The organism is Klebsiella sp. 10-1 (assembly GCF_009758445.1).
Taxonomy (GTDB): Bacteria; Pseudomonadota; Gammaproteobacteria; order Enterobacterales; family Enterobacteriaceae; genus Klebsiella; species Klebsiella scottii.
In genome coordinates, this window is record NZ_WQRE01000004.1 from 499491 (window position 1) to 553695 (window position 54205).

46 protein-coding genes and 4 pseudogenes (1 of these 50 running past the window's edge) are annotated in these 54205 nt (G+C 57.3%); 18 read left to right on the forward strand and 32 right to left on the reverse strand.

Annotated elements, in window-relative coordinates:
• The 3 genes in view from GO007_RS17900 to GO007_RS17910 are tightly spaced (at most 26 nt apart) and all read right to left on the reverse strand, a layout consistent with a single transcriptional unit that may run on beyond the window.
• Positions 1–737, reverse strand: partial view of an ABC transporter substrate-binding protein gene (locus GO007_RS17900; RefSeq protein ID WP_095102304.1) — the 5' portion only. The gene continues 82 nt to the left of window position 1, outside the view; 737 of the gene's 819 nt are visible here — the first part of the coding sequence; the start codon lies at positions 735–737; its stop codon lies beyond the left edge, outside the window.
• A 26-nt stretch (positions 738–763) separates the two neighbouring features.
• The gene (locus tag GO007_RS17905) at positions 764–1636 is read right to left on the reverse strand and encodes a phytanoyl-CoA dioxygenase family protein (protein ID WP_095102172.1); all 873 of its coding nucleotides are present in this window, start codon (positions 1634–1636) and stop codon (positions 764–766) included.
• A gap of 26 nt (positions 1637–1662) precedes the next feature.
• Complete coding sequence (locus tag GO007_RS17910; RefSeq protein WP_095102174.1) at positions 1663–3183, reverse strand: amino acid ABC transporter permease/ATP-binding protein; 1521 nt, start codon at positions 3181–3183, stop codon at positions 1663–1665.
• A 91-nt stretch (positions 3184–3274) separates the two neighbouring features.
• On the opposite strand from GO007_RS17910, the gene GO007_RS17915 reads away from it, so the two are divergent.
• From GO007_RS17915 to GO007_RS17925, 3 genes are all read left to right on the forward strand, one after another.
• Entirely contained in the window at positions 3275–3475 is a 201-nt protein-coding gene (locus GO007_RS17915; protein ID WP_143350188.1) for a hypothetical protein, read from the forward strand.
• Positions 3476–3683: 208 nt separating this feature from the next.
• On the forward strand, positions 3684–4598 hold the full coding sequence (locus tag GO007_RS17920) for a LysR family transcriptional regulator (protein WP_095102178.1): 915 nt from the start codon (positions 3684–3686) through the stop codon (positions 4596–4598).
• 341 nt (positions 4599–4939) lie between these two features.
• Positions 4940–5758 carry a phytanoyl-CoA dioxygenase family protein gene (locus GO007_RS17925; protein WP_095102180.1) on the forward strand — a complete coding sequence of 273 codons (819 nt, stop codon included), beginning with the start codon at positions 4940–4942 and terminating at the stop codon, positions 5756–5758.
• Positions 5759–5852: 94 nt separating this feature from the next.
• Here the strand turns inward: GO007_RS17925 and tal are convergent, their stop codons facing one another.
• From tal to ptsP (GO007_RS17950), 5 genes are all read right to left on the reverse strand, one after another.
• Positions 5853–6803: a transaldolase gene (gene tal, locus GO007_RS17930; protein ID WP_095102182.1), complete on the reverse strand. Its 951-nt coding sequence runs from the start codon at positions 6801–6803 to the stop codon at positions 5853–5855.
• Positions 6804–6900: 97 nt separating this feature from the next.
• The gene (locus tag GO007_RS17935; RefSeq protein ID WP_095102184.1) at positions 6901–8154 is read right to left on the reverse strand and encodes a class II D-tagatose-bisphosphate aldolase non-catalytic subunit; all 1254 of its coding nucleotides are present in this window, start codon (positions 8152–8154) and stop codon (positions 6901–6903) included.
• 9 nt (positions 8155–8163) lie between these two features.
• The gene (locus GO007_RS17940) at positions 8164–9267 is read right to left on the reverse strand and encodes a PTS fructose transporter subunit IIC (protein ID WP_095102186.1); all 1104 of its coding nucleotides are present in this window, start codon (positions 9265–9267) and stop codon (positions 8164–8166) included.
• 170 nt (positions 9268–9437) lie between these two features.
• Positions 9438–9758 carry a PTS fructose transporter subunit IIB gene (locus tag GO007_RS17945; protein ID WP_095102188.1) on the reverse strand — a complete coding sequence of 107 codons (321 nt, stop codon included), beginning with the start codon at positions 9756–9758 and terminating at the stop codon, positions 9438–9440.
• 61 nt (positions 9759–9819) lie between these two features.
• Positions 9820–12330 (reverse strand): phosphoenolpyruvate--protein phosphotransferase, encoded by a 2511-nt coding sequence (gene ptsP, locus GO007_RS17950; protein WP_095102190.1) that lies wholly within the window; start codon positions 12328–12330, stop codon positions 9820–9822.
• A 351-nt stretch (positions 12331–12681) separates the two neighbouring features.
• On the opposite strand from ptsP (GO007_RS17950), the gene GO007_RS17955 reads away from it, so the two are divergent.
• From GO007_RS17955 to GO007_RS17965, 3 genes are read left to right on the forward strand one after another with little or no spacing between them, the layout of a single operon-like run.
• On the forward strand, positions 12682–13314 hold the full coding sequence (locus tag GO007_RS17955; protein WP_255430904.1) for an HAD-IA family hydrolase: 633 nt from the start codon (positions 12682–12684) through the stop codon (positions 13312–13314).
• Between the two features lie 14 nt (positions 13315–13328).
• The gene (gene tkt / locus GO007_RS17960) at positions 13329–15323 is read left to right on the forward strand and encodes a transketolase (protein ID WP_095102192.1); all 1995 of its coding nucleotides are present in this window, start codon (positions 13329–13331) and stop codon (positions 15321–15323) included.
• A gap of 52 nt (positions 15324–15375) precedes the next feature.
• Positions 15376–16116 carry a phosphatase gene (locus GO007_RS17965; protein ID WP_095102194.1) on the forward strand — a complete coding sequence of 247 codons (741 nt, stop codon included), beginning with the start codon at positions 15376–15378 and terminating at the stop codon, positions 16114–16116.
• 33 nt (positions 16117–16149) lie between these two features.
• On the opposite strand, the gene GO007_RS17970 is transcribed toward GO007_RS17965, so the two are convergent.
• The 4 genes from GO007_RS17970 to ptsP (GO007_RS17985) are packed head-to-tail and all read right to left on the reverse strand — an operon-like array spanning position 16150 to position 20937.
• Positions 16150–16539: a PTS fructose transporter subunit IIB gene (locus tag GO007_RS17970; protein ID WP_095102196.1), complete on the reverse strand. Its 390-nt coding sequence runs from the start codon at positions 16537–16539 to the stop codon at positions 16150–16152.
• Complete coding sequence (locus GO007_RS17975; RefSeq protein ID WP_095102198.1) at positions 16536–17390, reverse strand: helix-turn-helix transcriptional regulator; 855 nt, start codon at positions 17388–17390, stop codon at positions 16536–16538. Before GO007_RS17975 ends, GO007_RS17970 begins: the two co-directional genes overlap by 4 nt.
• A gap of 1 nt (position 17391) precedes the next feature.
• Complete coding sequence (locus GO007_RS17980) at positions 17392–18411, reverse strand: PTS fructose transporter subunit IIC (RefSeq protein ID WP_095102200.1); 1020 nt, start codon at positions 18409–18411, stop codon at positions 17392–17394.
• A gap of 24 nt (positions 18412–18435) precedes the next feature.
• A complete protein-coding gene (gene ptsP / locus GO007_RS17985; RefSeq protein ID WP_095102202.1) occupies positions 18436–20937 on the reverse strand; it encodes a phosphoenolpyruvate--protein phosphotransferase in 2502 nt (833 codons plus the stop codon).
• A 571-nt stretch (positions 20938–21508) separates the two neighbouring features.
• Between ptsP (GO007_RS17985) and GO007_RS17990 the strand changes: the two genes are divergently transcribed.
• The 3 genes from GO007_RS17990 to GO007_RS18000 all read left to right on the forward strand — a co-directional run bounded on the left by GO007_RS17990 (position 21509) and on the right by GO007_RS18000 (position 25515).
• Positions 21509–22597, forward strand: coding sequence for an ABC transporter substrate-binding protein (locus tag GO007_RS17990; RefSeq protein ID WP_095102204.1), 1089 nt, complete (start codon positions 21509–21511; stop codon positions 22595–22597).
• 85 nt (positions 22598–22682) lie between these two features.
• Positions 22683–24452: an ABC transporter permease gene (locus GO007_RS17995; protein ID WP_095102206.1), complete on the forward strand. Its 1770-nt coding sequence runs from the start codon at positions 22683–22685 to the stop codon at positions 24450–24452.
• Positions 24445–25515, forward strand: a complete 1071-nt coding sequence (locus GO007_RS18000; protein ID WP_095102208.1) for an ABC transporter ATP-binding protein — start codon at positions 24445–24447, stop codon at positions 25513–25515. Before GO007_RS17995 ends, GO007_RS18000 begins: the two co-directional genes overlap by 8 nt.
• 258 nt (positions 25516–25773) lie before the next feature.
• Here the strand turns inward: GO007_RS18000 and GO007_RS18005 are convergent, their stop codons facing one another.
• From GO007_RS18005 to budA, 3 genes are read right to left on the reverse strand one after another with little or no spacing between them, the layout of a single operon-like run.
• Positions 25774–26544, reverse strand: coding sequence for a (S)-acetoin forming diacetyl reductase (locus GO007_RS18005; RefSeq protein ID WP_095102210.1), 771 nt, complete (start codon positions 26542–26544; stop codon positions 25774–25776).
• Positions 26545–26567: 23 nt separating this feature from the next.
• Positions 26568–28247, reverse strand: a complete 1680-nt coding sequence (gene alsS / locus GO007_RS18010; RefSeq protein ID WP_095102212.1) for an acetolactate synthase AlsS — start codon at positions 28245–28247, stop codon at positions 26568–26570.
• 10 nt (positions 28248–28257) lie between these two features.
• Positions 28258–29037 carry an acetolactate decarboxylase gene (budA, locus tag GO007_RS18015; protein ID WP_095102214.1) on the reverse strand — a complete coding sequence of 260 codons (780 nt, stop codon included), beginning with the start codon at positions 29035–29037 and terminating at the stop codon, positions 28258–28260.
• 106 nt (positions 29038–29143) lie between these two features.
• Here budA and GO007_RS18020 point away from each other — a divergent pair, with 106 nt between their 5' ends.
• Positions 29144–30016, forward strand: a complete 873-nt coding sequence (locus GO007_RS18020) for a LysR family transcriptional regulator (protein ID WP_095102216.1) — start codon at positions 29144–29146, stop codon at positions 30014–30016.
• Positions 30017–30032: 16 nt separating this feature from the next.
• On the opposite strand, the pseudogene cspF reads toward GO007_RS18020, so the two are convergent.
• From cspF to GO007_RS29205, 3 genes and pseudogenes are all read right to left on the reverse strand, one after another.
• Positions 30033–30242, reverse strand: a pseudogene (cspF, locus tag GO007_RS18025) (cold shock-like protein CspF); the annotation flags it as partial.
• Between the two features lie 197 nt (positions 30243–30439).
• Positions 30440–30610 carry a YnfU family zinc-binding protein gene (locus GO007_RS29200; protein ID WP_223261794.1) on the reverse strand — a complete coding sequence of 57 codons (171 nt, stop codon included), beginning with the start codon at positions 30608–30610 and terminating at the stop codon, positions 30440–30442.
• A 169-nt stretch (positions 30611–30779) separates the two neighbouring features.
• Positions 30780–31076 (reverse strand): annotated as a pseudogene (locus tag GO007_RS29205) (SDR family oxidoreductase); the annotation flags it as partial.
• Positions 31077–31619: 543 nt separating this feature from the next.
• On the opposite strand from GO007_RS29205, the gene GO007_RS18030 reads away from it, so the two are divergent.
• The 4 genes and pseudogenes from GO007_RS18030 (at position 31620) to GO007_RS18045 (ending at position 35699) form a co-directional block, all read left to right on the forward strand.
• Positions 31620–32807 (forward strand): trans-sulfuration enzyme family protein, encoded by a 1188-nt coding sequence (locus GO007_RS18030; RefSeq protein WP_095102218.1) that lies wholly within the window; start codon positions 31620–31622, stop codon positions 32805–32807.
• Positions 32800–34218, forward strand: a complete 1419-nt coding sequence (locus GO007_RS18035) for a Na+/H+ antiporter NhaC family protein (protein WP_095102220.1) — start codon at positions 32800–32802, stop codon at positions 34216–34218. The genes GO007_RS18030 and GO007_RS18035 overlap by 8 nt, the downstream gene beginning before the upstream one ends.
• A 27-nt stretch (positions 34219–34245) precedes the next feature.
• Positions 34246–34632: a RidA family protein gene (locus GO007_RS18040; RefSeq protein WP_095102222.1), complete on the forward strand. Its 387-nt coding sequence runs from the start codon at positions 34246–34248 to the stop codon at positions 34630–34632.
• A 75-nt stretch (positions 34633–34707) separates the two neighbouring features.
• Positions 34708–35699 (forward strand): annotated as a pseudogene (locus GO007_RS18045) (D-cysteine desulfhydrase).
• 72 nt (positions 35700–35771) lie between these two features.
• On the opposite strand, the gene GO007_RS18050 reads toward GO007_RS18045, so the two are convergent.
• Together GO007_RS18050 and GO007_RS18055 are read right to left on the reverse strand one after the other, a co-directional pair.
• Positions 35772–37082 (reverse strand): L-cysteine desulfidase family protein, encoded by a 1311-nt coding sequence (locus GO007_RS18050; RefSeq protein WP_095102224.1) that lies wholly within the window; start codon positions 37080–37082, stop codon positions 35772–35774.
• A 292-nt stretch (positions 37083–37374) separates the two neighbouring features.
• Complete coding sequence (locus GO007_RS18055) at positions 37375–37515, reverse strand: hypothetical protein (protein WP_004102786.1); 141 nt, start codon at positions 37513–37515, stop codon at positions 37375–37377.
• A 311-nt stretch (positions 37516–37826) separates the two neighbouring features.
• Here GO007_RS18055 and GO007_RS18060 point away from each other — a divergent pair, with 311 nt between their 5' ends.
• Both GO007_RS18060 and GO007_RS18065 read left to right on the forward strand, forming a co-directional pair.
• Positions 37827–38735, forward strand: a complete 909-nt coding sequence (locus GO007_RS18060) for a DUF535 family protein (RefSeq protein WP_095102226.1) — start codon at positions 37827–37829, stop codon at positions 38733–38735.
• Positions 38736–39113: 378 nt separating this feature from the next.
• Complete coding sequence (locus tag GO007_RS18065; protein ID WP_189339886.1) at positions 39114–41519, forward strand: membrane-bound PQQ-dependent dehydrogenase, glucose/quinate/shikimate family; 2406 nt, start codon at positions 39114–39116, stop codon at positions 41517–41519.
• 108 nt (positions 41520–41627) lie between these two features.
• Here the strand turns inward: GO007_RS18065 and GO007_RS18070 are convergent, their stop codons facing one another.
• The 9 genes from GO007_RS18070 to GO007_RS18110 form a co-directional block, all read right to left on the reverse strand.
• Complete coding sequence (locus GO007_RS18070; RefSeq protein WP_095102228.1) at positions 41628–42593, reverse strand: ABC transporter ATP-binding protein; 966 nt, start codon at positions 42591–42593, stop codon at positions 41628–41630.
• Positions 42590–43570 carry an ABC transporter ATP-binding protein gene (locus GO007_RS18075; RefSeq protein WP_095102230.1) on the reverse strand — a complete coding sequence of 327 codons (981 nt, stop codon included), beginning with the start codon at positions 43568–43570 and terminating at the stop codon, positions 42590–42592. Before GO007_RS18075 ends, GO007_RS18070 begins: the two co-directional genes overlap by 4 nt.
• Positions 43567–44514, reverse strand: coding sequence for an oligopeptide ABC transporter permease (gene opp4C, locus GO007_RS18080; RefSeq protein ID WP_157349259.1), 948 nt, complete (start codon positions 44512–44514; stop codon positions 43567–43569). Before opp4C ends, GO007_RS18075 begins: the two co-directional genes overlap by 4 nt.
• Entirely contained in the window at positions 44514–45473 is a 960-nt protein-coding gene (locus GO007_RS18085; RefSeq protein WP_095102232.1) for an ABC transporter permease, read from the reverse strand. The genes opp4C and GO007_RS18085 overlap by 1 nt, the downstream gene beginning before the upstream one ends.
• A gap of 45 nt (positions 45474–45518) precedes the next feature.
• Complete coding sequence (locus tag GO007_RS18090) at positions 45519–47222, reverse strand: ABC transporter substrate-binding protein (RefSeq protein ID WP_095102234.1); 1704 nt, start codon at positions 47220–47222, stop codon at positions 45519–45521.
• Positions 47223–47370: 148 nt separating this feature from the next.
• Positions 47371–48414: a methionine ABC transporter ATP-binding protein gene (locus GO007_RS18095; protein WP_095102236.1), complete on the reverse strand. Its 1044-nt coding sequence runs from the start codon at positions 48412–48414 to the stop codon at positions 47371–47373.
• Positions 48415–48478: 64 nt separating this feature from the next.
• Positions 48479–49255 (reverse strand): MetQ/NlpA family ABC transporter substrate-binding protein, encoded by a 777-nt coding sequence (locus GO007_RS18100; RefSeq protein WP_095102238.1) that lies wholly within the window; start codon positions 49253–49255, stop codon positions 48479–48481.
• Positions 49256–49329: 74 nt separating this feature from the next.
• The gene (locus GO007_RS18105; RefSeq protein WP_370525577.1) at positions 49330–49995 is read right to left on the reverse strand and encodes a methionine ABC transporter permease; all 666 of its coding nucleotides are present in this window, start codon (positions 49993–49995) and stop codon (positions 49330–49332) included.
• A gap of 10 nt (positions 49996–50005) precedes the next feature.
• Positions 50006–51229 carry an SfnB family sulfur acquisition oxidoreductase gene (locus GO007_RS18110; protein WP_095102242.1) on the reverse strand — a complete coding sequence of 408 codons (1224 nt, stop codon included), beginning with the start codon at positions 51227–51229 and terminating at the stop codon, positions 50006–50008.
• Between the two features lie 279 nt (positions 51230–51508).
• Here GO007_RS18110 and GO007_RS18115 point away from each other — a divergent pair, with 279 nt between their 5' ends.
• The gene (locus GO007_RS18115; protein ID WP_095102244.1) at positions 51509–52012 is read left to right on the forward strand and encodes a DUF1543 domain-containing protein; all 504 of its coding nucleotides are present in this window, start codon (positions 51509–51511) and stop codon (positions 52010–52012) included.
• Positions 52013–52058: 46 nt separating this feature from the next.
• Here the strand turns inward: GO007_RS18115 and GO007_RS18120 are convergent, their stop codons facing one another.
• Both GO007_RS18120 and GO007_RS18125 read right to left on the reverse strand, forming a co-directional pair.
• Positions 52059–52700, reverse strand: coding sequence for a CatA-like O-acetyltransferase, family 1 (locus GO007_RS18120; RefSeq protein ID WP_095102246.1), 642 nt, complete (start codon positions 52698–52700; stop codon positions 52059–52061).
• Positions 52701–52735: 35 nt separating this feature from the next.
• Positions 52736–53119 carry a VOC family protein gene (locus tag GO007_RS18125; protein WP_095102248.1) on the reverse strand — a complete coding sequence of 128 codons (384 nt, stop codon included), beginning with the start codon at positions 53117–53119 and terminating at the stop codon, positions 52736–52738.
• A gap of 92 nt (positions 53120–53211) precedes the next feature.
• Between GO007_RS18125 and GO007_RS18130 the strand changes: the two genes are divergently transcribed.
• Positions 53212–53982: a DeoR/GlpR family DNA-binding transcription regulator gene (locus tag GO007_RS18130; RefSeq protein WP_095102250.1), complete on the forward strand. Its 771-nt coding sequence runs from the start codon at positions 53212–53214 to the stop codon at positions 53980–53982.
• Positions 53983–54096: 114 nt separating this feature from the next.
• Here GO007_RS18130 and GO007_RS29605 read toward each other — a convergent pair.
• Positions 54097–54205 (reverse strand): annotated as a pseudogene (locus tag GO007_RS29605) (formate dehydrogenase); the annotation flags it as partial.

Below are 54205 nucleotides of genomic sequence, written 5' to 3' on the forward strand. Positions count from 1 at the left end.
TCCGGCGTGGCGCTGAACTTCTTCAGCCCCTCTTCAAGCGCGGTCTTCACTTCGCTGTTGCCTTTTTTCACCCCAAAGCCGTTGAGTACCGGGTAGATCAGCGTCGTGGAAGAGATGGCGATCCGATCGCCCAGCTTGTCGACCACGCCGCGCGCCACCGCCGCATCGGTGATCTGCGCCTCCACCGCCCGCGACAGCAGCGCCTGGGTGGTTTGCGGATCGGTGGCGTATTCGCTGAGCGCAATCGGCGGCAGCCCTTTTTTCACGCAGTAGTCGGCGGACAGCTTTTGCAGCTGCGCCAGCCACGAGGTGGCGCCCATCGAGCCAATCTTATGGCCGCAAAACTCTTCCGGCGTCTTCGGCTGATAGCTGGCGCCCTTCAGGGCCAGTATCGACTCGCCGCTTTTCAGGTACGGAACCATATCGATAACCTTCAGCCGTTCGGCGGTGATATACATCGACGAGTTGGTGATATCGAAGCGTCCGCCCTGCAGTCCGGGGATCAGATTCGGGAAGCGGGTATCAAGGTTGACCGCCTCGCGGCCCATCGTTTTGGCAATCCCGGCGAGAAACTCGATATCAAAACCGGTGGGCTTGTTGTTTTCAATGTATTCGTAGGGGAAAAAGGTCATATCCGAACCGGCAATGATTTTTCCCGGCTGCTGAAAGGCCGCCTGGGCGCTAGCCGCGCTCAGAGCGCCAACGGTGCAGAGGAGCAGGGTATTTAAGCGTTTCATAAACATATCTCCAAAGTGGGGGGCAATCACATGCTGGCAAGGTCGTTTCCGGCCTGCTGTACGAAGAACGAGGCGCCGCGCGGCTTCTGCGGCAGACGAACATGGTTGGCGACGCTGCGTACCAGCCCGCTTTCTACGCCGGCGACCATCTGTCCGGCGTGGACGCAGGGCAGTGGATTTTCGCCGAACGGCAGGGCGTCTTCGGCGGCGTAAACGCTGATAAACAGGGTGCGCGGCAGATCGGTTTCATTGGGGCTGGAGGCGTGGAGCAGCCGGGTGTGCATAAAGCACACCGAGCCGGACGGGCCAAAGCAGGCTTCGGGCTGCTGACAGTGGGTCGCCACCACCTCGTCATCGACCGCGCCGGTAAACCGCGACTCCTGCCAGTGCGACCACAGCGGCCCCTTATGACTTCCCGGCACTACGTTCAGCGGGCCGTTCTCCGGCGTCACGTCGCTGACCATCAGCAGGGCGGTGATAATGTCGTCGTTGCTGTGCGGCGTGAACAGAAAATCCTGATGCCATTTCACCTGGGTGGCGGTATGCGGCAGCTTGGAGTTAATTTTGCTGTGATGAAAGCGGGTGCCGCTGCCGCCGATAAGCTGCGCGGCAATGGCCGCCATCCGCGAATCCAGCGCGGCGCGCCGGTAGGCCGCGGAGATCTCCGTCGGCGAGCTGACGCGGCGCAGCGACGGATGATCGGGGCGATGATCGCTTTCGAGGTCGAAGCGCGGGCGGCCGTCCTCGGTCTCTCCCCAGGCGTCGCCGTGATGACGGCTTTCGTCTACCCAACCGTCAAAATCCTGCTGAAGCTCGGCGATCTCCGAGGGGGAAAGCACCCCCTCAATCACCAGAAAACCCTGCTGATGAAACTGTTCGATTTGCCACTGCGCAATCATATTTTTTCCTTTCACAAACGGAGCGGTTAAGCCAGAGAGACGTCTTTCAGGAAGGCGTCAACGCGCGGGTGATTGCCGTCGCGCATCGACTGAGGCGTGTCGTCGCAAACCACGCGCCCTTTTTCCATAAAGACAATTCGGTCAGAAACTTTGAAAGCAAAATTCATCTCGTGCGTCACGATAACCATCGTGATGCCCTCATCAGCCAGCGATTCGATAACCTGGAGCACTTCGTTGACCTTTTCCGGGTCCAGCGCGGAGGTCGGTTCATCAAACAGCATGATTTGCGGGCGCATCATCAGGGCGCGGGCGATAGCCACCCGCTGCTGCTGGCCGCCGGAAAGCTGGTGCGGGTACTTCCACGCGTGTTCGAGCATGCCGACCTTATGCAGCAGTTCGCAGGCGCGCTGCCTGAGCTCCGCCTCCGCCGCCAGCCGGTGATAGCGCGGGGCCAGCAGCAGGTTGCCGAATACGGTCAGGTGGGGGAACAGGTTGAAGCTCTGAAAGACCATGCCAATATTCAGCCGGTGCTCGGCGTTCTCCATAAAGCGCGGCTTCTGCATGCCCTGGCGATCGAGGTGAATAAACGGCTGGCCGTTGATGCGGATCTCGCCGTTGTCGATCTGCTCCAGGCCGTTGAGCAGGCGAATGAGCGTGGTTTTGCCGGAGCCGGAAGGGCCGATCACCGATACCACTTCCCCGGGCTGGATCTGCAGGCTGACGGCGCCCAGCACCTCCACGTTGTTGTAGGCCTTATGCAGTTTCGAAGCCTGCAGCGCCGGCTGGCGGGTATCGACGGCGCTGCGGGCGGCGGGCGGCCGGGCGGCGGTTGCCAGCGCCAGCATGCCAGCGTCGACCGGGCGGGTCGTTTTACGCTGGGTAACGTCGAGATAGTTCTCCAGCCGTTTCAGCAGGAAGTCGAAAACGGTGACGATCAGCACGTAGTAGAACGCCACCGCCGCCATAGTCTCCATCACCAAAAAGTTTTGCGAATAGAGGCGCTGGCCGACCATCAAAATCTCGGTCAGGGAGATGACGGAAACCAGCGAGCTGAGCTTGACGATAGCAATATACTCATTGGCCAGCGCCGGCAGCGCCACCCGCAGCGCCTGGGGAATAATCACCCGCCACTGCGTGCCGCCATAGCGCAGCCCTAAGGCTCGCGCAGCCTCGGCCTGGCCTTTGGCGATGGACAGCAGCCCGCCGCGGTGGATCTCGGCGACGTAGGCCGCTTCACTGAGCACCATCGCCAGCAGGCCGGCCCAGAAAGGATCGTTGAGCACCGCCGCGAAGGAGGGCACCGTCTGCGGCAGGTTATAGACGAAAATCAGCAGAACCAGCAGCGGCAGGCTGCGAAACAGCCAGATATAGAGCCGGGCAGGGACGTTAAAGAGCCTGCGCGGCGACTGCTTGGCGAGGGCGAGAATAAAGCCCAGCACAATACTGCAACCCCAGGTCAGCAGACTCAATTTAATGACAGTCCAGGTGGCCTGCCAAAAATCTGCGTCGCTGAGCAGACTTAACATGTAGTTCCAGTTAAACATCATGGGCTATTTCACTCGCCATAATTAACGGACATGAAGGCAATGCCGATGTTCTAAAATGGGGCATTGCCAGTATTTATCGGGCAATAACACTATGCTGGCACTCTTCGCTGTGAGGCAATTAGTAAATTTTTGGCCTTTAAGTTTAAAAAAACTATATAGGCAGATTAATTTCAATAAATTTAAAGCAATGAGTGCGAAACAAGAACTAAACATTAAAAAAACAATTGCTGCTATTGGTCAACGGAATCATCGGCTAAATTCGCCGTTGCGCGATACTGGGGCGCGTGAATGATTTATTTGGTGCAGCCTGATTCATATTGGTGCAATTAATCCGACGGTTAATGATTTTAATTATTTGTACCCGTTCCGCGCGATGAATAACCCATTCGTCCGCAGGGGGAAAGCGTCTCTTAGCCGGGGAGTGGCACGATGCTTGCAATCGGCATATCAGGAAACTATGCCGTTTCTGTGAGAAACAATATTTCATAAAGGGTAAGGCTATGACGCGATTCACGCTCAAACAACTCAAATACTTTGTTACCGTTGTGGAGACCGAAAGCATCGCCGAAGCCTCCCGACAGCTGCATATTGCCCAGCCGTCGATCTCGATTGCGATAAAAAACCTGGAGGGCACCTTCGAGCAGCAGCTGTTTATTCGCCATCACGCGCAGGGCGTTTCGCTCACCCCCTGCGGGCGCCGTTTTTATGAGAAGGCCAAGGAGCTGCTGCGGCTCTCCTACGAGTTTGAGCAAAACTCGCGCGCCGATAAGGAGCTGGTTTCCGGCACTATTTCAGTGGGATGCTTTGAGTCCGTCGCTCCGCTATATATGCCAAAGCTGGTGGCCGGGTTTAAAAAGATGTATCCCGAAATAACCCTCCAGCTCTACGATGGCGAACAGCACGAATTAATGCACGGTCTGCATCGCGGGCGTTTTGATTTAGCGCTGGTTTACGATCTGGAATTAGGCCACTCGATCAGTAAAGAGATGCTCAATGCCCCGCATAAACCCTATGCGCTATTACCGGCCAGCCATCCGCTGGCGCAAAAAAAGAGCGTCACGCTGCAGGAATTAAGTCAGGAGCCGATGATTTTGCTCGATGCGGTGCCGAGTAAAAACTATTTTATTACCATTTTTAAAGAGAAGGGCTATCACCCACAGGTGGCCTATAGCTCCCCGTCAATTGAAATGGTGCGCTGTATGGTCGGGCAGGGTTTGGGCTTCTCGGTATTAGTGACCCGGCCGCTTTGCGATATGACCTACGACGGCGAGCGGCTGGTCCAGCTGGATATTGAAGATCAAATGCCGGCCTCGACATTAATTATGGCGCACCTCGCCAATAATGAACCTACCCGGCCAACTCAGCTTTTCATGGACTATTGTCGCAGCATTGAGTTAACTCCGGCGCTGGTTTAGCCGGTCACTAACGAGGGGCGAGGATATATATTGTCACGCGTCTGAGAGCCTATCTCCAGGCTATTTTATTTGTCATTTTGAACGCCCTTCAGGGCGGCCCGGAGGGTGAGCCTGGCGAGTCCATCCTCGCGTACTACCTGTACCCTGCGGTTTCTTCGCGCTGGCCGTGTTCAAACTGCCAGCAGCAATAACGCCTGGTGGGACAGGCTCTGAGGCTCATAAATTTCTATTGCGAGGATCGTTTTATAATAATTTACCATTCGACGCTGGCTAAATAACCTGAGTCCGCTGACGCCCGGCGTCATCAACTCAATCATTTATCCAGCACAGGACGGTTAGCTATGCACAATCAGCGTTATCCGCAGATCGACCGGCAGACGATCGATACCTACCAGACGGATGGAGTGGTGTTACTGAAAGGCGTGTTCACCCCGTGGATCGACGGCCTGGCGAGCGGCGTGGCGGAACTGATGGCCAACCCCAGCGAGTACGGGCACGCCAGAACGGTGGTGCCGAAAGACGGCTCCGCGCCTTTTTTCCAGGATTACTGCAACTGGTCCCGGATCGCCGATTTTGAGCAGTTTGTCAGGCAGTCGCCGGCGGCGGAAATTGCCGCCGCCCTGATGCAATCAACAACGGCGAAATTTTTCCACGAGCACACTCTGGTCAAGCCGGCCGGCGGCAGCACGGTGACCCCCTGGCATCACGATCAGCCCTACTACTGCGTTGAGGGGCGGCAGAACATCAGCTTCTGGATCCCGCTGGACCCGGTCGCTCAGGAGATTTCGCTGCGCTGTATCCGCGGCTCCCATCTGTGGGGAGAGGAGTTCAGCCCGACCCGCTTCAACGGCTCGAAGCTCTACCAGCACGGTCGCTTTAAGGAGCTGCCGGACATTGACGCCCGTCAGGATGATTACGATATCGTCAGCTGGGCGCTGGAGCCGGGCGATGCGGTCGCCTTTCACTACCGGACGGTGCACGGGGCCAGAGGTAACGCCACGGCGCGGGCGCGACGGGTCTTCTCCGCCCGCTGGGTTGGCGACGACGCCACTTTTGTTGACCGCGGGGGCGTGACCTCGCCGCCGTTCCCGGAGCTGACGCTGCAGGATGGCGACGCGCTGGTTTCACCGCTGTTCCCGCAGGTCTGGCCGCGGGGGTAACGGAGGCTCCCCTGCCGGAGCCGGGATGCCGGCTGTCGTAATGACCGGGCGCCCGGCGGCGGGGAGCATCGTTTTGCCTGACGGCGTTTGGCGATTAAATATACTGACTGAGTAAAGTCTCAAGACTGTTTTGATCGGCGGCAAACAGACGAATACCTTCGGCGAGCTTCTCAACTGCCATCGGATCTTGGTGATGCGCCCAGTAGAACTCCGCTTCACTCATCGCCTCGGGTTTGGGCTGAACCTGACCTTCATACGCCAGCGGAGCGGGTACTGGCCCCTCATTTTGCTGTAATTGCGCCAGCAGCGCCGGAGAGACGGTCAGGCGGTCGCAGCCGTTAAGCGCCAGTACCTGTTCCGGCGTGCGGAAGCTGGCGCCCATCACCACCGTCCGGTATCCGTGCTGTTTGTAGAAACGATAGATTTTTTGTACCGACGCAACGCCAGGGTCGTTATCGACAGTGAAAAGGGTGTCCGGATGGTTGTGCTTGTACCAGTCGTAGATACGGCCAACAAAGGGAGAAATCAGGAAAACTCCCGCGTCGGCGCACGCTCTGGCCTGGGCAAAGGAGAAAAGCAGCGTCAGGTTGCACTGAATCCCCTCTTTTTCCAGCGTTTCGGCGGCGCGGATCCCTTGCCAGGTGGCGGCTAGCTTAATCAGTACGCGATCTTTGCCGACGCCTTTCTCCTGGTACAGGGCAATGATATCGCGCGCTTTATTGATGCTGGCGTCAGTGTCAAAAGAGAGGCGGGCATCCACTTCGGTTGAAATACGCCCGGGTACGCTTTTCAGGATCAGTGCGCCGATGCTGACCGCGAGATAGTCGGCGATGTCGGAAGGGCGAACCGTTTTTCCGGCCTGGCGAGACTTCACCGCCGCAGCGGCATCTTTCACCAGTTTCTGATACTGCGCGAGCTGTGCCGCTTTGTAGATAAGCGACGGATTTGTGGTTGCATCCTCGGGCTGATAAGCCATGATGCTGTCGATATCCCCACTGTCGGCAACAATCGTTGTCCGCTGCTTCAGTTGTTCAAGCTGATTCATAACCATTACCTGTTTTTTAATCCGATTACTGACATAACAAGGAGGGACCCTGGCCCTCTCCTTGTTATTGATGCATGGCGTTAAGCTGGCTGAACGGTTATTTCGCCTGCGCGACGCGGGTGGTCAGGCCGGGCATATTGAAGCACTCGGCTTCGTTCTGGATCATATCTTTAATTTTATTGACCACGTAACGTTCAGGCTCCACGCCAAACGATTGCAGATTGGCAAACAGGGTCCGCATCTCTTTAACCACCGCTGGTTTTTCATAATTATAATGACCGCTGAGTTCGAGGATCTCTTTCAGCAATTCTGGCTCACTGAAGATTTGCTCTTCGGATTTATTTTTGTGCTCATCGGTCATCCACTTTTCCCATTTGTGGCTGAGTACGCACTCGCGGGTCAATACGGTTTTCAAATCAGAGGCCGACTTGATAAAGCCTTTCGCCGCCAGATCTTTTTCCACTTCCGCGAGCTTCAGATACGCGCGGGTTTCGATGGTGCCGTAAGCCGGAGCGACGTTCATCGCCGTGATCCCCAGCCCCGGATGTTTGAGCAGGATCTCATCCGGTAGATAGTCGCCGTTATGCTCTTTCAAACCCACGCCATGACGGGTGCTGATCGCTGAGAGCTCGGCGGACTGCTTGTCGTTGAAATGGCCGACATTTTTAGTCAGGCGGGTCAGGGTTCCGGTCTGGCCGACAATAAACAGCGGCTGCGGCAGCGCTTCGGCGGCCAGGCGCTTATTGAGCTCGATAATAAAACCTTCATAGGCGTTGACGTCAGTCAGGCCGCCGTTGGTCTCTTCAGTGCCGACTTCATAGAAGAACTCTTTCAGGCTGTTAGCCTTGCGGTACTCTTCACAGAAGCGAATCAGTTCAACGGTACGGCTGAGGACCAGTTCAATATCAATCACTTTGCCGACAACATACGGGTCTTTGGTCGGGTCGATATGCAGCAGATCAAAACCGGCATCCATATCAATCTGATAAGAGCGGCGGGCCAGCTTCATCGCTTCGTCTTCCGGAATATGGTCTTTACGCTCTTTATCGCGCTGCCACGGACCGCCGTGGTCGCGACAGAGGAAATAGTCGCCATCAAAGCCGACTTTTTCCGCCATGGCTTTCAGGTCGGCGGCAAAGCGGAACTGATCCCAGTTGTTGACGTAACCGGCACCAAATTCATCGGCATCGACCTGGTTACGGCTGGCGATAAACATCAGCGGCAGATCTTTTTCTTTGCCCAGTTCAAAGCATGCCTGAATTAACGCCGGAGACATTGGGCCAATACCCAACATGGTGGATTTCCCGCCGTTGACAATATAATCGACGTACTGTTTCATGGTGTTTTTCATAATAACTCCTCAGACTTTATTCATATCAGTAGTGATTGTTTTTTTAGCGGACTCTTTCTTTGCCGGTTCGCTAATATTGGGACGCAAAATATGCAGGCAGAGAGCGGTGACAACCACGCCGATAGCCATATCAATGACGTACCACAGCGGGGCTTTATTGACTCCGGCGATAGCAATTAACCCACCGTGGGGCACCATGGACTCGACGCCATGAATCATTGCCAGACCGGCGCCGACGGCGCTGCCGATAATAATCGATGGCAGGACTGTTTTAAGGTTTTTAACCGCGAAAGGAATTGCCCCTTCGGTAATACCAATTAATCCCATAAAGGCGGCGGAGGTCCCCATTCTTCTTTCATCCTCAGCCCATTTGCGCTGAGAAATAAACGTTGAGAGAGCAATGCCCAGTGGGGGAATAGCACAGGCAATACGGTAAGCGCCGTTCGGGCCATAAATACCTTCGGCCATTAACGCGAGGGTAAATGCGGTGGCGGTTTTATTGACCGGACCGCCCATATCAAAGGCGGCCATAGCGCCGAGAATCAGGCCGAGAACCACGCCGCTGCTGCCCTGCATATTAGAGAGCATCGACACCAGCCATTTCATGGCGATACCGATAGGCCCAATCAGCACGTACAGATAGAGCATGCCGACGATACAGCTGGAGACGATAGGGATAATCAGTATCGGCATAACCGGCATGAGCGCTTTGCCGACTTTCCAGGTTTTAACCCATTTTGCGACGTAGCCACTGAGGATCCCGAGCAGCATGGCGCCGAGAAAACCGGTGACTACGTGGTCCGCGCCGAGCGGAGTGCTGGCCATAAAACCGGTGATTAAACCGGGCGTGAGCCCCGGTTTACCGGCGATAGAGTAGGAGATATACGCCGCCAGCACCGGGATCATCATCCCGAGGCCCGCGCTACCGATAGCGCCAAGGTTTAATAAGAAGGGATTGGTTACCACCATGCCTTTGCCGGCAACCGGCTCGCCGCCAATCAGGGACAGCGCCAGACAAATCCCGCCGACCACCACCACCGGCATCATATATGAGACGCCGGTGCTGAACGCTTTGACTAAATCATCCTTAATGGCTTTCATTTTATCCGACATTTTTATCCTCCAGACACCCTGTGCTTTTATTGGATAACCACGATATACGGACGTAGTCGTCCCGGGCGCTTGCGCCACGGAATACAAACGCAGGGTTCACTGAAAATTAATTAACGTTTTTATTCACCAGATTCCGCGTGTCGAAATAACACAGGAATATGATCTTTGATTTATTTTGCTAATTTTTCGGCTTTATCAATGATCGCAACCGGATCGCGAACAACCTCGGCTGGGTTAAGTGAAATAACCCGGCCGGCATCCTCTTTTTCCTCAAAACGTTCGACGCCCTCGATGCCGATGGCAATCGCCAGAATAACCACATCGGCTTCGGCAATTTCGTCTTCGCTGAGCTCATTTTCAATCCCCATACCGCCCTGAGTTTCGACCTTTACGTCATAGCCTCTTTTTTTACACTCTTGCTCAATCGCCTCCTGAGCCATATAGGTGTGGGCGACTCCGGTAATGCACGCTGCGACTCCGACAATTTTCATGAATAACTCCTGAGTTTGATATTTGGCTGTAAGTTAAAACGTGGCTTAATAAATCCTGATTTCATATGGCTAATGTTGTTGCCATCAGGTTGTAGAGTACGGTGACGTCTTCGGCCTGTTTTATTTCATTGCGGAAATCCTCTTTCATTAGCTTTCGGGCAAGCGTAGAGAAATATTTCATGTGTTCGTTAGGATCGGCGGATTGGCTCACCGTCAGCATAAATACGGTTTCGACCTGCTGATCGCCCCACATAATGGGGGTATCAAGCGTCGCCATACTGATGGTGGAGTGGCGGATATGGTTTGAGCGCGTGTGCGGAATGGCGAAACCATAGCCTACGGCGGTGGAAAATGAGTCCTCGCGGGTCCAGATATCATCGGCTAATCGATCGCGGTTATCGCTACGATGGTGCAGCCAGAGATTGTCGGTCATCTTTTTAATGACTTCGTTTTTATCGCTGGCCTGCAGGCCAAAGAGAATAAACTCCGGGGCGAAGATCGGCATTGTGCTGACCGCTTTCACATCCGGTGAGCGAAGCAGGGCTTTGACCGCGGCGGAGCGTTTTAAGGTCACGCTCTCCTGCGCCAGCCTTTGGCATTTGGCGAAATCCAGCTCCCGTAGCGCATGTTTCACGCCGGGAATGGCGGTACCGCTCATGCTGAGCTCGTCGAAGCCCATGCCGGCAAACAGCGGGAGAAAGTCTTTGCTGGCCCCCAGTTCGCCGCAGATGCCAATCCACTTGCCCGCACGATGAACTTCATCGGCGGCGAACCGCATGGCGCGCAGAAATGCCGGGGCATAATTGTCATACACCGCCTCGACCTGGGTATTGCCGCGGTCCGCGGCAAAAAAGTACTGGGTCAGATCGTTGCTGCCGACGCTAAAGAAATCGACGTATTCCGCTATTTCGCTGATGGCGAAGATGACAGAGGGCACTTCCAGCATCACGCCGAGCGAAATCTTATCGTTGAACCCCAGTCCCTCAGCGCGCATCGCGTTCTGCACCTCTTCCAGCACTTCGCGACACCAGATAACTTCATCGACGTTAGCGATCATCGGGATCATGATTTTGGCTTCACCCAGCGCGGAGGCGGTAAGAATCGCCTTTAGCTGCATGGCGAAAAGCTCTCGATAGCGCGGGTAGGCGCGTACCGCCCGGAAGCCAAGAAACGGATTTTCCTCTTCACCGATGCACATATAGTCGACGGGCTTGTCGCCGCCGATATCGAAGGTGCGGAATATCACCGGCTTACCGTCAGCAAGCCGCATCACCCGGCTGTAAAGCTCCGCCAGTTCGTGATAGTTCGGCGGCGTTTCCCGATCCATAAACGACATTTCGGTACGGAACAGGCCGATACCTTCAGCACCGTTGCTAAACGCGGTTTCGGCTTCCGCCAGGCTGGCGATATTGGCGGCTATCTCAATACGATGGTTATCGCTTGTCGTCGCCGGCAGATGCACGTTAGCCAGCATCTGCTGTTGCATGGTCCGTTGGACGGCGATTTCATGGCGGTAATAGCGCAGTACCTTTTCATCCGCAGCGGTAATCAAAATACCCGGATTACCGTCGATAATGATGTCACTTTCCGCATTCAGCTCGAGGGCTGAAAAATCGATATCCGTCAGCGTTGGGATCCCCAGGGAACGCGCCAATATTGCGGTATGCGAGGTTTTTCCGGTGACGGATAGCACCATCCCGGCGAGCAACGATTTATTTATGGCGAGAAACTGACTCGGCGTCAGGCTATTGGCCAGAATAATTGACGGTTCGCTTAACTCGAGACGGTTTGGCGGCAATACGCCCGCACCATAAATGGCCGTGAGCAACTGCCCGGTAATATCGAGGACATCAAGGGTCCTCTCTTTTATGTATTTACTGGACGAGCGGTTAAGTATTTCGCTGAATTCTATGGCGGCTTTAATGACCGCATTCCAGGCGTTTTCACCGTCAGCTATTGTGCTGGAAATATGGCTTTGAAAGGTTACGTCGGTAATGATTGATAAATGTGCCTGGAGGATCTCATGCTCAACGCCTTGAGTTATTTCAAGGGCCGCCTGTTTGTCATGCTGCAGCATTTCCAAACCTGCCAGGAAAATACGCTGCTGTGACTCTTTGTCATATATTTCGGCGGGATTCAGCGCCAGCATTTCGTCTAATGACAGGCTCTGAATGCGCAGCGGTCTGGCAATGGCGACACCGCCGCTAATGCGTGAACCTTGAATAAACCTGGGCTGGGTTTCCCGCAGGGAGCGCGGGAGATAGCCCGTGGATGCCGGCGCTTCTTCCGCCTGGCTGACTTCGAATGAGGGCAGCTTTTTCAGCAGCGCGCCGAGCCGTTGCGCAGCAGCAGGCGCATCTTTACCGATGAGCGTAATTTCGCAGGCGTCATTGAATAATGTATCAGTAGCGACAATGGCGAGGGCGCTTTTACCATTGGCGGCAATCCCGCTGCGCATATTTTTCCAGCTTACCGCAGATTGAAAGGTATTACACAGCCGTTCGATATGCCCCGCCGGTCTGGCATGAATGCCGTCCTTCAGCTCACATTGATAATTTATTACCTGTGACATTATCACTCCCGAGAATCTTTAAACAAAGCGAGTTAATTTTCTGGGCAGACGTGAGTGTCTGCGTTTCTTGTTATATATCCTTCATCGTTATTGCTCTGCTTTGAATAGTAAAAAAGTCACCTTTGCTCTAATTAAATAACATGATTGCGATTATGTGATCGCAGTCATGAAATTAAGTGGTGATACGTCTTGTGATAGTTATCACACTCTGGCTAATGGATAATCTGCGGTCACGTAATTGCTATTAAAGGGCCATTTTTTCTATTTATTTGCTGCCGGGTGATGGCGTACAAAATAAAGCTCACACTTTCTTTTTTTGAGGTGAGGGCGATGCATTTTCGTGGAATATTATTGGATTTAGACGGGACCCTGGTCAATTCGCTGGATTTCGTGGAGGCGTCGTGGCGGATATGGGCGAATAAAAAGGGGCTGGATGCCGAAACGGTATGCCATTACCTGCATGGCAAACCGGCGCTCAGTACGCTGCGCCATTTTATGCCCGACGCCAGCGAGCGGACGATTAACGATGAGTTTCTGGCCCTGGAAGCGTTTGAAGCACGCAATACCGACGGCATCACCCCGGTGCCCGGGGCTGATGAATTTCTTCGCCAGCTGGTGCGGCTTCAGGTTCCCTGGGCCATCGTGACCTCCGGCTCGCTTAAGGTTGCCTCGGCGCGCATTAAACAGGCCGGTTTTCCGAATCCGCCCATGCTGGTGACCAGCGAAGATGTCCGTCACGGCAAGCCCCACCCGGAGCCGTTTGCGATCGGCGCAGCCCGGCTCAACCTGTCTCCCGCCCGCTGTCTCGCTTTTGAAGACTCCACCGCCGGTCTGCTCTCCGCCACCGAGGCCGGATGCGTGGTGGTTGAAGTCCTGACCCGCCAGTCGATGGTTCACGATATCGACACCTGGCAAACCGTTGATCACTACCTCGACCTGCGAGTGATGCGCAAGGGCGAGGCGGATTTTTTCCTTAAGATGTAAAGAGGGAGTTTGTTATGTCATCAAGAAAGACCCTGGCGAATGCCATCCGTATGCTCAGCGTTGATGCCGTCCAGCGGGCCAATTCGGGTCACCCGGGCGCGCCGATGGGGATGGCGGATATTGCCGAAGTTCTGTGGCGGGATTTTCTTAACCACAACCCGAATAACCCGATGTGGGCAAACCGCGATAGATTCGTGCTCTCCAACGGCCACGGCTCGATGCTGATCTACAGCCTGTTACACCTCACCGGCTACGATCTGCCGATTGACGAGCTGAAGGCGTTTCGTCAACTGCATGCCAAAACCCCGGGCCACCCGGAGGTGGGCTATACCCCAGGCGTGGAAACCACCACCGGGCCGCTGGGGCAGGGGATCGCTAATGCGGTCGGCATGGCCATTGCGGAGAAAACCCTGGCGGCGCAGTTTAACCGCCCCGGCCACGAGATCGTGGACCACTTCACCTGGGCCTTTATGGGCGACGGCTGCATGATGGAGGGGATTTCGCACGAAGCATGCTCACTGGCCGGGACGCTGAAGCTCGGTAAGCTGGTGGCATTCTATGACGATAACGGCATTTCCATTGACGGTCATGTGGAGGGCTGGTTTACCGACGATACCGCCAAACGCTTTGAGGCCTACGGCTGGCACGTGGTGCGCGGGGTAGATGGGCATGACCCTGAGTCTATCCGCGCCGCCATTGACGTCGCCCGGTCGATAGACTCAATGCCGACGTTGATTATCTGTAAAACGATCATCGGTTTTGGCTCGCCGCATAAGGCCGGTACTCATGATGTTCACGGCGCGCCGCTGGGAGAGGCTGAAGTGGCGGCAACGCGCGAGGCCCTGGGCTGGCCGCATCCGCCGTTCGCGATCCCTTCTGACATCTACGCGCAGTGGGATGCAAAAGAGGCCGGCCGGGCAAAGGAGGCGGCATGGAATGACAAGTTCGCCGCCTACGCTCACGCGTTCCCGGAACTGGCTGCCGAATTCACCCGCAGGATAAAGGGGCAGATGCCGCCCGACTTTGCCAGCAAAGCCCAGGCGTATATTGAAAAGCTGCAGGCGAAACCGGCGAAGATCGCCAGCCGCAAGGCCTCACAAAATGCGATTGAAGCCTTTGGTCCGCTGCTGCCGGAATTTCTCGGCGGCTCCGCTGATCTGGCTCCGTCAAACCTGACGCTCTGGTCGGGATCGACAGCGATCAACCACGATAGCGGCGGGAACTATATCCACTACGGAGTGCGTGAATTCGGCATGACCGCCATCGCTAACGGTATCGCGCTGCACGGCGGCTTTCTGCCGTACACCTCGACCTTCCTGATGTTTGTGGAGTATGCCCGTAACGCGGTGCGTATGGCGGCGCTGATGAAGCAGCGTCAGGTGATGGTCTATACCCACGACTCCATCGGTCTGGGTGAAGATGGCCCGACTCATCAGCCGGTCGAGCAGATTGCCTCGTTGCGCCTGACTCCTGACCTCAGCACCTGGCGTCCCTGCGATCAGGTGGAATCGGCGGTGGCGTGGAAGTACGGCGCGGAGCGTGAAGATGGCCCAACCGCGCTGATTTTCTCCCGGCAAAACCTGACCCAGCAGGAACGGACCTGGCAGCAGGTGCAGGATATTGCGCGCGGCGGCTACGTATTGAAGGATTGCCACGGCCAGCCGCAGCTGATCCTTATCGCGACCGGCTCTGAAGTTGAGCTGGCGGTTGCTGCCTATGAAAAACTGACCGCCGACGGCGTGAAGGCGCGGGTGGTGTCAATGCCCTCCACCGATGTATTTGATAAACAGGACGCCGCCTATCGCGAGGCCGTACTGCCAAAAACCGTTTCCGCTCGCGTGGCGGTGGAAGCGGGGATTACCGACTACTGGTACAAATATGTTGGGCTGAACGGAGCGGTTATCGGCATGACCACCTTCGGTGAATCGGCCCCGGCGGAGCAGTTGTATCAGACGTTCGGTATCACCCTTGAGGCGATTTTGCATCAGGCGAAAGCGCTTCTGGCTTAACCTTCCCGGCCCCTTGCACGACCTGGGGCCATTTTTTATTCAGGGGAAAGAAATGTATCCCGTCGACCTGCATATGCATACTCTTGCCAGCACCCACGCCTACAGCACGATTCATGACTACATAGCCGCCGCCGCGCGCAAGCATATCCGCCTGATCGCTATCACCGACCATGGACCGGAAATGGTCGACGCGCCGCATCCGTTCCACTTTAATAATCTGCGCGTGCTGCCGCGCGTCGTTGAGGGCGTGGGACTCCTGCGCGGTATCGAAGCCAACATCAAACCCGGCGGCGAGACCGATTGCAGCGCCAAAATGCGCGCTTCGTTAGATCTGGTTATTGCCGGGTTCCACAAACAGGTCTTTGCCCCGGCCGGGACGGCGAGCAACACCGATGCGCTGATCGCGGTAATTGAGTGCGGAAAGGTGGATATCATTAGCCACCCCGGCAACCCGGAGTATCCCATTGATATCCCGGCGGTAGTCGAGGCCGCCAAAGCTTGCCACGTGGCGCTGGAAGTGAATAACGCCTCTTTTGTCCATTCGCGTCAGGGTAGTGAGGCGAACTGCCGCAACATTGTTGCCGCCGTACGGGATAGCGGCGGGCTTATCGCGCTGGGCAGCGATTCGCACAGCGCGTTTTCAGTGGGTGATTTCAGCGCCTGTCAGCATCTGCTTGCAGAGGCTGATTTTCCCGCATCAAGGGTCCTCAACACCTCCCCGCGACGGGTGCTGGAGTTTCTTGAACGCCGCGGCGGGGATCGCATTGAGGAGCTCTACGCTGCACTGAGCTGAGAAGCATTTGCTTCTCAGCTTCACGCCCACCCGCTACAGGTCGATGACGTTGCCTCTGGGCAGATTCAGCGACTTGCGGATCGCGGCGATAACTTCCGTCGGCTTGAGCAGCAGCGAGTTAATGCACACGTTGAGAATACGGCAGCCGTCAAAGCGTGCGGGATTATCGATAGTAATATCGGACGCAATGATGGCGAGCTCGGATGCGAAAATATCCTTATCGGTAATGGGATTCTTCAGCCCCAGCACGCCCTGGGTCTCAATTTTGATCGCAAAGCGATACTGCTTCGCCAGTTTTTCCAGCTGCTCTGCGGCCATATAGGTATGCGCCACGCCGGTTGCGCACGCGGTTACCGCGACAATATGCAGATTGCGTTCGCTTGAGAAGGGCGGGATCTCATCTCTTCCTGCGCGAGTTATCATAAGCTTGCTCCCTTATTTTTGCGCCGGTACTCAAGCGGCGTACAGTCGTTAATATCGCGAAAGACTTTGCAGAAATAGTTGGTATCAGTGAAACCGCACTTCTCTGAAACCTCGTTGATTTTCAGATTGGTATTCATCAGCAGCGCCTTCGAACGCGAGATACGGGCCAACTTCAGATATTCATTGAATTTCACGTCTGACTCCTTCGAAAACAGACGCGACAGGTAGCCGGGTGAGATGTTAAAGGTCTCGGCGACGCTTTCCCGACTGATGTCCGTGTGGTAGTGGCTATCGATATGGCCTTTAATTTCATCCAGCAGAGAGAAGGGGCCCTGCTGGTTATTCAGGCCATCGGTGATTTGGCACAGCAGATCGTTTATTAGCGCATAGGCGATGTGGGCAAAGGTTTCGCCGGTATTATCCTGCGCCCACGCTAACGATTCGGTCAGCTCAAGCAGGCGGTCACGAACCGTACTGCTGGAGTTTTGCAGGTTATATTTCTCGACTTCTTTAAACTGCGTCCCGTCCCAGTTACTGATACTGAAACCAACATCCTGCTTCCAGAACACAATCGACATGCAGATAACCGGGCCTTCCCACAGCGGCGAGTTCCAGCCGTTGGCGGGAATATAGGTAATCGTGCCGACCGGGCGCTCACATTTAACGATCCTGTCGGTCCCTTTCGGCAGCAGCATGCTCAGGGTGCCTTTTACCGTAAGTTCGATGCGCGGCACGTGCAGATGGTAGGCCATCGCCGGGGCCTGCGCGTTGCCGTTGGCCACCAGCACGTTGTCATTGCTCGCGCCCTGGGTACTAAATTCGCTGAGGATGGATTGAATAAACGTGCCCATATTATGCTCGCGGTTTGATAACGGTTTTTAATATTTTGACCGCAACTGCGGTCGTCACGGTTCCCGCGGCCACTGAAACGAGATAGCCAAAGTGGTTGCCGATCACCGGCAACACGATAAGCCCGCCCCAGGGCGCGGCGTTGGTGGCGCCGAACCATAAAGAGAGGACGGCGGCGACCGCGCTGCCGAGCATAATCGCCGGGATCACGCGGACCGGATCCGCCGCCGCAAACGGGATCGCCCCTTCCGTGATGCCCATCGCGCCCATAATAACCGCGGGCTTCCCGGCTTCTCGCTCAACATCATTAAAAATGCCTTTAAACAGAAAGGTCGCCAGCGCCAGCCCCAGGGGCGGGGTGCAGTCAGCGGCGGCAACCGCCGCCATCAGCTGTGGGTTAGTTGAGATCAGGGCGACGGCAAAGAAAAAAGCGGTTTTGTTCAGCGGACCGCCCATGTCGACGGCGATCATGCAGCCGAGAATGGTCCCGAGAATAATGAACGAGGTCCCCTGCATATTGCCAAGCCAAACGCTAAGCCACTTCATGACTCCGGCTATCGGGTCACCAATGATGTAATAAACCGCCATTCCGGTGAGGAAGGTGCCGACCAGCGGGATAATAAAGATCGGCAATACCATCCGCAGGAAGTGGGGAACATTGAGTCGGGCAATCATATTGAGCAGAAGATAGACGACCAGCCCGGCAATAATCCCGGAGAGCATGCCGCCTAAAAAACCGGCCCCCATCTGGTAGGCCATTAACCCGCCGATGGCACCCGGCGCGATACCGGGTTTATCCACCATTGAATAGGCGATAAAACCCGACAGGATCGGAATGAACAGGGTCAGTCCGGCCATACCGATTTGCGACATGGCTTTCAAAAAACCGTGGTCCGGCACGGCCGCTTCGCCATTGAACATCACCGCCAGCGCCAGCAACACGCCGCCGGCCACCACGAAGGGGATCATGTACGACACGCCGGTCATAAAATGCCGCTTGGTATTTTTTAATAGTTTTAACATCTTAGCCTCATACCGTAGTGGTGATCAGAAGGCCAGCGTTCTGGATATCAGGTCATAGAGCGCTTTCGGGTTTTGTGTCTCTTTGATTTGGCGGACAAATTCATCGTTCATCAGCATGCGCGCAAGCGTGGAGAAGTATTTCATATGCTCGTTATCCTTCGCCGATTTGCTGATTGTCAGCATAAAGAGGGTATCGACCATCACGCCGCCCCAGGCTATCGGCTGCTTAAGCGTCGCGACGCTGACGGTCGAGTCGCCAATGGCGTCCGTTCGGGCATGGGGGATAGCAAATCCCGAGCCGACAACGGTGGGGAAAGGGACTTCGCGGGCCCAGATATCGTCGCACAGTATCTCCCGCGCGGTGGTGCGCTGGTGTAACCACAGGTTATCGACCATTATTTTGATTGCTTCGTTTTTATCGGCAGCGTCAATGCCCCACATAACCATCTCCGGCGACAGCAGCGGTTTCTTCACCGCGCCGACCGCAGACCTGCGCAGCTCGGTTTTGACCCGCTCGGCGTTTGGGCTCTGGAGAAGAACCCGCGCCAGCGTCTGACAATCGGCAAAGCTAAGCTCGCGCAGGGCCTGTTTTATCCCCGCAATCGCCGGACAGCTCATGCTCAATTCATCAAAGCCGAGGCCGATAAGGAGCGGGAGTATGCTCTCGTCAGCGGCCAGTTCGCCGCACAGGCCGATGGGTTTACCGAGGCGGTGGGCCTCGCCTGTCGCTAATTTGAGGGCGCGCAGAAGCGGCGGCGCATAGCTGTCAGAAACCCCCTTGAGCCGGCTATTACCCCGGTCAGCGGCGAAAAGATACTGCGCCAGATCGTTACTGCCCAGGCTGAAAAAGTCGACGTATTCGGCCATTTCCTCCATGGCGAATAGCACGGAGGGAACCTCCAGCATAATACCGAGCGCAATCCGCTCATCGAAGCCGCGCCCCTCGCGGCGCATCTCCTGCTTAACTGATTCCAGCACCTCCCGGCACCAGATCAGCTCTTCAACGCGCGCAATCATCGGCAGCAGGATTTTGGCTCTACCGACCGCGGACGCGGAGAGAATCGCCTTTAGCTGCAGGGCGAAAAGGTCACGATATTGCGGATAAGTTCGCACTGCGCGGAAACCGAGGAACGGGTTCTCTTCTTTACCGCAGTTAAGGTACCCGACGGGCTTGTCGCCGCCGATATCGAAGGTGCGAAAGGTCACCGATTTTCCGGCGGCCAGTCTGACCACCTGGCTATACAGCTCGTTCAGCTCTTCCCCGGACGGCGGCCGGTCGCGCTGCATAAATGCGGTCTCGGTTCGGTAGAGCCCGATATGCTCCGCGCCGCCGTCGATTGCCGCCTGTACTTCTGCAAGGCTGGAGATATTGGCGGCAATTTCGACACGATGTCCGTCGCTGGTCCGCGCCGGGGTTGCCGCGCTGGCGCGCATCAGCCGCTGCATTTTCTGCTGTATCGCGATTTCATGGCGGTAATAGCGCAGGATTTTCTCATCCGGATCGGTTATTAAAATGCCCGGATCGCCATCGATGATGACCTGCCGATCGGCATCAAGTTTGAGGGCCGAAAAATCGATATCCGTCAGTGCCGGAATGCCTAATGAGCGGGCCAGAATCGCCGTGTGCGACGTTTTTCCGGTAGTCGACATGACCAGGCCTGCAAGCTGGGTTCTGTCGAGGGCCAGAAACTGGTCGGGGGTCAGCGTGCTGGCGAAGACGATCGTCGGCGCATTCAGCGTAAGCGGCTGCTGCGCCAGAGCCTGCTCGCCATACATGATGCGGATTAGCTGGCTGGCGATATCAAGGATATCCAGCGTTCGCTCCCGCAGATAGTGGCTTGATGAGCGCTCAAGTACGCGACAAAAATCGAGTGCCGCCTGCACGATCGCGGACCAGGCATTCATCTTGTCATTAAGATAACCGATCGCATTATTCTGAAAAGCAATGTCGCTGATGAGCGAATGCTGAGCCTCGATAAGATCGTGCTCAACGCCCTGGGTTTGCCCGAGGGCGATTTCTTTTTCGGCGCCTAATCCCTCGAGCCCCGTAATCAGACGCGCCTTTTCGCTCTCCAGGTCCTCAATACGGCCGGGATTGCGCGCGGCGAGCTCGCTGAACGTAAGGCTTTGCATGAACAGCGTTTTGGCGATCGCCGCGCCTTTATTAATACGGGTTCCCTGGATCACCCGCGGGTTTAGCTCCCGCAGGCAGCGGGGAAGGTAGCCGTGTAGGGAGACGGGAGCTGACGCAATGCTAAACGCAGGAAGGCGGGCCAGTAGCGCGCGCAGCTCAGATGCGGTCTGCTGTTCATCATTACCGCTAAGCACGATACGGCACTCATCGTTTAGCAACGTATCGGTGGCAACCAACGAGAGGGCGCTTTTCGCATTGGCCTGTAGGCCGGTACGGATATTCTCCCAGCTTACAGCGGCCTGAAACAGGTTGCATAAGCGCGCGATATATCCTGCGGGCCTGGCGTGAATACCTTCGTTAAGATCGCATGTATAAGTAACTATCACCGCCATTTCGGCTCCTGCGCGCTGTTGTACATCGATATTCGCGGTCTAAGCTCGCTATCTTTCCTCGTTCTCCAGGGTGATGAAATAGTAAAAAAGTCACCTTTACTTAAAAATAGTGACCTGATTGTGATTTTGTGACTTTTGTCATGTTTATGCTGACGCGTTTTTTTATTACCTTTTTGATTTAAAAAATATTTTTACTTTTTTCTTTCATGACCAGTTTGCTATGTCGGTCACAAATTTTAAGCTTAAGGCGCTAGCAGCCGGCGGTAACAGCGAAATTACCGCCGAGGATCATTGCGCGCATGAATATTGTGCTGCTCGACAACCCGGCGGGCATTATATTTGCGCTCAGGTAAACGTAAGGACTATTTTGCGAAACGGCTTAGCTTAATATTTTCTTAATATTCCGGCAGGGTAACGCTTATCGCCGCACGGATTCCGCTCGCCATTTATTTAGTTAAATTCCGTCAGCATCACAAAAGCCAGAAAAAAACCGCCCCCAGCGTTGCAAGGCGCGAACGCCTCGCTATATGTTAAATTTGTGTTTAATAAATGATGCCTAAGGGTTGGTTTTATGTATAAGAAAATTGGTGGGTTAGTGGTTTCACTGACGACGGTCTTCTCTGGCTCCGTTTTGGCGGAACTACCTCAAGGCTACCCGGCTGAATATCAAAAAGTGGTTGATGGCGGGACGAAAGAGGGCAAAGTTGTCATCTATTCAACGACGGACACCAAAGCGGCGGGTCCGCTAATTAAAGGATTTGAGGCGCAGTACCCCGGAATTAAAGTTGAATATAACGATATGAACAGCACCGAGCTGTATAACCGCTACATCAGCGAGCAGGCGGCGGGCGGCGGCAGCGGGGACGTGGTCTGGAGCTCATCGATGGATACGGCGCTGAAGCTTGCCACCGATTACGCCGAAGAGTACGCCTCGCCCGAGCTGAGCAAGCTGCCAAAATGGGCGGTCTGGCAGCAGAAAGCCTACGGCACCACCTATGAACCGGTGGTCTTTATCTACAATAAGCGGCTGATCCCGCAGGGCGACGTCCCGGATTCTCATACCGCGCTGGCGAAGCTGATTGCCGGCCAGGCCGACAAATTCAAAGCTAAAGTTACCACCTACGATATCGAAAAATCCGGCCTGGGCTTTATGCTGGCCGTGCAGGACAGCAAGGCTGACGCCAGCTATTTCAGCGACCTGGCCGGAATGGCCAAAGGCGGCCTGACCGTGCAATCTTCTACCGGCACCATGATGGAGCGCGTCTCCTCGGGTGAAAACCTGATTGGCTTTAATATTCTGGGCTCATACGCCGAAGCGCGCGCCAAAACCGATCCCTCCCTCGGCATCGCCTATCCCAAAGACTATGTGCTGGTCCTTTCCCGCGTCTCGTTTATTACCGCCGACGCCGGGCATCCTAACGCCGCTAAGCTGTGGTTCGACTACGTGCTGTCCGAAAAAGGGCAGAGCATTCTCGCCAGCCAGGCCGATATTCCCTCAATTCGCAATGATATCGAAGGCAAAAATGATATCGACGGTATGACTAAAATGCTGGGCAACGCGCTGAAGCCGATTCCGGTGGATGAAACCCTGCTGGAATATCTGGAACCGAAAAAACGTCTGGAATTTATCAAACAGTGGCGTACCGCGGCGGCAAAATAATCCTCCCGAGGCGCGACATCCTCCGATGCCGCGCCCGTTAATACCCGGCAGGTTCTCTTTAAACGCCTGACCAAAGGGATCGCATATGAACGTATTACGCCGAAAATGGCAGGGGCTGCCGCGCGGTATTGTGGTACTGATCGCGGCATTAGTTATCTATGTCCCGCTGTTATTTATTGTGGTGCAGAGCTTTCTCTCGGCGCCTTTTTTTGCGCGGTCGAAAGCGTTCAGCTTCGAAGCCTTCGAATTTATATTTACCGATCCTGATTTTTATCTGGCGCTGAAGTCGGGCTTTATTCTGGCGTTCGGCCTGGTGGCGATCGCGATCCCGCTCGGCGGGATCCTCGCGTTTCTGATGGTCCGCACCGATTTACCCGGGCGGCGCTTTATTGAACCCCTGATCCTGGTGCCCGTTTTCGTCTCGCCGATGGTGCTGGCCTTTGGCTACGTGGTGGCCGCTGGGCCGGTTGGCTTCTTCTCGCAGTGGGCCGAGCGGCTGCTGGGCTTTGTGCCGTGGAATATCTACTCGATGTTCAGCATCGTGGCGATCGCCGGATTAACCCACGTCCCGCACGCCTACCTGTACATCTCGTCCGCCCTGCGCAGCGTCGGCTCCGACGTCGAGGAGGCGGCCCGGACGGTAGGCGCGTCGCCGCTGCAGGTTATGACCTCCGTCAGCCTGCCGATGGTGCGGCCCTCGATCCTCTACGCCTGCGTACTGCTGTTTTTCCTCGGTCTGGAAGTGTTCGGCCTGATGCTGGTACTCGGCGACCCCGAAGGCAATATGGTGCTAGCGACCTATCTCTATAAGCTGACCAATAAGCTTGGAACCCCTTCATACCACCTGATGGCGGCGGTGGCGGTGGTGCTTATTTGCATCACCATCCCGCTGGTGATGCTGCAGCGTCGGCTGATGCGCACCGCCAGTCGGTTTGTCACCATGAAAGGTAAAGCCTCCCAGGCGCGCGCGCTGCCGCTGGGCAAGTGGCGCTGGGTTGCCGGGGTGGTGGTGGTGCTGTGGCTGACGGTGACCATCGGCGTTCCGCTGCTTGGCGTGGCGATGCGGGCGTTTATTTCGAACTGGGGCGTCGGCGTTTCGCTGTGGGACGAGCTGTCGCTGGCGACCTTCCGCAATATCTGGCAGCAGCCGAACCTGCTGCGGGCCATCGTCAACTCGATGGCGATCGGCATTTTTGGCGGCGCGCTGGCGGTCGTTTGCTATCTGTTTGTCGGGATCGCCATGCACCGTAAGCCGGACAACGTGACGCGCTTTCTCGACTACAGCGTGCTGGTGCCGCGCGCGGTGCCGGGCCTGCTGGCGGGGCTGGCGTTCCTGTGGGTGTTTCTGTTCCTGCCGATGTGGCTGGATCAGTCGCTGAAAAACGGCTGGCTCTCGGCGCTGCCGATGGCCGACTGGCTGCGCGAACATCTTATTGCGCAGCTGCGCGCGCTGCGCAATACCATTTTCAGCGTCTGGCTGGCCTATACCGTGGTATGGATGGCCTACGGGCTGCGCCTGATCTCCTCGACGCTGCTGCAGGTTGCGCCGGAGCTTGAGGAGGCGGCCCGCAGCACCGGCGCCTCCCGCGGGCAGGTTACCCGCCACGTCACGGTTCCGCTGTCGCGCTACGGCCTGATCGGTTCGTGGCTGCTGATGTTTCTGATCTTCGAGCGCGAATACTCCACCGGGGTGTACCTGCTTTCGCCGGGAACGGAAACGATCGGCTCGATGCTGGTCTCGCTGTGGGCGGCGGGAGCGATTGATATCGTCGCCGCGCTCTCGTTTATCAATATCCTGCTGGTGGTCGTCGGGCTGGGTATCGCCCTGCGCTTTGGAGTGAAATTACATGATTGAGCTATCTGTAGAAAACCTGCATCTCACCTATGGCGACAACCCGGTCCTGAAAGGGGTATCGATGGAGCTCAGTCGGGGGGAAGTGGTTTCCCTGCTCGGGCCCTCCGGCAGCGGGAAAACGACCCTGCTACGCGCCGTCGCCGGGCTGGAAAAGCCTACCGCCGGGCGTATTACCATTGGTAAAACCACGGTCTACGACGGCAATCCGCGCAGCGAAATCCCCGCCGAGGAGCGCAATCTGGGGCTGGTGTTTCAGTCCTACGCGCTGTGGCCGCATAAGAGCGTATTTGAAAACGTCGCCTATCCGCTGAAGCTGCGCAAGGTCGCCCGCGGCGAAATCGCCCAGCGGGTGCAGGCCGTTCTCGACCAGCTCGGTCTGGGACATCTCGGCAATCGCCATCCCCATCAGCTTTCCGGCGGCCAGCAGCAGCGCGTGGCGATTGGCCGGGCGCTGGTCTATAACCCGCCGGTTATCCTGCTCGACGAGCCGCTGTCGAACCTCGATGCCAAGCTGCGCGAAGAGGCGAGGGTCTTTCTGCGCGAGCTGATTATCAATCTCGGACTCTCGGCGCTGATGGTGACTCACGATCAGAATGAGGCGATGGCGATTTCCGACCGGATCCTGCTGCTGAACAACGGGGTGATTGAGCAGCAGGGCACGCCGCAGGAGATGTACGGCAACCCGACGACGCTGTTTGCCGCCGAGTTTATGGGCAGCAATAACCGCCTGCGCGGTAAAATCACGGCGCTGGAAAGCGGCCGGGCGCGCATTGAGGGAGCCAGCTGGGCGCTGTGGGGCATGGCGGGAGAGGGGGTTAGCATCGGCGAGGAGGCGACGGCGGTGATCCGCGTTGAGCGCCTGCGCCTCGGCTCCTCGCCGGAAGACAACATGCTTGAGCTGCCGCTGCTGACCAGCATGTATCTTGGCGACCGCTGGGAATATCTGTTCCGCACCCGCGGCGATGACTTTGCCATTCGCGTCTACGGCTCAACGCTGCGCGACGCGGAGCATTGCCATATCACGCTTCCCGCCAGCGACCTGTGGATCTTCCCGACGCCTTAGGCCGCCGGCATAAAACAGGGCGAAGTGAGGGCTGCCTCCGCCCGCAAACGAAATATGGCCGGGGGCATGGGGTCATAAATATCGTTCGGGGAAAATTAGACTGGAGCTATCTCTATTGCGGGAGCACAACAGGGACGTACGCGGTAGGCTGCAGGAACGGGCGGGCACCCGCGCGTGAGGTCAGGTCAAAAAAAAGCCCCTGCGCTGCGGCAGGGGCAAATCATGTCAGAGCTTAATATTATTAGTTGAATACCGCGATTAGTTGAATACCATGCCGCCGTCGATCAGCAGCGATTGCCCGGTCATATAGTCCGAATCCGGGCCGGCGAGGAACGACACGCAGGCCGCGACGTCTTCGGGCTCCGACAGGCGGCCGAGGGTGATACGTTTGGCAAACTCAGCCGTGCCGTAACCCAGCGGTTTACCCGCCGCTTCCGATACCTGACGGTCAATTTCCGCCCACATTGGCGTCTTGACGATCCCCGGGCAGTAGCCGTTAACGGTGATGCCCAGCGGCGCCAGGTCGCGGGCTGCGGTTTGCGTCAGGCCGCGAACGGCGAATTTACTCGAACTGTAGATGGCCAGCTCCGGGTTGCCGACGTGGCCGGCCTGGGAGCAGGCGTTAACGATTTTCCCGCCGTGCCCCTCTTTTTTGAATGCCTCAACCGCCGCCTGAATCCCCCAGATGACGCCCTTAACGTTGATGTTATAGACCCTGTCAATGGTTTCCTCGGTGATTGACTCGATCGGCGTTGACGGGGCGATACCGGCGTTGTTGACGATAACGTCGAACCCGCCCAGGGCTTTACGCGCCTGCTCAACGGCGGCGAAAACCTGCTCGCGACGGGAGACGTCTACCTTAACGGCCACCGCGCGGCCGCCGGCCTGGTTGATTTCAGCGGCCACCGCTTTGGCCGTGGCCTCGTTGTAATCGGCGATAGCCACGGCAAATCCATCCTTCACGAGGCGCAGCGCGATAGCTTTACCGATGCCCTGACCGGCGCCGGTGACAAGTGCGACTTTTTCCATTTTTATTTCCTTATTGTAGTGACTCACAGTATTTGGCTGAGATGGAGCTGGCCCATCAGCAGGGGGTTATCGCGGTAATCGACCGGAATGGCGACCACCGCCGGGCCATCGACATCCATCGCGGCGCGCAGCGTCGGCTCCAGCGCGTCGGCGCTCTCTACCGAGAACCCTTTGGCCCCGAACGCTTCGGCGTAGACTTTGAAATCTACCGGGCCGAACTCCACGCCGGAGAGGCGCTGATATTTTTTCTGTTCCTGGATCGCCACCATGTTGTAGCCGTTATCGACCCAGATGATGTGCAGAATATTGGCGTGCAGCCGCACGGCGGTCTCCAGCTCCATGCTCGACTGCAGGAAGCCGCCATCGCCGGAAACGGATACCACCTTGCGCTGCGGATTGACCAGCCATGCGCCAATCGCCCACGGCAGAGCGACGCCCATCGTTTGCTGGCCGTTGGAGATCATCACCTGGCGGGCGCGGAAGCTGTACAGGTAGCGGGCAATCCAGATATGGAAACTGCCCATATCGACGGTTAACGTGACGTCGCTGTTGACGATATCCTGCATCGCCCGCACGATGCGCAGCGGATGGAGCGCGAACTGATTCAGCTGCGCCCCGCGGCGGTCAAGCAGCTCCCGTTGACGCTGGCGGTCGGCGAGGATTTCCGCCGCCTGCGGGGTTAACACCAGCCGATGCTCAATGCGCTGGCTCAGCTTCTCCAGGGTGCCGGCGATGTCGCCCACCAGCTCGATATCCGGCACGTAATTCCGCTCTTCGTAGGCCGGCAGCACGTCGATATGCACCAGCGTTGCCGTGCCGTTATTCCACATGGCCGGCTCGTACTCGACCGGGCTATAGCCGATGCAGATGATCAGATCCGCCTGGCGCAGCAGGCGATCGCCCGCCTGGTTATTAAACAGGCCCACCCGGCCGGCGAAGCGGGTGAAGTTATCCTGATTCACCGCCCCGGCGGCCTGATAGGTGCTGGTGACCGGAATATGGCTTTTTTCCAGCAGGCGGTGCAGGGCGCGGCTGCTTTCCGGCTGGCTGGCCATCAGCCCCAGCAGAAAGATGGGGTTCTTCGCCGCGGCGATGGCCTGCGCCACGCCGTCGACGGCGTCATCCGGCGCGGCACCCATTTGCGGCGCTTTGCTGGCGGGCAGCGTACTGCCGCGGGTGGGGCCGTCGACGATATCCTGCGGCAGGCTGACAAAAGCGCTCCCCGGGCGTCCCTGCTCGGCGGCGCGGAAGGCGTTGGAGACCACTTCTGCCAGCGCGTCGGCGGCGGTCACTTCGACGGAATATTTGGTGACCGGGCTGAACATGGCCACGGTGTCCATGCTCTGGTGGACCAGCTTGGCCTTATCCGCCCGCTTAACCGCACCGCCCAGCGCCACCACCGGGTCGCCTTCGCTATTGGCGGTGGCCATGCCGGTTATCAGGTTTGAGCAGCCGGGGCCGGAGGTCACCAGCGCGACGCCCGCTTTACCGGTAATACGCCCCACCGCCGCGGCCATAAAGGCGGCGTTGGCTTCGTGGCGTACCGGGATAATGCGGATTGAGGAGTCGAGGAGGGAATCAAACACCTTGTCGATTTTGGCGCCGGGGATACCGAAGACCTGGCGTACTCCCTGGGCCTCAAGCTGGCTGACTATCATGTCGGCACCGTGGGCCCACTGGCGTTCGTGACGCGGTTTGTCCATCTGAAGCTCCTTAGTTTTCTACCGCACGAATGGCGGCATCGAGATTGTCAGGATGCAGGTCGGCCTGCAGGAAAGCGCTGTCGGCCGGGAGGTCAATCATCAGCTTGTGGATCTCGCCGAAGGTCAGCACGCCGCTATCGAGCTGGTAATCCAGCAGATGGCCGCCGCCCTGACGATCGTCGGTTATAAAGTGCTCGTGGTAGCCGGCAACGTTGAGACCCTGCATATGCTGCGGGGTGCGAAAGCCGACCAGCGTGCCCTGGCGCTGGTTAAAGCGAAAAACCGGCTGGTCATCCAGCACGTCGGTCATCGCCCGATAGGGCGGCGTCTGCCGCGGCACGGTGCGGGTATGGGCGTGGCGGAAGTGGCCATCAATATGCAGGGCGCAGAACAGGTTATCGGAGGGGATCTGCCGGTTGATAATATCGTGCAGCTGCTGGCGGCTGACCGGGTGGTCAAAGGTTTTTCGGTACTGCGGCCTGAACCAGGTCATCACCGCGAACGGCGTTTTTTGATCCGCCCGGGCTTTACGCGCGCTGCCGTCGGCGCGCAGCTGATAGACTTCGCTGCTAAAGGCGATAAGTTCGCCGTCGAGTTCGTTAAAGGTCCCGAGGCCGAAGTCGCCGTGGGTGAGCAGGTCGGCGATGGTGGTACTGCCCTCGTAGACCCCGCTCAGGAGCGCGCTCATCAGAGAGGTCTGATAGATCACGCTATCGGGGTGGTGGGCAGAGAAGCCGCGTATGGTTTCGCACAGGCTCTCTTCGCAGGAGCATTCAGGATAATGATTCACAATCCACTTCCTCGTTCAACAAATATAAGAAAGATTAAATAAATGTTGACCCGATTCAGCTCTCAGTTCCAATATAGAAACCATGCTGGTTTGAGACGTTTTCGATATGGAACTTCGTTATTTACGCTATTTTGTCGCCGTGGCCGAGGCGCGGAACTTCACCCGGGCGGCCCACGAACTTGGGATTTCTCAGCCGCCATTAAGTCAGCAAATTCAGCGCCTTGAGCGCGAAGTGGGGACGCCGCTGCTGCGTCGTTTGACGCGAGGCGTTGAGCTGACGGAAGCCGGGGAGTCGTTCTACGTCGACGCGCGTCAGATCCTCGCCTTAAGCGATGCGGCGTTGGAAAAAACCAAGGGGATTGCGCGGGGCGTCAACGGCAGCCTGGTGCCGGGCATTACCAGTTCAGCTGCTTTTCATGCGCAGATCTTCACTTTGCTGTACCAGTTTCAGCAGCGCTATCCGTCGGTGGCGCTGCGCCAGGTCGAAGGTAATATGGCGACCCTGATGAACGCGCTGGGTGAGGCGGAGCTGGATATCGCTTTTGTCCGCCTGCCGTGTGAAAGCAGCAAGGCGTTTAATTTGCGCATTATTGCCGAGGAGCCGATGGTTATCGCGCTTCACCGTTCGCACCCCTTGTCCGGGGAAACCGCGATCTCCCTGACACAGCTTACCGACACGGTGCCGATTATTTTCCCGCCGGAGGTGGCGCCGGGCCTCTACGAGCAGGTTTACGATAGCTGCCGGCATGCGGGGGTCGATCTGAGCCGCGCCAGGCAATCTTCACAGCTCTCTTCTTCTATTAGCATGGTGGACGCGGGGTTCGGCTTTGCGCTGGTGCCTCAGTCGATGACCTGTATTCGCCACCCCAACGTAACCTGGCATCCGCTGCTGGGGGAGTCGCTGAAGACGGATATCGCCATCGCGTGGCGGCGTTTTGAACGTTCGCGGACGGTAAAACGCTTTCTGGAGATGTTTTAAGCGGGTCGTCGGTCTGGCAGGTATAGACGTTTGCCGCCGTCGGCCCGCGTAGGCCGTTAACCCGACGAAACTCAACGCGAATACCGGGAGTCATGGGGGTGGACTCAGCGGAGGATAATGCGGAAATATGAACCTGAACGTCTTTACGACCATCGGAAGGGACGATGAGTCCTCTGCCGGTTTTATTATCAAAGCTTTTGACAATGCCTGTCATTTTTTGGAACAAATAAACTCCTGGTAAAAATAAAAAAGCGATAACGATACGTTATGCCAGGAAATAACCTGTGGATCTATTTAAAACCCGCCATAGTGCGGGTTTTCTATTTGCCGGTACGAGGTAAAAACCGATTGTTTGATTCGTCCCAATAATAAGAATTATCTAAATAACGGGGCGGGGAGCAATCAGCGTCTGGCATTTAGGGATTAGGCGGCGTTTCTGGGTGAAGTCTGGAAGAGTTTATGGCAGTAAGGGCAGATGAGCTGGGCGCCTTTTTGTACCCGGCTAAAGCTATGTTCTGATTCCTGGGAGCAATTAGGGCAGGAACATTTTACAAGGTAATTACGGCGGGTTTTCGAGTCTTTTCGATCTGACATATGATTTTTTCCTGATGTAATGGCCTGCAACCATACATCATTCTTCTATCAATAGCTCGAAATGATTTCGCCGTGGGAAAATAAACTCCTGATTGGTCAACGCTATTTTCGCGGCCTCACCAGGGGCGCGAGGACGATACGATAGCCGCGTCCTGCGCGCCCGCGGCAATTACCTGGCCGCCCAGCCGCCGTCCATATTCCACGGGCCCCGCGCACCCGGGCGGCGGTATCGCGCACAGGAATAGCGCCATTTATCCCGGCGGCTCCGGGGGGACGAACTCGCCGGAGGGCTGCTTTTCGGCCACCCGCCGCTCTCTGACCGGCGTCGGCGCCGGGTCCGTGCCTTGCGCGATACGTCGGTCGAACCGCTGCTGCACCAGCGGGTCAGCAGCGAGCCGGGGCATATCGCATTGCCGGTGATGCCGGTTCTGGCGGTTTCCAGCGCCAGGGTTTCCGTCAGGCCGATCGCCTCTCGCCCTGGACCGCTTCGGGGCGATTGTGCCCAAAGGCTCCCCCTTAGCCAGCAAAAGTCATCTCTTGTGGCGGGCGCTGCCGCACGGGCTGAAGGGTTTTTTGCCGGTCCAGCCGCGAGGGCGATATTTACCGTGATGCTTAAGGGAGGCCCTCAGCGGCGGCCTATGGAATTAATTTCACCGTCAAAGGAGAAAGAGTGTGTTTTTTCCCCTATTTTTTGTGATTCAAATCACCATTAATAGATATATCCTTATTTTTCAGTGCATTGAAAAATTGCTCGTTTTGATTTTGGAGAATAAATTTCTCCACTTTGCCCTCCTTTGGGGGAAAATAGGTAAGATTTTCTTCGGTCGCTAATATATATTTTAACGGTGGTTGATTTATGAAAATCTCTATGTTGATAGCAACGCGGTTGGCTATTTTTTTAGCTCTTGCGCGGCGTTTTGGCTGCTGTTTTATTAGCCGGTGATGACTGCTGTTGTTAGAGAGATAAATGTTCGCTACCTAATGTCGAATAATAGTTTGAGTATATCCTATGAAAAATAAATTTAAAGATATCGCGACTCTGGTTGTCCATGCCGGGAATCAAATTGATCCGGCGAATAATGCCATATTTACCCCGATAGTTACCGCCAGCTCTTTTATTCAGCCGAATCTCGATGAAGGCGGCGATTTTTGCTACTCAAGGGTCTCGAACCCGACCCGTAAGGCGTATGAGTCGGCGCTGGCTGAGCTGGAGGGCGGTGTTTATGCCACCGCTACCGCCTCGGGAATGGCCGCCACTAATATCGTTATGGAGCTGCTGCCGAAAGATTCACATATTATTGCAATGAAGGGCGTATACGGCGGCACCTGGCGTCTGTTCGATAAGCTAAAGGCCAATACCACCGGCGTCACCGTCTCCTATATTGATCTTAATGATGAAGAAAGCCTTATTGCCAGCATTCAGGAAAATACGTATTTAATCTGGATTGAGACGCCGACTAACCCGCTGCTGGAGCTGGTGGATATTAATAAAGTCTGCACTATTGCGAAGGCGCGCGGTATTTTGACCTGCGTCGATAATACCTTTGCCAGCGCCTGGAATCATCAGCCGCTCGAAATGGGCGCGGATCTGGTGATGCTCTCCACCAGTAAATATATCGGCGGGCACTCCGATTTAATCGGCGGGGCGGTCATCACCAATAATGAACCGCTAGCGGCCCGGCTTGATTTTATCAAAACCACCGTTGGCGCTATCGCGTCACCCTTTGATGCCTATCTGGCGCTGCGCGGAATGAAAACGCTGGATGTCCGCATGCAGCGCCAGTGCGGCAACGCCCGGCGTATTGCTGAATATCTTGAGAACCATCCGGCGGTTGCCCGCGTCTATTATCCCGGCCTGCCTTCGCATCCGCAGCATGCGCTGTGCAAAAAGCAGATGCGCTCGGGCGGCGCGGTGGTTACCGCTACCCTTAAAGGCGACGTGCAGGGCCTGAAACGCTTTATCTCCGGGCTGCGCTATTTTGTTCTCGCCGAGTCGCTGGGCGGCGTGGAGAGCATGATCAATCATTCGGCATCAATGTCTCATGCCGCGATGTCAAAAGAGGAGCGGGAAGCGATAGGCGTCTACGACACCACGCTGCGGTTCTCCGCCGGTATCGAGAACGTCGAGGATCTGATTGCCGACCTCGATACCGCTTTTGCCGCTAGCGCCCGGACACAGGATAGCGATCATGCATGACTACGGTATCTGGACAATTATCACGCCAATGGTCACCATTATTTTGGCGATCCTCACCCGGCAGGTGATTCTCTCCTTATTGACCGGCATTTTTGTCGGGTATGCGGTGATTCATCAAAGCCTCATTCAGGGCGTTGGCGGAACCCTGAACGGCATTATTGAGACCTTTGCTTCCGCCGGTAACGCCCGGACGATTATCTTTATGGTGATGATCGGCGGCATTATGCGGCTGATTGTGGTAACCGGCGGCGTGCGCAAGCTGGTCCAGTTTCTCTCTGAGAAAAACGACTTTGTCACCAATAAGAAGTCGGTTCAGCTGCTGGCTATGCTGGTAACCTCGCTTATTTTTATCGAGAGCTCGATTAACCAGCTTATTGCCGGGGCGTCGACTAAAAACCTCGCCCGGCGCTATAAAGTCTCGCCGGAAAAAATGTCCTACATTATTCAAACCTCCTGCGTCTCGGTCTGCTCATCGGTAATGATCAACGGCTGGGGTGCGGCGATGATGGGCATTATCGGCGTACAGATCGCGCAGGGCTATTTGACCGGGGAACCCTTTGAAGTGCTGGCCAGCTCGATGGTCTGGAATATCATGGCCTGGTTTTCTCTGGCATCCGTCATCTTTTATATCCTGTCAGGCTGCACCTGGGGGCCGATGAAAAAGGCTGAAGTCCGGTTTGAATCCTGCCTGATGGCGCAGGAGCAGGAACAGAGCGAAACAGAGCAGGACCCGGTGATTGACCATCCGGCATCCAACTCGCTACTCAACTTCTTTATCCCTATTCTTTCAACCGTGCTGATGGTTCCGGTCGTGCTCTATATTACCGGAGACGGCCAGTTCTCCAGGGGCAGCGGCTCCATGTCGGTCTACTCCGGGGTGATGTTCGGTACCGTCGTCTCATTTGTGTGGTTCAGACTGCGCGGTATTTTAAACGTCGAGAATTTCTTTAAAGAGCTCTATATCGGCTACGCCAGCATGGTGAAAATCAGCTCAATCATGATTCTGGCCTTTTTGATGGGACATATTTCGGCAGAGCTGAATACCGGGCAGTATATTGCTTCAATTACCTCGGGCGTTATTCCCTCCGGATTTTCGATTGGCTTTATTTTTCTGATTGCGGCGGTAATGTCTCTGGCCACCGGGACCTCGTGGGGAACTTTCGCCATTATGATCCCGATCGGCGTACAGCTGGGCGTATCGCTCGGTATCGACCCTCACTTTATGATCGGCGCGGCTATTTCCGGCTCAATCTTTGGCGACATGACTTCGCCTATTTCCAGCGACGCCATCGTGGCTTCAATGGCTACCAACTGCGATCACATTGAGCATATTCGCACGCAGATGCCCTACGCGCTGGTCACCGGGTTCCTCGCGCTCATCGTCTATTTAATCGTCGGGTTTTCGATCTAACGCTCAATATTCATATAAGGATTTATCATGACCAAGGTTATCGCTACGGCGCAGGCCCCGGAAGCTATTGGCCCCTATATTCAGGGCGCCCGGGTAGGGGGTTTTATCTTTACTTCGGGGCAGCTGCCGATTAATCCGGCAACCGGCGAGATCGCCGGGAGCGCGGGCGGGCAGGCCCGGCAAAGCCTGGAGAATATTAAGGCCATTATCGAAGCCGGCGGGTTAGCCCTCGAACATATCTGCAAGGTTAATATCTTCGTCAAGGACCTGAATGAATTTGCGGAGATTAATCAGGCGTACGCCGGGTTTTTTGACCAGCATAAGGTGCAGTATCCGGCGCGCTCCTGCGTGGAGGTTGCGCGCCTGCCTAAAGACGTCAAAGTTGAAATTGAAGCGGTAGCCTGGCAGGGCTAACGCGGCGTCAGCGTCATCATAACGGCGGCCGCATCGCGCCGCCGTTGTTATTCCTGTTTATTGAGAGCAAACGTAATGCTGATTAAAAACTATCTGCAGACATTGCCACGCGTTGAGCTGGTGGGGGCGGTGACGCCGATCCAGCATCTCAGGCGGCTGTCGGAATATCTGCAGCGCGATATCTATATTAAGCGAGACGATCTTTCATATCTTGGTATGGGGGGCAATAAGCTCAGAAAGCTCGAGTTTCTCGTCGCAGATGCGCTTCAACAAGGCTGCGATACGCTGGTGACGGCGGGGCCATTCAGTCGAATCACGTGCGCCAGACCGCTGCCGTAGCCGCGCATCTGGGCCTGAAATGTGCGGCGCTGCTTGAAAATCCGATCGCCACGGAGGCGCCAAACTATCTCGCCAACGGCAACCATTTACTCTCCTCAATGATGGGCTGTCGTCTGGAAAACGTCGAGGCGCTTAACGATCCGGACGCGCAGCTGCGGGAGCTTAGCGAGAGGCTCGCTCGCGGCGGGGCGAAGCCGTACGTCATTCCCGTTGGCGGCTCCAACGCGCTGGGGTCGCTGGGCTACGTTGACTGCGCGCTGGAAATAGCGGAGCAGTGCGCCCGCATGGATCTCCATATCGACTCGCTGGTGGTACCTTCGGGGAGCGCGGGAACCCATGCGGGACTGGCGGTCGGTTTTGCACACTGCCGGCCGGACATGGCGGTTGTCGGAGTCACCGTCTCTCGTCGCGCCAGCGATCAGCTCCCCAAAGTCGCGCAGCTGCAAAGCGAATTATCGGCGCTGCTGAACGTGGCGACCTCTTCGCCGCTGACGCTGTGGGATGATTACTTTGCGCCGCGCTACGGTATGCCGAATGCCGAGGGGATGCAGGCGGTTGAGCTGCTGGCGCGGCTAGAGGGCATCATGCTGGACCCGGTTTATACCGGCAAGGCGATGGCGGGGCTGATTGACGGCGTGCAAACATCGCGATTCGTCGGCAGCGGTCCGGTGATGTTTATGCATACCGGCGGCGCTCCGGCGCTGTTCGCCTGTTACCCGCAGGTTTAAGCCTGAATATGGCGGCTATGCCCCGGCGGTGCAGCGCTGACCGGGGCAATGATATTTTCAGCGGTCTCCCCGCTAATAGCGCTTACTCGCCATGATGGTAATAATCTGTCGATCGGTATGCTGCATCGACTGAGCGGCGATGGCGCATAAATTACGGATCGAATTTTCGACATCGCGTTCAACGATACCGTCGCTGGCGGAAACGACGGAGTTATCCAGCGCCAGCAGGATTGCTTTCCACGCGCAAGAAATGCTGGTCGATACCTTCATTGAGCAGCTGCTGGAGGCGCCATCGCAAATCATGCCGCTGATATCGCCAATCATGTTGTTTACCGCCATAGTGATATTTTCGTAACTTCCCTCCATCAGCCAGATTATCCCCGCCGCGGCGCCCATCGCGGCCGTGGTGGTGGCGCAGAGCGCGGACAGGCGCGGAAGCTTGCTGTGGATATAGATAGCCACGAGGTGCGACAGCGCCAGCGCGCGGGTGAGCTGCTGCCGGCTGGCGCCGAGTCGTTCGGCGGCAACCACCACCGGCAGGGTCGCGGTAATGCCCTGATTACCGGAACCGGAGTTGGTCATTGCCGGAAGCGTGGCGCCGCCCATTCTGGCATCCGAGGCGGCGCTGGTACGATAGAGGATCTCGGTAAAGATATCGTCAGCGGCCAGCCCCTTGTCGACCTGGCGCTTTAGCGTCGGCCCAATATGCAGACCCCACTCTTTCGCCAGACCTCGCTTCGAGAGCGCGTTGTTCATCTGCGCGGCGGCTAAAATGAAGTCAATCTCCCCGCAGGGAACGTCGCGAATAAAATCGTAGATTTGGCGCAGCGAGCTGGCGGCAACCTGGGTCAGCGGCTGCGGCCGATCGTCGCATGCGGCCTCCGCAGTTTTGACAAACACGGGCTGTCCCATTTTTTCAATCGCCACCACGTTAGTGTGGTCGCCGATGATCGTTACCGTCGCGTGCTGGTCGCCGGCAAACACCGTGGCGCGAACGTAGATCGTTTCCTCACAGGGCTCCTGCAGGACAATGCGCACGGCGCCGACGGCGAGTAGGGCTTTAGCCGCCGAAATCTCCCGCTGGCTGGCATTTTTAAGCACTTCAAGATCCGCCTGCGGGTCTCCGGCGACAGCGCCTAAGGCCGCAGCGATGGGCAGGCCGAGCATGCCGGTACCCGGCACGGTGACCCCCATTCCATTTTTCATTAAATTGGGCGAAACCGACGCTTCGATGCGCACGATGGCCCCGGATAGCTGCCGTGCCGCAACGGCGCAGGCGAGGGCGACTGAAACGGGCTCGGTGCAGCCTAAGGCTGGCTTGACCTCTTGCTGCAGGACGGTGATGAAGGCGTTCCATTTTACGCGGGTTTCCCGGTGTGGCATGACTGAGCCTCTATAGGGGTACAGAAAAATGTCCATCGAGAAAGTGAACGGAGCGGATCTCAACTCTCCCGGGCCTGGGCTCTGCAACTGTCCAGCCAGCATCGACAGGACGGCAGGCGCTGTAGTAAGAATGTTAGCGCACCCGGCAGAGAAATAAGTTGCATGTTCACTTTGCAAAAACCAGGTTTGAGAGAAAAAAATACTTTCAGGTGTGGGATGTGTAGATAATTTTACTTTTACGTCAGGCGAGCGGCGGGCATAAAAAAACCGGCCTGGTCGGCCGGTTCAGAAATCAGATTTTGCAGGCGTCGCCGCAATCATCATCGGCAACGATTGCCTGGGCTTTTTTATCAGCATCTTCAAGGCGTTCAGCGTTACGCTCCTGCGCCTCTTCCAGACCGCTAAAAACCAGGTTGTCGAGATCAATTTCCATGAGTTACCCACTTAAGTTCAGTTTTGACCGTGGGCAGATTATAGGGCAAAACGGGCGAGGGGGCACCCCATGCCGTCGTTGATCGCACGTAGCGATAATCGCGCCAGTTAACAGTTCGCCGCGTGATGAATAATTAAGCTGACTGCTAATAATGAGAGTTGACAGGTTGGCTGAATATAATTTTGGGGATTATAGAATGATTACCTGGCTATTTATTAAATGAAAGGACAACGAACGGGTAACTAAGCGTTGACTTGAATGATTTATGATATTATTGCCGCGATTATGGTTGATTCTATGGATCTTGATCGATGGCTCAAACAGCAGCAGTCGCCATCAAAGAATGGCGAAAAAATAATAAACTCATTTGTAATGTTAAACTCAAATATAAGAAGGTGTTACGCCGATGCAGAGAAATACCGCTGGCAGGGGGCAAATATAGGGAATATCAAGCGCTGTGTAATAAATACGTTTGCGCCAGATTAACCGATGCCACGGAGGGGCTGGTCAGTTTCCAGGATAAACCCTTCAAAGCGTATTTAAATAAAAAGTTGTCAAAGAGAACCAAACTCGATATTGCCTACGGGTCGTTGATTTTTATGGAAAAAACGTTTTCTGAAGCGATCATGCCGCAGCTGTATAACGTGAAAGAGTTTGGCCTGACGGTAGCTAGCGTTCCGCTGAAAAATGGTTCCAGCATTGATGTTAAGCTGCTGGCATCGCCTTTTCAGGAAGAAGGGGAGCTGATGCTCTTAATGCTCCTGGATAATAGACGCATCTACAGTCTCTGTTTTTCCTGTACCGCAGACGGCCGCGCTTATATTGGCGGAATTCAGGGAGGGAAAGACGTAACTAATGATGAAATTAAAGTCGTGACTAAGGAGCTTTTCGGTATCCGACCTAAAAATTTAATAATCACTCTGCTGTACGGTTTTTTACAGCATTGCGATATTAAAGAGATCTATGCGGTTGACAGCCATTTCCACGTTAAAAGCGACAAAGTAATGACCAATTACGCTGCGCTGTGGCTGGAAGTAGGCGGTGAGCAGTATCGTCGCGGTTGGTATAAACTGCCGTCGCAGGAAATAAAGAAAAGCCTTGAAGAGGTCAAAAGCAAGCATCGCAGCCAGTTTATCAAACGTGAAAGTTTGAAAGAGCTGGTGCAGCATGAGCTTGCGGCCTCAATGCAGCAGCTTGGCGGGCGTCTTAGCGCCGGTTAATCTGCAGCAGCGGGTTTGCCGGTCAACAGGGGGCTGTTGGCCGGCAACCTCCCGCAATCCTCCCGCACCTTCCCGCAACCTCCTGCCATCTTCCTTACTATCCCGTATACCCCTTGCTTTTCCGTTATCTCCCCTCGCGTTGGGCAGCTTAAAACCGCTTCATCTATCAACTTCCTTTTATAAATTAAAAAATTTTAAACATTAAATGCTGGATAGTTTTACATAAAATTTACAAACTCATATACTTTCTTACGTTCTTCGCTCCGTTCAGGAGCGTCCAACCAGTATGTTATGTGGTCTGTGCCTTAATTATGTCAATAAAGCACTGTTAAGAATAAATACATTGGTTACAACGACTAGCGTCGTATGGGATGAAATATGGACGAACAACGAGGTAGCGGCAGAGGGATGTTCTTCACCGCCTGGCGCCTGCTATTTGTGTTATTGAGTTTTTGCATTGGGCTGTTCTTAACTATCTGGGGTGGCAAGCTCCTCTCTCTTGGCGGCAGCGCCTGGTATCTGTTGGCGGGCCTGGCCTATATGGTTATCGCCGTCGGCTACCTTATCCGCAGTAAATACGTTCTTCCTTTCGCAATTATTACCTTCTTTCTGACCCTGGTCTGGGCACTTTACGAAGTCCAGCTTAGCTACTGGGGACTGATCCCTCGCCTGGTGGTTCCCGCTCTGCTGCTGATGCTGGGCCTGTGGCTGGCCGCGACCCTGCCGGTAAAACGAGCGCAGGTTCGCTACGCTAACCGCGGCGCCGCGGTAATTTTCATCGCGCTGCTGGCGACGCTGGTGTCGGCGTTCTATCCGCACGGCGGCATCCATAACGGCGTCGTCAAAGCGGCGACCGACGGCGGGCCGACCGAGGCGGCGAAAAGCGATAACTGGGCGTTCTTCGGCCGCGATGCCTCCGGTACCCGCTTCGCGCCTTACGATCAAATCACCCCGGAAAACGTCAAAAATCTGAAGGTGGCCTGGACCTATCACACCGGCCGTCGGCTGACCGGCGCGGGGATCGGGGTTGATGAAAATACCCCGCTGCAGATTGGCGATACCCTTTATTCCTGTACGCCGCTCAACGTGGTGACCGCGCTGGATGCCGACACCGGTAAAGCGCGCTGGCGCTTTGACCCGCACGCGCAGACCGCAGAGCACGTTACCTGCCGCGGCGTGGGCTATTACGACGTGCAAAGCGACGCCTCGCTGAGCGCCGAGGAGAAGGCCAGCCCGTCACTACAGCAGTGCCCGCAGCGGATTCTGGTCTCCACCGTTGACGCCCGCCTGCTGGCGCTGAATGCGAAAACCGGTGAACTGTGCGAAGACTTCGGCACTCACGGCAGCGTCGATCTGAAGCAGGGGATGGATAACACCGAAAACAGCAAGCGCTATCACCCAACCTCAACGCCGGTGATTATGGGGCACATCGCGGTGCTCGGCGGCTGGGTTCGCGATATCGTCCACGGCGAGCCCTCCGGCGTGGTCCGCGCCTTTGATGTGCGCAGCGGTAAGGTGGTGTGGGCCTGGGATGTTGGCCAGCCGGAAAACGTGACCGATCCGCAAAAAGGCCGCGTCTACACTCTCGAAACCCCGAACGTCTGGACGGTGCCGGGCTTTGATAAAGAGCTGAACCTGGTGTATCTGCCGACCGGCAACGGTCCGCCGGATTACTGGGGCGGCGATCGTAACGAGGCCAAAGAGAAGTACGGCTCCTCGGTGGTGGCGGTCGATGCCAGTACCGGCGAAACGAAGTGGGTCTTCCAGACCGTGCACCACGATATCTGGGATTATGACCTGCCGTCCCAGCCGGTGCTGTTCCACATGAAGAACGACCAGGGCGAAGAGGTCCCGGTACTGATTCAGACCACCAAAACCGGCCAAATCTACGTCCTTGACCGCCGTACCGGCAAGCCGGTGACCCGCGTCGAGGAGCGGCCGGTGGCGCAAGAAGGGGCGGAAGGCGAGCGTCTCTCCGCGACCCAGCCGTTCTCTACCGGCATGCCGCAGCTCGGCGTTGAGCCGTTAACCGAGAAATCAATGTGGGGCGTGACGCCGTTTGACCAGCTGATTTGCCGTATTGACTTCAAAGAGTCCACCTACCTTGGGATGTATACGCCGCCATCAGAGAAGCCGTATATCGAATGGCCGAGCCTGCTGGGCGGCATGAACTGGGGCGGCATCACCATCGATGAACGCACCGGGACGCTGTTTGTTAACGATATGCGTATGCCGCTGAGAATGTCGCTGGTGCGTCAGGAAGATATGGCGAAATATAAGGTCTCCACCGACGAAGTCCCGGGCTTCATGGGCACCGTCCGTCCGCAGATCGCCGGGCCATACGGCGGCGTGCGGATCGATATTCTGCAGTCCGCGCTGGGCGTACCCTGCAATACGCCGCCGTTCGGCACCATGAGCGCCGTTGACCTCAATACCCGTCAGCTGCTGTGGCAGGTCCCGATGGGCTCGGTCGAGGATACCGGTCCGCTGGGTCTGAAAACCCATATGCATATTCCTCTGGGAATGCCGACTCTGGGCGGGCCAACCTCGACCGCTTCCGGGCTGATCTTCTTTGCCGGTACCCAGGATAACTATCTGCGGGCGCTGGATTCGGCGACCGGGAAAGAGCTGTGGCGCGCGCGTCTGCCGGTAGGCGCAGTGGCCGCGCCGCTGATTTACAAATCGCCGAAAACGGGCAAAGAGTATGTGGTGATCTCCGCCGGCGGCGCCAGCCACTCGCCGGACGTCGGCGACGATATCATCGCCTACGCCCTTGAAGAGTAGCGCCCGCGGGCTATTCACGCCTAACGAGGATTAGCTCCCTCCGGTGAACAAAACCTGCCGCTGAACAACCGGCAGGTTTTTTTTCGCCCGCTGCCGGGCAGGGGCGAACTAAACGGCGTGGCAGGCGACGTGATGGCCTTCGGCGACCTCCCGGAGGGCGGGGACTTCCCGGCGGCAGCGTTCGCTGGCCTGCGGGCAGCGGGAGGAGAAGCGGCAGCCGGGCGGCGGGTTTGACGGGTCCGGAATCTCTCCCTGCACCACGACCGCCGGTTCGCGGAGCGGGTCTAAGGTGGGGACCGCCGCCAGCAGCGCCCGGGTATAGGGATGCAGCGGCCGGGCAAACAGCGCATCGCGGCTTGCGGTTTCCACCAGCTGTCCGAGATACATCACCGCCACGTCATCGCACAGATGCTCCACCACGCCAAGGTCGTGGGAGATAAACAGGAACGTGACCCCCAGATCGTCGCGCAGGTCGGAAAAGAGGTTAATGATCTGCGCCTGGATTGAGACGTCCAGCGCCGAAATCGGCTCGTCGGCAATAATGAAATCCGGGTTGAGTATCAGCGCCCGCGCGATGCCGATGCGCTGGCGCTGGCCGCCGGAAAATTCGTGCGGAAAACGGTTGTAATGCTGCGGCGCGAGGCCGCAGATCTGCATGACCGCGAGGGTCCTGTCATACAGCTCCGCCTTGCTGCACAGCCTGTGTTCCAGCATCGCCTCGCCGATGGCGTCGCCAATGCGAATTCGCGGGTTCAGCGAACTGTAGGGGTCCTGAAAGACCAGCTGGATTTTCGGCCGCAGCGCCCGCATCTCGCGCGGGGAGAGCGCGCTGAGCTCGCGGCCGCGGTACCTGACGCTGCCCGCGGTTTTCTCATACAGCCCGAGCAGGGTGCGTCCGACGGTGGTTTTACCGCTGCCGGATTCCCCCACCAGGCCGAAAATGGTCCCCGGACGGATCTTAAAGCTCACGCCGTCCACCGCCTGCAGCTCCCCGGTTTGCTGACCGAACAGCCCGTCGCGCAGCGGGAAGTGCTTTTTAAGTCCTTCGACCTCGATGACGTATTCATTGCTCATGCCACGATCTCCGCTAACTCGCTATGAAAACAGGCGACCTGCCGGGCGCGGCCCGCCAGCGGCGGTATCCCCTGGCGGCAGCGTTCGCTGGCGCGCGCGCAGCGATCGGCAAAGGCGCAGTAAGGCGGCAGAGCGGCCAGATCCGGCACCTGTCCGGGGATCGAGTAGAGGCGGCGACGGCGCTCGCCGGGCACCGGGCGGGAGGCAATCAGCCCCTGGGTATAGGGGTGCTGCGGGTGGCGTAATATCTCGGCCGTCGGGCCCTGTTCAACAACCCTGCCGGCGTACATTACCACCACGTGCTCCGCCATTTGCGCAATAACGCCGAGATCGTGGGTAATCAGCATCATCGCCATCCGGCTGGCCCGGGAACGATCGCGCAGAAGCTGGAGGATCTGCGCCTGCACGGTGACGTCCAGGGCGGTGGTGGGCTCGTCGGCGATCAGCAGCTGCGGTTCGCAGCTCAGGGCCATCGCGATCATGATGCGCTGCAGCATACCGCCGGAGAGCTGGTGCGGATAGCTCTCCATCAGGCTCTCCGCCCGCGCCAGTCCGACGTCGCTAATGAGCCGCGTCGCGTGCTGCCAGGCGGCCTTTGCCGATTCTCCGCGATGGCGGATCAGCGGTTCGCACAGCTGCTCGCCGATGGTGAATACCGGATTGAGCGCGCTCATCGGCTCCTGGAAAATCATCGCCAGCCGGTTGCCGCGCAGATCGGCCATTTTTGCCGCCTTCAGGCGCAGCAGATCCTCGCCGTTGAATAAAATCTCTCCGCCGTCGATGCGCGCCGCCTGGGGAGGCAGCAGGCCCATCAGCGACATGGCGGTGACGCTTTTGCCGCAGCCGGACTCGCCGACCACGCCGACGGTTTGCCCGGCATGAATGGCGAAAGAGACCTCCTGCACCGCCCGCACGCGGTTTTTTTCGCCGGCAAAGGAGACCGAAAGCTGGTTAAAGGTGATTAGCGGCGCGCTCATTTCAGCCTCTGTTTCATTTTGGGGTCCATCGCATCGCGCAGGCCGTCGCCCAGCACGTTGATGGCGATAACGGTGATAAAAATAGCCAGTCCCGGCGGCATCCACAGCCACGGGCGGCGCTGGAAGTCGATCAGGCTGTTGGCGGCGTCCATCATATTGCCCCACGACGGGGTTGGCGGCACCACGCCGAGGCCGAGATAGCTGAGGGCCGACTCGCTCAGAATGGCGTTGGCGACCGCCATCGTCGCCATCACCACCAGAATCGGGATGGTATTCGGCAGCAGATGACCAAACAGGCGGCGGCGCGCCGACAGGCCCAGCACCTGGGTTGCCAGCATAAAGTCGCGCTCGCGCAGCGACAGGCACTGGCCGCGCACCAGCCGGGCCAGCTTCGGCCACTCCAGCAGGCTCAGCATAATGACCACCATGTAGATCCGCGACTCCGGGGAGAAATCGAGCTCCGAGAGCATCGCCCCGGCGACAATCAGCAGCGGCAGGCCGGGAATGGTCATCACCAGATCCGCCAGGCGCATGATCAGCCAGTCGGTCAGGCCGCCGGCATAGCCGGAGACCGCGCCAAGCAGATAGCCCAGGGTGACCGACAGCAGCATGGTCAGGAGGCCGATAATCAGCGAGATCCGCCCGGCCAGCAGCAGCCGGGTATAGACGTCGCGGCCGAGAAAATCGGTACCCAACCAGTGCTCAGCGCCGGGGGGCTTGTTGATCATCAGCACGTCGGTGGCGTCATCTTTCCACGGCGACCACAGGGGGCCCAGCACGCACCATGCCGCCATCACCAGCAGGACTATCAGGCACAGCATCGCCAGCCGGTTGCGCCGCAGCGCTTGCCAGGCCTGGCGCCAGGGCGATGGCGCGATCTGCGCCAGCGTCGGGATCTCCGCTTTACGCAGGCGACGGTTGGTTGAAAACAGTGAACTGAGCATTATGACCTCACCCGGATTCGCGGGTCGGCCCACGCGTACAGCACGTCGGCAATCAGGTTGCCGAGGATCGTCAGCACCGCCAGAAACAGGGTAAAGCCCATCAGCACCGGGTAATCGCGGGCGGCCAGCGAGTCGATATGAATATGGCCCGCCCCCGGCCAGTTGAAGACTTTTTCGGTGATGATGGCGCCGGAAAACAGCCCCGGCAGCTCAAAGCCGAGCAGGGTGATAATCGGCAGCAGCGCGTTGCGCAGCGCGTGCCTGAAGATGACCGTGCGTTCGCGCAGCCCCTTGGCGCGGGCGGTACGAATAAAATCCATTTTCACCACCTCGAGCATGCTGGCGCGAAAATAGCGCGTCAGGCTACCGGCCTGCAGCATCACCAGCGCCAGCACCGGCAGCGCCAGATGCGCCGCCACCTGCAGGATATAGGCCCTGCCGCGCTCATCGCTGCCGGTGTTGGTCATGCCCCCCGGCGGCAGCCAGTGCAGATCGACGGCGAACCACTTAATCAGCAGCAGGCAGAGGAAAAAGGTCGGAAAGGACATGGCGGCGAAGACGGCGATGCTGACCAGGTGATCGAACAGCGAGTTGGGCTTCATGGCGGAAACAATCCCCACCGTCAGGCCAATGCCCCAGTAAAAAACCAGCGCGACGCTGGCCAGCAGAAAGGAGTTCCAGACGTACTGGTTGAGCAGCTGGCTGACCGGGATCTGGTACTGCAGCGAGAAGCCCAGGTCGCCGCGCAGCAGCTGGCCGAGCCAGTGCAGGTAGCGGGTGAACAGGGGCTGGTCGAGGCCGTAGATGGCCTTCAGCTCGGCGGCGCGGGCGGCGGTAAGAGTGATATTACCGTCGATAAAGTCGCCCGGGGTTTTAGCGAACAGCATAAAAATGATCAAGGAAGCCAGCAGCAGCATCGGCAGAGTTTGCAGCAGCCGTCTGAGGATAAAATTTCTCATAACATTCTCATATCCCCCGCCGGGAAACCCCGGCGGAGGCGATTTTTACCTGGCGATTTTCACGTCCGGCAGGCTGCCGGTCAGACCGTTATAGATATCCGGCTTAAAGCCGCTGACCCTGGCGCTGCTGGCGGAGAGGATCTGGCGGTAGCCGAGGAAGATAACCGGCGGGTCTTCCGCCAGCACTTTGTACAGCTGGTGGTAAATCGGTTTGCGCTGATTCACGTCGAGCACTGCGTTACCTGCGTTAATCAGCTTATCGACCTGCGGATTGTGATAGCCGGACTCTTTCGCCTCGCTGCTGTAGAAGTCCCATACCCCGTCATGCGGGTCGTTCAGCGTGCTGGTGCTGAAAGAGGCCAGATCGTAGTTACCCGATTTTCGCTGGGCCATCAGGGCGTTGAAGTCCACCACCTGCGGCTTAAGCAGGACGCCAATCTGCTGCCAGTTCTCTTTGGCGATGGGGATCAGCGCATCGTTGAGCACCTTCTTGCTGACCAGCAGCGTCAGCTCCAGGCGCTTGCCGTCTTTCACCCGGATGCCGTCCGGTCCGGGCTTCCAGCCCGCCTCATCAAGCAGCTTTTTCGCCTGTGCCGGGTCGTATTTATACGGGTTAACGCCTTCCGCATTGTAGGCCCAGGAGATGGGGGCGATGGGCTCAATGGCCACCTTGCCGTAGCCCTGATACACCACGTCAATCAGCTTCTGCCGGTCGAGGCCGTAAATCAGCGCCTGGCGCACTTTGACATCCTGCAGCGCCGGGCGACGAACGTTGAATTCAACCTGGCTGTAGTCGCTGGAGCCGTAGAGGTTGATGTTGGCGAAGCCGAGCATTTTCAGCTGTTCGATATCGTCCGGACGCGAGGTAAAGGCGTCATAATCGGTTTCGCCGGTCTGGAACAGCTGGAAGTTGGTGGACGGATTGGTGACGCGATAGATAAAGCGCGGCGTCGGCGGCGTACCGCGATAGTAATGGCTGTTGGCGTGGAAGCGAATCTCCTGGCCCGGGAGATATTTGTCGTAGACGTAAGGGCCGTTGCCCAGCGGCTTGCCGTGCAGCGTGCGCAGATAGTCGAGCTGCCCGCGCTGATATCCCTTGCCGTACCAGGCTTTGGACAGCACCGGGCCGCCGATTTTAGCCAGCGTCGTGGCGCCCGGTTCGCTGGTGGTCACCTGCAGCGTCAGCGGATCGATGACCTTCAGGCCGCTAACGCTGTCGGCCTTACCGGCCTTATATTCAGCGCCGCCGGCAATATTGGCGAGCGTAATGTCAGTATCGCCGTCGTATTTGGGGTCCAGCAGCACGGTCAGCGTAAAGGCCACGTCTTCGGCGGTGAGCGGCGAGCCGTCGCTGAAGGTCAGATTGGGACGCAGCTTGATGGTGTAGACCTTGTTATCGGCGCTGACGGTCCAGCTTTCGGCCAGCCCCGGCACCAGATTACCGTGGCTGTCCCAGTCAATCAGCCGTGAAAAGATGACGTTGGTGACGTTTTCATCCCAGCCGTTAACGAAGAAGTAGGGGTTAAAGATGCCCTGCGGCTCGGAAATGCCGGCGACCACGGTGTCTTTACGCAGTTTGGCGGCCGCCGGGATCTGGCTGGCATCGGTGGCCGGGGTGATCCCTTCCTGTAAAATATCATCCGCAGTGGCGACAGAAGAAAATGCCACCGCGCCGCTAATGAGCGCGATTTTCAGAGCTAGCGAGAATCGCGAATGTTTGGTTTTTAATCCGGGCAGTAATCTGGACAAAAGTGCTCCCTCATCAAATGATTGCGCTTAAATTTACAATTCATGACGAAAGATAAGAGCCGCACCTCCGGCTGTCTAACAACGAAAGGCTATGGTTTATAGCTAATTAGAATTAGCAATAATGCAGAATTAAAATTCCGGATTTGTGCTAAGGAGCAGTGGTTTCCACCATTTCTTCCGTGCCGAGGGTGAAGCGGTCCGCCACCCAGCCGTGCTGGCGCAGCGCGCCGGGCTCCAGCGGCTGCGCCAGGCGAACCCGAATCTGGCCGATCGTCCGCCCCTGAATATGTTCGCAGCTGCTGGAGAGCAGGCTGGCCTGGTCCCCGAGCAGGCCGGCGATATGCTGTAAATTCGGCTCCCGTCCGCTGCTGCCGTCAAAATGGAGCGTCACCACCTGGCGACCGGCGACCGGCGCCTCCGGCTCGCCGGGACGCGCGTGGTGCAGCGTCCCGGTCATGCTGCGGGTAACCTCGTGCTGCGGGTTGCCAAAAATCTGCCACACTTCGCCCTGTTCAATAATTTTTCCCTGTTCGAGCACCGCCACCCGATCGCACAGCGTACGAATCACGTCCATCTCGTGGGTGATAAGGATAATGGTCAGGCCGAGGCGCTGGTTTATCTCTCTCAGCAGCGCCAGCACGGCGTAGGTATTCTCCGGGTCGAGCGCCGAGGTCGCCTCATCGCACAGCAGGATTTCCGGCTGAGTGACCAGCGCGCGGGCAATACCGGTACGCTGTTTCTGCCCGCCGGAGAGCCTGGCCGGCCAGCTGTCGCGCAGGGCGCTGAGGCCGACCAGCTCAAGCATTTCATCGACCCGCCGCCGCCTTTCGTCCCGGGGAACGCCGGCCATTTTTAGCGGCAGTTCGACGTTCTGCGCCACCGTCTTCGTCGACATCAGATTGAAATGCTGAAAGATCATCGCCACCCGGCGGCGCAGATCCCGCAGCTGGGCGGGTAAATAGCGCCGGGTAGGCTCGCCGTGAATAATGATTTCGCCGCTGTCGGCGCTTTCCAGGCGGTTAAACAGGCGCAGCAGGGTGGATTTCCCGGCGCCGCTGCGCCCGATAATGCCGAAGATTTCGCCCTGCTGGATAGTCAGGTTGATATCCTGCAGCGCCCGAACGCCGTTGGGATAGGCTTTGCCTATGTGGGTTAACTCAATATGCGGTACTGCGGTGAGCGCATTGGTCACGGTGATCTCCTCCGTTAGCCAGCAAATAGCGGCAGCGGTGGCGCTGCCGGGTCAATTTCAGCGGTCAGAAACCGGGCACAATTTTGCCCTTATAGCGGGTCAGGATGAAATTGCGTACCGCCTCGGAGTGCAGGGCTTTCGCCAGCTTCTGGATCCCCGGATCGTTGATGTTGTCGGGGCGGGCCACCAGGTACTCGACGTAAAGATCGCTGCCTTTTTCCACCAGCAGCGCTTTGTCGGTATCAATTCCGGCCTCCAGCGCATAGTTGGCAAAGATAAACGCCAGGTCGACCTGATTCACCGCCCGAGCCAGCATCGCCCCCTCCAGCTCGCGAATTTTGAAACGGTGCGGATTGCTGACGATATCCCGGGTGGCCGACTGCGGGTCCTGCGGGTTTTTCAGGGTGATAAGCCCCGCGTTGCTGAGCATCACCAGCGCGCGGCCGGTATTGACCGGATCGTTGGGGATGGCGATGGTGGCGCCGTCCGGTACCTCTTTAATGGATTTGTATTTGCTGGAGTAGGCGCCAAACGGTTCGATATGGACGCCCACCACCGGCACCAGATTGGTGTGCCGCGTCTGATTGTAGTTATCGAGGAACGGCCGGTACTGGTAGTAGTTGGCGTCGAGATTTTTTTCCGCCAGCTGCTGGTTAGGCTGAATAAAGTCGTTGAAGACTTTGATTTTTAAATCGACCCCTTCTTTCGCCAGCACCGGTTTGACGAATTCGAGGATCTCCGCGTGCGGGACCGGCGTGGCGCCGACGGTCAGCGTTTCGTTGGCGGCGGCCGATAAAGAGAACAGGGCCAGCAGCCCGGCGGCGATAAGCGTTTTTTTCATGATCTTTTCCTTTAATTTTTGCGCGACGGATGCCCGTCAACCGGCTGTGGCAGCGGGAAGAGGGCGGGCATCCTTTATTTACGGCTTATCGACCGCACGAGGCGGTCGCCGCTCATTTGTAATATCTGCACCAGGGCAATCAGCAGCAGTACGGTGACGACCATTACGTCGGTCTGAAAGCGCTGATAGCCAAAACGGATCGCCAGGTCTCCGAGGCCGCCGCCGCCAATTACGCCCGCCATCGAGGTGTAGTCCACCAGCAAAATGGCGGTGACGGTAACGGCGGCAACCAGCCCCGAGCGCGACTCGGGCAGCAGGGTGTGCCAGATCAGCTGCCAGGTGTTGCCGCCCATCGACCAGCTGGCCTCTACCAGCCCGTGATCCACTTCGCGCAGCGCCGTTTCGACCAGCCGGGCGAAGAAGGGCGCGCAGCCGACGACCAGCGGCGGAATGGTGCCCTGCACCCCCAGCGAGGTGCCGGTGATGAAGGTAGTCACCGGGATCATCACGATCAGCAAAATGATAAACGGCAGCGAGCGCAGCACGTTGACGCACAGCGACAGCAGGCGGTAAAGCCGCGGGGCGTGCAGCAGCCGAGGCTGGCCGGTCAGGTAGAGAACGATCCCCAGCGGCAGGCCAATCAGGACGGTAAAGCCCAGCGACCAGCCCAGCATCGTCAGGGTATCGATAGCGGCCTGCGCCACGTCGTTCCAGTCGATTTCGGCAAAAAATTCCAGCACCGTCGCCACCTTAGTTCCAGTCGTGGCGCTGTGGGCGAACGCCGTTCAGCACCCAGTTGCCCAGCAGCTGATACTTCCAGCGCACCGGGTCGTGCAGGGTATGGACGCGGGCGTTGCGCCAGTGGCGATCGAGGTTGTTGCTGCTGCTGGTGGCTCGGGTGCCGCTGAGCTCGAACAGGCGGCTGGCGGCCTCCAGCGCCACTTCGGTGGTGAACACCTTCGCGCGGGCGACGGCAACCGAAGCCAGCGCCACGTTCTCCTCGTTCAGCGCGTTGCGGTAGCGATCGAGGGTTTTCCCCGCCTGCTCCAGCAGCGCCTCGGCGGCGGCCAGCCGGCTGTCGATCTGCCCGATATGGTAGATGGTGAGCGGGTCGTCGCTGGCGCGCTCTACCCCGGCGTCAATCCACGGCCGGGCGAACTCGCGCACGAACGCCACCGTGTCGTTCAGGGCCGCCCGGGCGATGCCGGCATCGATGGCGGCGGTGGTGAGCTGCGCGAAGGGCCCGGCGAGAGTTGGGGTGGCGTAGGATTGCCACGTCGGAAACAGATGGAACGGCTGGACCGCCAGATCCTCGGCCAGCACCGTCCCGCTGGCGGTGTTGCGCTGGCCGAGGCAGGCCCAGTCGTCGACCACGGTCAGACCCGCGCTGTCGCGAGGGACAAACGCCAGCTGCGCTTTGTCGTCGGCATCTAACGCTAAAATGCCGATCCAGTGGGCGTAGAGGGAGCCGGTGCAGTAGCCTTTGCGGCCGTTGATATACAGACCCTCCGCGCGGGCTTCAAGCCGGGTGCGGATATCCAGAACCGTTTTACCCCCGGTTTCTGAGAGGGCGTTGGCAAAGCGGTGCCCCTGCAGGACGAGGTTAAAAAAGAAGGCGCGCTGCTCATCGCTGCCCTGCAGGCGAATATCCTCCAGCAGGCAGTAGTGGTTCTGCGGAATTTGCCCCAGCGAGGGGTCGGCGGCGGAGATAATGGCGATAACCTGCGCCAGCGTGGCGGCTGAGACTTCGGCTCCGCCCCAGCGGCGCGGTACCGTAATGCCCCATAGCCCGCTATTGGAAAAGGTATCGACGATCTCGGGTGGCACAATGCCGCTACGGTCGCGCTCGGCGGCGCCGGGCTGCAGCACCAGGGCTATCTCATGGGCGATGGCCACCGCTTCTTCATCGCTGCTGATGACGTGCGCTTGCGGTGCGTAACGCGTGTAACTAACCGGCTGTGTGCTTTCTGGCATGCTGATTCCATCCTGATTAACGAAGTTCTATATGCAAAAAATAGATAACTAAATAATCTATAATTCCAATGAGTTATATAATCATTAGCAAAGGCTGTGCCAGAAAATCAAATTTTTATTTGATTTATAATCAACGAGTTAGGTTTTTGTGTCTGCAGAGAAGATGCTGCAAATGCAGCTGCGCTGAATGCGGGCTGCTGCATTTGCGACAGCCGGCTTGCTGAAATCTTCGTTATATAGTCTGATATATAACGAAAATAACGATGCAGGGGATCTGAAGTGAAGCTATTTATGTTCTATGTTGGCGGCAATGCGGGAAAATCGAATATTGAAGTGCACGATATTCAGTTTGTGGCGGCGGAAAAACCCGAGGATGCCTGGCCCGCTCTGCGCGCGGCGTGGTTTGGTGATGCCGATAAAATTCATATCGATGGCTACAGTCAGATTACCTGGGCTGATGGCTACGAGGTGGTATTAGCGAAGCAGCCCCCGACGGCCGACGTCAGGTTGTTCTTTGTTAATGCCGGAGGCTATCGGCCGGATACGCTGGCGGAGCTGCACGAGTTTGATCTTTTCGTGGCGCAGGGGCCGCGCGAGGCGAAGGAGAAGGCGCTGCGCACGCTGCTGCGGGGCGTGGATCAGCAGCATAAAGATAATCTCAAAGAGGTTGATGACTGCCTGCTGCTGGATAAGGTGGGCGACTGGTATCTGCACCTGACGCCCAACGCGGCGGGAACGGCGGCGAAACCTGAATGGCAGGGCTACCAGCCGATCGGGCGCTAGCCCCGCGCCGAAGCCGCTGAGGGGCGTCAGCGGGCGGAATGGCGTTTCAGGGCTGCGGCCGCCATAGCGCATCCGGATCGGCAAAGCCCGCTTCCACCGCGGCGAAGAAGCGGCTGGCGTGCAGGCCGTCAACGAAGGCGTGGTTGAACTTACCCGCGACCGGTATTACGCCGTTTTTCAGTTTGCCCCAGGTGAGGGCGGGCACCGCGGCGCCGACGTAATATTCGGCATGGGTTATGGCGCTGAAATGCAGCCACGGCAGGCAGCTGGCGCAGAAGAAGTGCTCCCCGTTGACGATAAGCGGCGCCGGATCGGTGGTTTTTGCCGCCTCAATGTTCGGCGTTGCCGCCTGGCTGAAGGCGGCAAAATCGGCGGCGCCGTCGCACCACACCTGGCGAAACCCCTCCTGAGCGGTCATCACCGGCGTCATCACTGCTATCTCATCGTATTCAATAATCTCGTCGCCCAGCATCCGCTGTTTGAGCTCAGGAATAGCGTTGGCCGCCCGCAGCAGGGCGTAGAGCGCCAGCTGGAAAAAGGAGACCTGCCGGTCTTTGGCGCATTCGTACAGCCGTTGCGCTTCAAGCGGTACGCAGAGGTTAAAGCTGGGGTTGGCAAACGTGCGATAAAATTCGAAATGCTCCCGGCGATGCCAGGTTTCTCTGTCGATAACGTGGTAGGCGGGCACGGCGCGCTCCTGGTTGGTTCGGATGTCAGAGACGACTATGCGACGATTTCAATCAGATTGCCATCGGGGTCTTTGATCACCGCCTCATAGTAGCCGTCGCCGGTGGTGCGCGGCGGAGAGACCAAAATACCCTGCGCGTCGGCGCGCTGCGCCAGTAAATCGACTTTTTCTGCGCCGCCTACCGCAATGGCCAGATGCACCCAGCCGGTGTGGTTATTATCCGGCGTCCCTGCGCTGAGCCCCGGTTTGGTCATCAGCTCAATGGCAATATTGTCGCCGATCTTCACAAAGTAGGAGGCAAAGCCGTGATTAGTCCGGCTGCAGTACTTATCGTTAATGTCGCCCGCAAAGAAGTCGACCCAGAAGCGGGCCTGCTGCTCAAGCTGACGGGTCCAAAGCGCGATATGGGCTACTTTCATCGTGAATATCTCCTGACGGCGTGTTGACAGAGAGAGAGCAGATGCATGATCATGCTCACTAATGCTCGATTATATTAATGTAAGGATTTAATGTGCTCGATTATGCGGCATTCCCTCAACAGCGACAAGCGCTTATTTGCCAGATTCTGCAGGAGAACGGCAGGGTGGTATGCGCCGAACTGGCGACCAGACTGAACGTTTCAGAGCATACAATTCGCCGTGATTTACATGAGCTTAGCAAAGGAGGGTTTTGCAAAAAGGTCTACGGCGGTGCGGTGATGAATCTGCCGGAGGCCGGAGACTATAGCGAACGCAAAGATAAAAATACGGCAACAAAAATCAGGATCGCGCAACAATGCGCAAGGCTGGTGAAGCCCGGCGGCTGTATTTTTATCGATACCGGAACCACCAACCTGGCGATGGCCGAGGCCCTACCCGCCGAGCTGGCGCTGACGGTGGTCACCAACTCGCCGGAAATCGCCGCCGTGTTGCTAAAAAAACCGCTGTATGACGTGGTGATCCTCGGCGGGCAGATACAGCGGGCATCCGGGGGATGCGTCGGCACCTCGGCGGTTGCGCAGCTGCAGGGCATTCTGTTTGATCAGGGGTTTATCGGCGGCTGCGCGATGGCGCCGGAGTCCGGCCTGACGGGATTTGACTACGCGGACTGCGAATTTAAGAAAGCGGTGATCGGGCAGTGTAGCGAAATTATCGTCGGCCTGACGTCTGACAAAATCCCGGCGGTGGCCCGTTTTGTGGTGGTTGAAAGCAGCGCTATCGATGTGCTGGTGGTGGAAGAGAACGTCAGCCGCGAGTACAGCGCCACGTTTCGCGAGCATGACATCCGCATCTATACGGTGTAATCCCCGGCCGGCGTATGCTGAAACCTGCGCTTCCTTCCCGGGAGGCGACAAATTCTCGACGATCTCGTTGCCCGGGGAGGGCGTTTACGCCGCTACCCGGGAAAACGGTCTGACTTAACCCATCGCGCTTTCGCGCAGGCGGGCTTTTAGCCTGCTGTACTCATCGATCACGTACTGCTCGGCGGCCCGCTGGTCGGCAATACGCTCAACGTTAACCGCGCAG

Bases quoted from the DNA above. Each gene is read 5' to 3' on its own strand.
- GO007_RS17905 (WP_095102172.1), bottom strand. From the start codon at position 1,636: ATGATTGCGCAGTGGCAAATCGAACAGTTTCATCAGCAGGGTTTTCTG.
- GO007_RS17910 (WP_095102174.1), bottom strand. From the start codon at position 3,183: ATGATGTTTAACTGGAACTACATGTTAAGTCTGCTCAGCGACGCAGAT.
- GO007_RS17915 (WP_143350188.1), top strand. From the start codon at position 3,275: ATGCTGGCACTCTTCGCTGTGAGGCAATTAGTAAATTTTTGGCCTTTA.
- GO007_RS17920 (WP_095102178.1), top strand. From the start codon at position 3,684: ATGACGCGATTCACGCTCAAACAACTCAAATACTTTGTTACCGTTGTG.
- GO007_RS17925 (WP_095102180.1), top strand. From the start codon at position 4,940: ATGCACAATCAGCGTTATCCGCAGATCGACCGGCAGACGATCGATACC.
- tal (WP_095102182.1), bottom strand. From the start codon at position 6,803: ATGAATCAGCTTGAACAACTGAAGCAGCGGACAACGATTGTTGCCGAC.
- GO007_RS17935 (WP_095102184.1), bottom strand. From the start codon at position 8,154: ATGAAAAACACCATGAAACAGTACGTCGATTATATTGTCAACGGCGGG.
- GO007_RS17940 (WP_095102186.1), bottom strand. From the start codon at position 9,267: ATGTCGGATAAAATGAAAGCCATTAAGGATGATTTAGTCAAAGCGTTC.
- GO007_RS17945 (WP_095102188.1), bottom strand. From the start codon at position 9,758: ATGAAAATTGTCGGAGTCGCAGCGTGCATTACCGGAGTCGCCCACACC.
- ptsP (WP_095102190.1), bottom strand. From the start codon at position 12,330: ATGTCACAGGTAATAAATTATCAATGTGAGCTGAAGGACGGCATTCAT.
- tkt (WP_095102192.1), top strand. From the start codon at position 13,329: ATGTCATCAAGAAAGACCCTGGCGAATGCCATCCGTATGCTCAGCGTT.
- GO007_RS17965 (WP_095102194.1), top strand. From the start codon at position 15,376: ATGTATCCCGTCGACCTGCATATGCATACTCTTGCCAGCACCCACGCC.
- GO007_RS17970 (WP_095102196.1), bottom strand. From the start codon at position 16,539: ATGATAACTCGCGCAGGAAGAGATGAGATCCCGCCCTTCTCAAGCGAA.
- GO007_RS17975 (WP_095102198.1), bottom strand. From the start codon at position 17,390: ATGGGCACGTTTATTCAATCCATCCTCAGCGAATTTAGTACCCAGGGC.
- GO007_RS17980 (WP_095102200.1), bottom strand. From the start codon at position 18,411: ATGTTAAAACTATTAAAAAATACCAAGCGGCATTTTATGACCGGCGTG.
- ptsP (WP_095102202.1), bottom strand. From the start codon at position 20,937: ATGGCGGTGATAGTTACTTATACATGCGATCTTAACGAAGGTATTCAC.
- GO007_RS17990 (WP_095102204.1), top strand. From the start codon at position 21,509: ATGTATAAGAAAATTGGTGGGTTAGTGGTTTCACTGACGACGGTCTTC.
- GO007_RS17995 (WP_095102206.1), top strand. From the start codon at position 22,683: ATGAACGTATTACGCCGAAAATGGCAGGGGCTGCCGCGCGGTATTGTG.
- GO007_RS18000 (WP_095102208.1), top strand. From the start codon at position 24,445: ATGATTGAGCTATCTGTAGAAAACCTGCATCTCACCTATGGCGACAAC.
- GO007_RS18005 (WP_095102210.1), bottom strand. From the start codon at position 26,544: ATGGAAAAAGTCGCACTTGTCACCGGCGCCGGTCAGGGCATCGGTAAA.
- alsS (WP_095102212.1), bottom strand. From the start codon at position 28,247: ATGGACAAACCGCGTCACGAACGCCAGTGGGCCCACGGTGCCGACATG.
- GO007_RS18020 (WP_095102216.1), top strand. From the start codon at position 29,144: ATGGAACTTCGTTATTTACGCTATTTTGTCGCCGTGGCCGAGGCGCGG.
- GO007_RS29200 (WP_223261794.1), bottom strand. From the start codon at position 30,610: ATGTCAGATCGAAAAGACTCGAAAACCCGCCGTAATTACCTTGTAAAA.
- GO007_RS18030 (WP_095102218.1), top strand. From the start codon at position 31,620: ATGAAAAATAAATTTAAAGATATCGCGACTCTGGTTGTCCATGCCGGG.
- GO007_RS18035 (WP_095102220.1), top strand. From the start codon at position 32,800: ATGCATGACTACGGTATCTGGACAATTATCACGCCAATGGTCACCATT.
- GO007_RS18040 (WP_095102222.1), top strand. From the start codon at position 34,246: ATGACCAAGGTTATCGCTACGGCGCAGGCCCCGGAAGCTATTGGCCCC.
- GO007_RS18050 (WP_095102224.1), bottom strand. From the start codon at position 37,082: ATGCCACACCGGGAAACCCGCGTAAAATGGAACGCCTTCATCACCGTC.
- GO007_RS18055 (WP_004102786.1), bottom strand. From the start codon at position 37,515: ATGGAAATTGATCTCGACAACCTGGTTTTTAGCGGTCTGGAAGAGGCG.
- GO007_RS18060 (WP_095102226.1), top strand. From the start codon at position 37,827: ATGGCTCAAACAGCAGCAGTCGCCATCAAAGAATGGCGAAAAAATAAT.
- GO007_RS18065 (WP_189339886.1), top strand. From the start codon at position 39,114: ATGGACGAACAACGAGGTAGCGGCAGAGGGATGTTCTTCACCGCCTGG.
- GO007_RS18070 (WP_095102228.1), bottom strand. From the start codon at position 42,593: ATGAGCAATGAATACGTCATCGAGGTCGAAGGACTTAAAAAGCACTTC.
- GO007_RS18075 (WP_095102230.1), bottom strand. From the start codon at position 43,570: ATGAGCGCGCCGCTAATCACCTTTAACCAGCTTTCGGTCTCCTTTGCC.
- opp4C (WP_157349259.1), bottom strand. From the start codon at position 44,514: ATGCTCAGTTCACTGTTTTCAACCAACCGTCGCCTGCGTAAAGCGGAG.
- GO007_RS18085 (WP_095102232.1), bottom strand. From the start codon at position 45,473: ATGAGAAATTTTATCCTCAGACGGCTGCTGCAAACTCTGCCGATGCTG.
- GO007_RS18100 (WP_095102238.1), bottom strand. From the start codon at position 49,255: ATGAAAAAAACGCTTATCGCCGCCGGGCTGCTGGCCCTGTTCTCTTTA.
- GO007_RS18110 (WP_095102242.1), bottom strand. From the start codon at position 51,229: ATGCCAGAAAGCACACAGCCGGTTAGTTACACGCGTTACGCACCGCAA.
- GO007_RS18125 (WP_095102248.1), bottom strand. From the start codon at position 53,119: ATGAAAGTAGCCCATATCGCGCTTTGGACCCGTCAGCTTGAGCAGCAG.